Raw genomic sequence first — 57,671 nt, forward strand, 5'->3', positions numbered from 1 at the left:
GCTCGCTGCCCTCCATCGGCCCGCCAAACCAGCGATCTACCTGCTCGCTGCCCTCCATCGGCCCGCCAAACCAGCGATCTACCTGCTCGCTGCCCTCCATCGGCCTGCAAAACCAGCGACCTACCTGCCCGCCGCCCTCCACACGTCCGTAAAACCTGCGAAAGTGCAGGCTTTTTCCATGAAAGTGGTTCGTTTTGGCGAAAAGCCTGCGATTGTGCAGGAATTTTTGATCCAGACGGGTCTGAGCGTGAATTTCAGCGCAAAAAACTGCAGTTTTGCAGGAATATTTCGCTGCAGGCCTACCAACGAGGAAAAAGATGTACTTTTGCAGGTCTTCCGCGCGTTGCCAAGAGGTACGCTGCCTCAAAGCCCGCGAGTTTTTTGCAGTAGACCTGGTATTTTCATTCTGTGGAGTGACGACCACGGCGTTATGGGGGGTTCAGGTTTTCCGCGCGTTGCCAAGAGGTACGCTGCCTCAAAGCCTGCGAGTTTTTTGCAGTAGACCTGGTATTTTCATTCTGTGGAGTGACGACCACGGCGTTATGGGGGGTTCAGGTTTTCCGCGCGTTGCCAAGAGGTACGCTGCCTCAAAGCCTGCGAGTTTTTTGCAGTAGACCTGGTATTTTCATTCTGTGGGATGACGTCCACGGCGTTATGGGGGGTTCAGGTTTTCCGCGTGTCGCCAAGTAGGTATACTGCCTCGAAGCATGCGAGTTTTCGCAGTAGGCCTGATTAGTTTTCATACTGTGGAGTGACGTTCACGGCATTACGGGAGTTTTTGCAACTTTTCCGTGCATGGCCGGTGTTGCCTTAGGCTGTCCGGTTATCCGATCGACCTCTAAAACATCGCTTCGGCAGCGCCTTCCTTTGCGGGTGCATCCCCTAACGATGCAAAAAAGCCTTTGGTCCTTCTATTCACGTTACGCTTGCCGCGGTTCGTTCTCCCCATCCGCAGTTGTCGAACGTTTACAGCCCTGCCGAATGGGAATAATGGGGGTAGTCAAGTATACATTCCCAGACATCGGAGATGAACAGATATGCCCAAGGCCGTTCCTTCCGCCCCTTCCAGCTTGGCCGACGATTGCGATGTGGAGTTGTCGGAATCGCTGGATGACAATATATCCTACCTTCAATCTGTCTTTGAAGATTGCTACGATATTGTATTCCACGCCTTTTCTATATCGGACTCCGTCCGCTGCTGCGTTGTATACGTCCGGGGGTATTCGGACCAGTTCGCGTTGGAAAAGCAGGTGCTTTCGCCGCTTGCCATGCTCGCTGACGAGGAGTTCGAATTATACGACGGATTTCTGCAGGAGCGCATTCATACGGCGTCGCTTTCGGAGCATACCGGGATTAATGAAACGGTGAACAAAATTTGTGGAGGCTATCCAGTCCTGTTTTTGGACGGTTCTATGACCGCCTGGTCGTTCGATCTTATAAGGCTGGATCAGCGCCAAGTCCAGGAGCCTGTTGCCGAATCGACGATTCGGGGACCGCGGGAAGGGTTTACCGAAGGAATCGGGGTCAATCTGCCCCTCGTTCGCAGGAGGCTCAAAACGCCCAATTTGAAAACGGTGAACCTATCCGTCGGCAGCCATTCGAAGACGGATATTATCATCGCGTATATAAAAGATTTGGCCAATCCGGAACTGGTAAAGGAGATACGCCGCCGCCTGGAACTTATTCAGGCCAAGGGAATTTTGGAAAGCGAAATGATCGAGGAGTGGATATCGGATAATCCGTTCTCTCCGTTTCCTCAACTGCTGCCGACGGAACGACCGGATGTCGTGTGTGCTAACCTGCTGGAAGGGCGGGTCGCCATTCTGATCGACGGCACCCCATTTGCGCTGGTGGCGCCTATCGGCCTGTTTTCGCTGCTGCAGTCGCCCGAGGACTATTATCAAAATATTCTGGTAAGCACGTTTGTCCGTTGGCTTCGTTACGTTTTTTTTGTCATTTCGCTGCTTTTGCCGTCTGCCTATATAGCGATTACTACGTTTCACCAAGAGATGATTCCGACCGTGCTGCTGCTCAATATTTCCAAATCGAGGGAGGAAATTCCGTTCCCGGCGCTGATTGAGGCGTTGATTATGGAGATTACGTTCGAAGCTCTGCGGGAGGCGGGCGTTCGGCTTCCGAAGCAGGTCGGCTCGGCCGTCAGCATCGTCGGGGCGCTTGTTATCGGGCAGGCGGCTACATCGGCGGGGATCGTATCCGCGCCCATGGTTATCGTCGTTGCGATTACGGGGATTTCTTCCTTTATGATTCCGCGTTACTCGCTCGGCATTCCGCCGCGGCTGCTCCGGTTCCCGATCATGTTTTTGGCCGGCACGCTCGGTCTCGTTGGTGTCATGCTCGGTTTTATCGTTATGATCATTCATTTGTGCAGGCTCCGCTCATTCGGGCTTCCGTATTTAACTCCGGTCACACCGACCCGGCTGCGTGAATTCAAGGACGTGTTCATGCGCTCTCCGGTCTGGAGCGGTACGGGCAGTCCCGAGCTGTCGGGCGCCAGACCGTGGCCGGAGAAGCCCAGTCGGGGGAATGTCGATTTGAAAAGAGGTGAGGGCGATGATGGAACAAGGTAGAATTACCCCCCTGCAGATGAGCGCGATCATGTTCCCGACCATCCTTGCGACAGCGGTTCTCAGCGTCCCCAGCGTAACGATGAGCTACGCGGGCCACGACATGTGGATGACGCCTTTGCTGGCTTCTACCGTAGGATTGCTGGCGATCTTTATAGCCTACCGTCTGAACGTTCGTCATCCTCAGCTGTCTCCCATCGAATCGAGCGTTCTGATTTTGGGCAAAGTTCCGGGGAAACTGTTCGGTCTGTTTTTTGTGTTCTACTTGGCTCAACTGAACGGAACCGTGCTGAGAGAATACGGGGAGTTTATTCTGAGCGCCATTCTTCCGCAGACGCCGCTTTTTGTCGTTATGGGCAGTCTTATTTTCGTCTGCGCCCTCAATGTTGTCAGCGGGATCGAAGTGCTGGGCCGGTCCGCTGTCATTCTCGTGACGCTGATGGCGGCCCTGCTGGTTATTATTCTGCTGCTGCTGATTCCCGAGTGGAAAACCGACGAATGGCTTCCGTTTGCGGAAAAGGGGCTGAAGCCCATTTTCAAAGGCGCGGTGGCTCCGGCCAGTTGGCTGAGCGAATACGTTTTACTCAGCTTTTTCCTTCCTTACGTTACCGGCCGGGACCGCGTATGGCGGGTTTCCCTGATCTCGCTGGGTGTGACAACCTTCACGATGGTGGCCGTCAATATTTCCTGTCTGTTTCTGTTCGGCGACGTAACGGACAGGCTCGCCTATCCGGTTATGATAGCGGCCCGTTATATTAGCTATGCGGACTTTTTGCAGCACCTGGAGGCCGTGATCATTGCCATTTGGATTACCGGGATACTGATAAAAGTTTCTTTATTTCTCTATTTGAACTCCGTCTCCGTCGCCCAATTGCTGAACCTGAAGGACTACCGGCCCCTGGTGTTCCCGTTGGCTTTCCTGACGGTGGCCTTTTCGTTCTGGGTTGCATCCAATCAGAGCGAGATTGCCAGCCTGCTCAGCGCCGTCGGCAACTTGTACACGATGATCGCTCTGATCCTGCTGCCCGGCCTTCTGCTGCTTGTCGCGGCAATACGGAACAGCCGATCCCCTTCGCCCGAATGAGCGTCTGGAGAACGGGCAGGAAGAGCGGGCGATCGTTCGTGAAGCGAGGGGGCCGGGTCGTCCTGATCCTCTCCCTGCTGCTGGCTTTGCCGGGATGCTGGGACAGGAAGGAAATCAATGATTTGGCCATCGTGCTCGCCACGGGAGTGGACGTGACTCCAAGCGGAGCGGTCGAACTGTCGGCGCAAATCTTCATTCCCCGGGCAGCGGGAGGCGGCCCGCAAGACAGTACGGGAGGGAGCGGCGGTAATGTAACCGGGGCTACGCTTTTGCGCAAAGGGACCGGCAAGAGCATTGACGAGGCAATGATCGAGCTGCAGCGCAAATTGTCGCGCTATTTGTTCTGGGGGCACAGCGAGGTGATCGTGTTCGGAAAAGAAGCGGCGGAGAAAGGAATCCGCCCCTATCTTGATTTTTTTCTCAGATATTTGCAGTTCCGGGAACACGCTTATGTGTATGTTACACCGGGAACAGCCATTTCCGTGCTGGATCTTCAGCCGCTTCTTGAGCGCAGCACGTCGGAGGAGCTTCGGGAGATGGGCAATATGAAGCTCGGCATGCTTGTTACGCTGAAGCGGCTGACGCAGATGGTGGAAGGGGACAGCCAATCCGCCGTGCTGACGATTGTCGATCCGATCTCATGGAAGCAGGTGAACAGACCGATGCAGATGACGACCGCCATCAACGGGGTGGCGGTGTTCGGCAAGGACAAGCTGGCGAGCATGCTGGGCAAGACGGATACGATCGGGCTGCTGCTTCTCCGCAACGAGCTGGAGACGATGAACTTTTCCTTCGATTTGCAAGGTGTGGAAGGAGTGGTGGCGGTTCATCTGATCCAAGCGAACTCGCGCATCACTCCAAAAATAACTCACGCCGGAGAGTGGCGGATGAACGTCGATATTCAGATATCCGGGGACTTGATTCTGAACACGACGAATACGAACAACATGAGTATCGAGTTCATCCGGAAAGCGAAGGAGGCGTGGAAAGCGCAGCTCGCGGAAACTGTCGAGTCCACGCTGGCGAACGCTCAAAAAAAGCTGCAAATCGATGCGTTCGGTTTCGCCGATCTATTCCGGAACCATTATCCGCGGGAATGGGCAAAGAACAAGCAGGAGTGGGCTGAAATGTTCAGGGAACTGCCGGTAGATGTCAGCATTCGGACCGAAATTACGCGAGTCGGCAAATCGGACTTGCCTCAAGGAATGCCCGCCGATAAAATCCGCAAGAAATAAGGAGGGACGCTTCTGAAAAGCCTTGCAGTAGCCGGTATCGTATGCGTAGCTCTGATTGTCTATTTCGGCTTGTCTTCGGGTGCGCCGGGTATCGGTGTGAAGGAGAAGGCGGTGGCCGGAGGTATTACTTTGGCCGCCTGCCTATTATCCATTATTCTTTTGTTCAAACCGGACCTGCCGGGGCCAAGTGCCTGGATTATGCCGTTGTTCAAACCACTGGCCAATCTGCTTGGGTTAGATTGACCGAAGCGGCACCTGCCCCGGTGGTGCATGAACGGTTAACGATGCAAGCGGAAAGGAACCGTAGCGATAACGATATCTTTTTGCGTGTACAGATAAGCCCGAATGAGCAGGCTCGTCTGGTTATGCAGCAGATTTTGCCACCAATGTTTTGTAATAAATTGCGGAATCAGGATGGTGATATGATCCGTCTCCGCCGTTTTCCACTCCACGGTTTCGATAAATTTGATCAGAGGCTTCATGACGCTCCGGTAGCGGGAACGCAGCACGATAAGTCGGACTCCGGGATTCCACTCTTCCCATTTTTCTTCCATTTTGTGAATTTCATCGTCGTCAAAGCCGACGTAGACGGCAACGACATTATCGGTTAACGATTTGGCGTAGCTGATGGAATTGAGTACGACCCGGGTAATGCCGGCAACGGGAATGACGATGGTGCTTCCCTTGATTTCCGGCTTATCCTTTTCCAGATTTACGCGCAATTCATTAGCGATGTTCATGTAGTGGCTGTGAATGCGGAAGAACAGGAAAATGACGATCGGCAGAAAGATGAAAACCATCCAAACCTGGCTGAATTTGGTGAAAATAAAGATCAGGGTAATCGTGAGCGTAGTGATCATCCCGATCGTATTGATGATGAACTTGACGATCCACGCGGCAGGCTTCAATTTGATCCAGCGAACCATCATGCCGAACTGGGATAAGGTGAACGGAATGAACACCCCGACTGCATAAAGCGGGATCAGGTTTTCCGTATTCCCGTGAAAGAGAATGACCAGCAAAGCGGACAGTACGCCCAGCATGATGATCCCGTTGGAGAAGCCGAGACGGTCTCCGCGGACTTTGAACATGTGCGGCATGAACTTATCTTTGGCGAGCATGAAGGCCAGCAGCGGGAAAGCCGAGTAAGCCGTATTCGCCGCCAGGAAGAGAATGAGCGCTGTCACGCCCTGAATGCAGTAGTACAGCACCCCGCGTCCGAACGTGGCTTCGGCGATTTTCGAAACGACCGTTTCTTCCGGAGACGGCTTGATTCCGTACCAGTAGGCAAGCAGGCTGATGCCGATGAACATGCTGCCCAGAATGGCGCCCATGGCGATCAATGTTTTGGCCGCATTTTTCTCCGCAGGAGCTTTGAAGTTCGGTATCGCGTTGGACACGGCCTCTACCCCGGTCAGCGCGGAGCAGCCGGAACTGAAAGCTTTGAGCAGCAGAAATAAGCTCACATTGCTCACAACGCTTCCGATCTCGGGAACCTCCGCATGAATGCCGCCCGTGAGGTACTTGAACAGACCCGATACGATCAGAAGAAAAATGGCGGCGACAAACAAATAGACCGGCAGTGCGAGAACCGATGCGGATTCGGCAATGCCTCTTAAATTCATGATCGTAAGAAATAAAATCATGACCAAAGAAATCAGCACGCGATGATCGTGCAGTGCCGGAAAAGCGGACGTAATCGCATCCGTGCCCGCGGACGAGCTGACGGCTACCGTCAAAATGTAATCGACCAGCAGCGACCCGCCTGCGACCAGCCCTGTGCCTACGCCAAGATTATCCTTGGCTACGATGTACGCGCCCCCGCCCGACGGATAGGCGTATATGGTCTGCCTGTAGGACAGGACCAGAATGGTCAGCAGCCCCAATACGGCTATGGATATCGGGATGGAGTACCAAACGGCGGCAAAGCCGAGGGTCATCAAAACGAGCAAAATTTGCTCGGTGCCGTAAGCGACGGAAGACAGCGCATCCGATGACAGGACGGCAAGCGCTTTGATTTTCGTCAGCTTCTCGTCCTCGATTTCGTGGGATTTCATCGGTCTCCCGATCAGCATTCTTTTTAATCTGTTTACCATAGTTACCCTCCACCGGCGCTTTCCTGTATGTTCCCCTGAATTAAGTAGTTTCACTTGTCCGCGACTGCCGCAGGGCTATTTTTGGCAGCAAAAAACCACAGGGTCTGACCCTGTGGCTCACGAAATAAGCAGCACGGATTCATCCCTCTCCCATAGTACGCTTACGAAGTTAGCTGTCGGATTCGGACTCTGAGAGTAGCCCTACACGCACGGATGCCGTCCGTACGCGATTCACCCCAAAGGCAATGAACGCCTCATTGGTTCCCCCGTTTTCCTTAGGAAATTCAGCGATAAAGGATTCATATGATTGTACTAAATGAACTACGTTTTGAATAATACGCCTGAAAGGAACTTAAGTAAAGGTTGGAAGTTGGCTTTAAATACCCGGCAGCATATCACAAAACCTAAAGATAGCGTTTACATAAACGCGAATCTTACATTTTCGCACTCAAGATAGCATTTTCATTCGTTTTCGTGAAAATTGAAAAAAGATGCGGTCCGGAATATTTCCCGGACCGCATCGGGTTGTTGAAAAAAAACCTGCGTCATGAGGTGATAGCCCCAATCTGCCTGGCTGCATCAAGAAAACCTGCAAAAATACATGAATTTGCGTCACTGATCGCTGCCTACGAAGAATTCCTGCAAAAGTGCAGGCTTTTCAGCGGGGACACGGGCTCAGGTTCACTTTCAGCGAAAATTCCTGCACTTTTGCAGGCTTTTCGCCCAAATAAGCCAATTTCGCAGAAAAAACCTGCACTTTCGCAGGCTTTTCCCCTATCAAGCGGCTGCCCGCCCAGGAAAAGCGACTGTTCCCCCAAAAATAGCGCCCCGCACAAACGCACCGAGAGCAGCAACAGCGCCCGCGCAAACGCACCGAGAGCAGCAACAGCGCCCGCACAAACGCACCGAGAGCAGCAACTTCGCCCGCACAAACGTACCGAGAGCAGTAATAGCGCCCCGTCCAAACGCACCGAGAGCAGCAACAGCGCCCCACACAAACGCACCGCGCGCAGCTCCCAGCGCGCGGTGTTGCGCTGCATGACGGCGGTCGGTCGGCCATGTGTCGCGACTCGATCAACGCGCTGAGGCGGCTCGGGGACGGCTCCTACAGGACCGGCTGCTTGCCCCACTCGATCCAGTTGTCGCGGGTCGGCCCGTAGATGTCCGGCACGGACAGTCCGGCCTGCCGCATCAGTACGATCATCTGGCCGCGATGATGGATTTCGTGCGAAATGAGGACGCGCAGCGTCAGGCCGTTCGGCCACTGTTCGCCATACATGTCGGTGGACTCGTGGAGCTTGGCGTCCGTCCACTGCGACTGCACGGCATCCAGCATCGCTTGCGAAGCGGCGCGGTAAGTATCAGCAATCTTCGCGGCGGAAGCGGGGGCTTTTTCTTCGCCTTCGGGAGCCTGGAACTGCAGGCCTGTCCGCGAAAGCATCTCGTGGATCGTCGTGGCGATATGCCAGCCGATCTGTCCCAGCGGACGGAAGTTCGACTCGCTTCCCTGGCTCAGAGATGCGTCGGTGAGCGCGTCCAGCACGCGCTGTGTGGTTTTGGTTTCGTTGCTCCATTCGGCTGCGAACGCTTGAATCGATGTAATCATGGGGGAGAAGCCTCCTTGTTATGCGTAATAGCCTTAGTATAAAGGAGCCTCCCTGACAACAGGTTGTCAGTGTTTTTTAGGAATAGAGCGCGGCGACTTGCTGCGCTTTTTCTTTGACGATGCCGGCGATGTGCGCGGGCTCCAGAATGCGCAGGCTGGGGCCGTAGCTGAGCAGCATGCCGTACAGCCAGGGCTCGTCAGGCTGGACCGCGGTGACGAGCAGCGTGCCGTCAGGCTGAGCCGTAATTTGCTCGGGATGGAAGTAGTCTTCCACCTGAGCGCGGACATTCGGCTGCATGTGCAGGAGGAGTTTGACGTAGGACGCCTCGGGCCTTTTGCCTATCTTATAGGACAGCGTCTCCAGCGTCTCGGGCCTGCGCACGAACGTCTCGGGAAGCATGGCGATGTCCTTCATGCGCGATAAGCGGAAGACGCGGTAATCGCCCCGCAGCAGGCAGTAGGCGTGCAAATACCAGCCGAAGCCTTTGATGACGATGCCCATAGGCTCGACGGTGCGCTCGGAAAGCTCGCTTTGGGATGTCGTGTATTGAAAGCGGATAAGCTTCGTTTGGCGGATTGCGTGGCGCAGCGACTGCAGCTTCTCTTTTTCGGCGCTGCTTCTGTGCCACGGATTCATATCGATGACGAGGTGATTGTGCAGCTCGGACACCGTCTTTTGCTCGGACTTGGCGACCAGCGCGCCTACTTTGTCCAGCAGGCCTCCGATTTCTTGCTCGCCGATGCTGGAGCGGATGCCTTTGAGCCCGGTAATAATCGATTGCAGCTCCTCAAGCGTGAGAAACTGCCGCTCCAGCCGGTACTGGTCCATAATTTCATAGCCGCCGTTTGCGCCGGCATAAGAGGCGATCGGAATGCCCGCCTGATTGATCGTTTCCACATCGCGGTATACGGTTCTCAGCGATACCTCAAAGCGCTCCGACAGCTCTTTGGCGCAGATTCGTTTACGGTTCAGCAGCAGCATCGTTATTGCAAGCAGACGATCAAGCTTCAATGGTCGCACCTCATCCATAAAATTTTAGTTCTCAATCAATTCGATTCGGGGATGGGCGAATCCTTTTGGAAATTAGATTTGCAAAGCCCATCCTTATTCCGAATAGTTGATGGAAAAATTAGAAAAAATAAGACCGCTACGAATTCAAAAGGAAAAGAGTGGAGCGCATTGTTCAGAAAAATAGCGAAAACCGCCCTGCATGCAGCGGCGGTCGGAGTGTTATTAAGCGGCTTAGCCTTGCAGGGGATAAACGCGGCAGCGGCGGAAGAGCGCCGGGAGCCGTCAACCCCGGGGCCGGGAGCGGGGGCGGGGGCGGAACAAGGCCTGCTGCTGCAGACGAGAGAAATCGATGTGACCGGCGACGGCAAGCCGGAGTTGGTGGCGCTGGGCGGAACGAAGGCGGACGCTGCGGGCTCGTATTTTTCCAGGCTGTTCGTTGTCGTAACCGGCGGCCAAGGCCGGAATCAGGTGGTGATTCCGCTGCAGGGAGGCCACAACCCGAACATGCGGTTCTGCGATTTCAACGGCGACAAGCTGCCCGAAATTTATGTCTCCGCAGAAACCGGCGGCAGCGGCGGAGCGTCCCGTTCCCACATCTATTCGCTGCAAAATAATGTGCCCACAGCCCTGCCGGTCCCTGAGCCGCTTCGCGTGACGGCGAAGTTCAAGCATAACTACGTGGTAAAGCTGAAAATCGAAGAAACGGGCAAATCTTTCAAAATCGACCTCAAGGAGAAAAAGCAGGATTACGATCAGTCCGGCGTATACAAAAACGGCATGCTTGTCAAACCGTTTCTCGTTAGCGTTAATCCGTACAGCGACTTGCAGACGATGGATGCCGATCAGGACGGCGTATGCGAACTGAAAGGCGTTCAAAGAATCGCAGGCATGGCTGACGCCGATACGCTAGGTTATGCATTGTCGATCTGGAAGTGGAAGGAAGGCAAGTGGGCGCTCGTTTCTTCGAAGGTGAAGAAATCGCTGTAGCGCTTATACCCAGTTGCCCTTACGGAACAGGGGTTCGCGGGTTCCATCCTCCGTAATGCCGTCGATATCCATTTCGGCCGAGCCGATCATGAAGTCTATGTGGATCAAGCTTTTGTTATAGCCGTGCTCGGCCAGCTCTTCGGCGCTCATCGCCGATCCGCCCTCGATCGTGAACGGGTAGGAATTGCCCAGCGCGACGTGGCAGGATGCGTTCTCATCGAATAGCGTATTGTAAAAAATAATGCCGGAGCGGGAGATCGGCGAATTATGCGGCACCAAAGCGACTTCGCCCAGGTACCGGGCTCCTTCGTCTATGTCCAGTATCTTGTTCAGCACTTCCTGGCCTTTCTCCGCCGTCGCCTTGACAACTTTGCCGTTCTCGAACGTCAAAGTAAATCCGTCGATCAGCGAGCCCTGATAGCTCAGCGGCAGCGTGCTGCGCACGGTTCCGTTCGTGCCGTCCCTGCGCGGCATCGTAAACACTTCCTCCGTCGGCATGTTCGGAACGAACGGAATGCCGCTTTCGGTGTCGCTGCCTGCGGCAACCCACACATGCTTGGAAGCGAGCTCGATGTAGAGGTCCGTTCCCGGCGACTGCAGATGCAGCTGCTTGAATCTCTTCGCATTCAGCATTTGCTGCTTGCCGGTCAGCACGGCCAAATGCCGCTTCCATGCCTCCACAGGATCGGCAGTATTGACGCGGGTGAGCGTGAAAATCTGCTCCCACAGCTTCTCGATCCGCTCGGCTTCGCCAAGTCCGGGGAATACCTTGGCCGACCATTCCGGCGTCGGGAAGGAAACGAGCAGCCAGTTCACCTGGTTGTTGCGCAGGTACTTCAGGAAGCCTTCCCGGGCTGCGGCGGCCGTTTTGGTGGACGTAGCGATGCGGTCCGGGGCGATATCCGTGAGCAAGTCCGAATTGGGCGCGTAGATCTGGAGGAAGGCTGCACCGCCTTTGGCCAGTTCTTCCAGCCCGTTCGCTCTCCACATCGGGTATTCCAGCAGGGATGACTCGGGCGCGTGCTTCAGGCGGATCGCCTTCACTTCGTCATCGTCCCAATCGACGACGACGTCTTTTGCCCCCGCTTCATAAGCTTTCTTGGCTACTTTACGGACAAAATCGGCGCAAGATATCGGCGTCATGATAACGAGCGTCTGGTCTTGCTGTACATTCAGGCCCACCTTTACGGCAAGCTCTGCATATTTATCCAAATTGGACTCAAAATTCTCCATCGGCGCTGGCTCCTTTATATTTTGCTAAGAATTAGTGTATGATAGAAAATAAAACTTTAAACCCGAGGGAGAAAGGCTGGCATCAATGGAAACGAAGAGCACTCCATCCAATTTCATTAAAAACATTGTAATCGAAGATTTGCAATCAGGCAAAGTCAGCCAGATCGTCACCCGATTCCCCCCGGAGCCGAACGGATACCTTCACATCGGGCACGCGAAGTCGATCTGCCTCAATTTTGAGCTGGCCGACGAGTTCAAAGGCTTGACCAACCTGCGTTTTGACGATACGAATCCGGTTAAGGAAGATACGGAGTATGTAGAATCCATTAAAGAGGACGTGGCTTGGCTCGGCTTTCAATGGGACGGCTTGTTCTTTGCCTCCGACTACTTCGAGGAAATGTACAACCGCGCGCTCGTCTTGATCCGCAAGGGCCTTGCCTATGTAGACGACCAAACGGCCGAGCAAATCCGCGAATCCCGCGGAACGCTGACCGAGCCCGGCAAAGAAAGCCCGTTCCGGGGCCGCAGCGTGGAGGAGAATCTGGACCTGTTCGCACGGATGCGCGCAGGCGAATTCAAGGATGGCGAAAAGGTGCTCCGCGCCAAGATCGATATGTCATCGCCGAACATCAACTTCCGCGATCCGGTCATCTACCGCGTCGTTCACGCGCATCACCACAATACAGGGGACAAATGGTGCATCTACCCGATGTACGCCTTTGCCCACCCGCTGGAAGACGCGATCGAAGGCGTGACCCATTCCATTTGCACGCTGGAGTTCGAGGATCAGCGCCCGTTTTACGATTGGGTGATCCGCGAATGCGAGATGCCGAACGTGCCGAGACAGTACGAGTTCGCACGGCTCAACCTGACGAATACCGTCATGAGCAAAAGAAAGCTCAAGCTCCTCGTCGACGAGAAAGCGGTTGACGGTTGGGACGACCCGCGGATGCCGACGATCTCGGGGCTGCGCCGCAGAGGCTATACGCCTGAAGCGATCCGCAATTTTGCGCGTGAAATCGGCGTAGCGAGAAGCTACAGCGTCGTCGACAGCAAAATGCTGGAGCACTTCATCCGCGAGGATTTGAAGCTGAAGGCGCTGCGCACGATGGGCATTCTGAACCCGCTCAAAGTCGTGATTACGAACTACCCGGAAGATCAGACCGAAATGCTGGATGCGGAAAACAATTCGGAAAATCCGGAAATGGGCCACCGCCAAATTCCGTTCTCCCGCGAAATCTACATCGAGCAGGACGATTTCATGGAAAATCCGCCGAACAAATATTTCCGCCTATTTCCCGGCAACGAAGTGCGTCTGAAGCACGCTTACTTCATCAAATGCAACGATTTTATTAAGGACGAGAACGGCAAAGTCGTCGAGCTGCACTGCACATACGATCCCGAAACGAAGAGCGGAAGCGGATTTACCGGCCGCAAAGTGAAAGGCACGATCCATTGGGTGGACGCCAAACACGCGGTTCCTGCGGAATTCCGCTTGTATGAGCCGCTTATTCTGGACGATAACGACGATGACGCCGCCTCCTTCCTGGAGAAGCTGAACCCGAACTCGCTGCAAATCGTGCAAGGCTTCGTCGAAGACAACATGAAGCAGGCGAAGGCGCATGACAAGTTCCAATTTTTCCGTCACGGTTATTTCAACGTGGATCCGAAGCATACGACCGTCGACCGTCTCGTGTTCAACCTGATCGTCTCGCTCAAAAGTTCATTTGAAGTATAAAACCACAAGGCTGTTCCTCCGTCATCCTCCGATGACTGCGGGAGCAGCTTTTTTTCGCCGTTTTGGTCAAAATCGTTCACAACTTTGTAACGTGCCTCCCTCTTTTATGAAAATAAATCATGAAAACGGCTTTGAAATCGGTCGCAAGTCCAGTTTCTTGTTCAGACCCGCGATTCGTGAAATTTGGGTTTGAACGAAGTATAATGGAACCAGACAGGTTGCGACGGAGAGACAAGGAGGGCACGATGAAGAAAACCGTTTTGATCGTTGACGATGACGTGAACATTTGCCGCATTACCAAGCTCTATGTGGAGAAGGGCGGTTTTCAAGTGGAAACGGCGCACGACGGCGATGCCGCGCTGAAACTGTTCGAACGGTTGAATCCGGATTTTGTGGTGCTGGATTTGATGCTGCCGAAGCAGGACGGCTGGAGTGTCTGCAATCAGATTCGCGCCAAAAGCGACGTGCCCATCCTGATGCTGACCGCCAGAGGACAGGTGGAAGAACGGATCGAAGGGCTGCAAATGGGAGCCGACGATTATATGGTCAAGCCGTTCGATCCGAACGAGCTTGTCGCCCGTATTACGAGCATTTTGCGCAGAGCGTCAGGCCGGCTGGAAACTCCCGTCAAAACGGATGTTTACGAATTCGGCAGCTTGCGCATCGACGCCATCTCGCATGAAGTCACGGTTGATGGCAAAGAAGTATCGCTGCCGAAACGGGAATATGACCTCATGCTGTTTTTCGCCCGTTTTCCGAATCAGGTGTTCTCCAGGGAAGATTTGATTTCGAAAATATGGGGCTGGGACTTTGACGGCGACGACCGCGTGGTCGATGTCTATATCAAGCGCATCCGGCAAAAGCTGAAGGCGATGACGGAAAAAGACAATGAGTGGAATATCCGCACCGTATGGGGCATCGGTTATAAATTCGAGGGAGCGGACTCATGCTGAATTCTTTTTACCGGAAGCTGCTGTTTGTTTACATGGCTATTACGCTCGTCTCGATCCTCGCGATCGCGGCTACGATCGGCTATACCATGAGGCAGAAAACGTACGAGCACAGCGAGAAGCTGCTTCAGGAAAAGATCGGCCAGGTCGAGGAACTTGCCAAAGGCTTGTTTGACGGATCTACCACGCAAAAGGAGTTTCGCAGACAAATCACCGCTCTGGAAAAAACGTCCGAAGTGCGGGTTTCCGTCATCAGGCATCCCAGTGTCAATCAAGAAAAGATCATCCCGCTGGGGGAAGTGCCGGAACGCAATGAATGGGTGCAGAGCGTGCTTAACGGCGAACAAATTACGGTCAAAGGCCCCTTTACCCAGAACAGCAAAGTGAATATGCTGATTGTCGGACAACCGGTCCTGCTGGATAACAAGGTTGCCGGCGGTCTGTTCCTGTATACCCCGCTGCGCAGCATCCAGGGGGTGATCGGCGGGATCAACCAGGCGATTATGATGTCCGCCGTTCTAATCGCGCTGATGGCGGGGATCGTGCTGTACGCCGTTTCGCGGCATTTTGTGAAGCCGATACAGCTTATGAGCCGAACGGCGGAAGCTTTGGCGACGGGGGATTTCAGCGGCCGGGTGCCGGTGCGCGGGAAAGACGAAATCGCCTCTTTGGCAGGTTCGCTCAACCGGATGGCGGGCAAACTTGAGAAAGTCGAAGAGGGGCGCAAGCGTTTCCTCTCGGAAATTTCGCATGAGCTGCGGACGCCGATTACGACGATCCGCGCATCTCTGCAAGGCATCGTCGATGAAGTCGTCGATCCCGCGGACGCCCGCGACTTTATCCAGGTGTCCCTGTCCGAGACGAAGCGTCTCAGCCAGCTGGTGGACGATTTGCTGCAGCTTTCGTCCTTTGACGAGAAGCGGGTGACGCTGAGCCGGGTCGAGGCGGACGCTGCGGAGCTTGCGCAGGACGTAGCGACCGGACTGACGATGAAAGCGAAGGCTAACGCCATCGAGCTGTGGGTCGAGGCGCAGGAAGCTCCTTTCGTACTTTATATGGACCCGGACCGGATCAAGCAAGTGTTCATCAATTTGCTGGACAACGCAATCGCGCATATCCCGCCGGGGAGCACGGCCGGAATCCGCTTGAAGGAGCTAAGAGGCGAACGCTGGATCGAGGTATGGGATAACGGCCCCGGCATTCCGGCGGAGAAGCTGCCATATATATTCGACCGGTTCTACAAGGTGGACGAAAGCCGCAACCGCACCGGCGCGGGCCTCGGCCTCGCCATTTGCAGAAGCATCGTAGAGGCGCACGGAGGCTGGATTCGGGTGGAGTCCATGCCCGGCAGAGGCACAGTTTTCTCGATTCAACTGCCGCCTGCGCCGAAGTCAAACTTATGACATATTTTTCCGCTATGATGGGGGTAAATAGTAAAAAACCGTATTTGAATATAGAGGAGTGTGTATGATGATGCATAGAGAATTGATGGGAATCGCGCTGGCAGAGCTTATAGCTTCAGGCATTCCGACGATGGCCGAAGCGGAGCTGGAGGCCGCGGTTGAAACGTCTATAAGCTCCGGTTTTTATCCGGGCAAGCGGCTGCTGCAGGACAGGGCGCTGTCCAGGCTGCAGGCAAAGGCGGCGAAGCTGGGCATCGGTACTATGGCCGGTAAAACGCAGGAGGAGCTCAAGACGGAGATTCAGGAGGCTGAGCTGGCAAAGCTGCAAGGAACAGCGAGAACACTCGGCATCGGCACGGACGGATTGACGGCGAAGCAGCTTCGCTCCGCGATCGGGCAGGCCCGGGAGCAAAAGAAAATCGGCAATCTGCTCAAGCGGGCGCATAAGCTTGGCATCAGCATCGACGGCAAAACCAAGGAGCAGCTCTGGGCTGACGTGCAAGCGGCCCTCAAGGCCAAGTGGCCAAAACCGAGCCGGCGCAGCGGCCGGGCAATATTAACATAAATGCGGTTGCTATAGCGAGCCCGGGGACAAAAGCTCCCCGGGTTTTATTGTGCTGCACGCAATTGGCGCACCTATCGCTCCCTGATGTAATAGTCTGTAATACGGAAGATTCATTCAGGGAGGGGTATTCATGAAAACGGTAAAGCTGCAAAGCTCTCGCAAAAAAATCGTTCTCCCCGCACTCGCGCTGCGTAAAGCGGCAGCAATCATGCTTCCTTTCTACTGCAAAATAGCTGCCAGCCGCCCTTTTGCCGAGAAATGGGCCAAAGCCGTGCGCGAAGCGGATCTGGCGGTCATGGAAAAGATGCTCCGCTCCGTGATCGGCGCTGAGCCGCTATCCTCGCTTGCCTCGAACGGCATCGGCTATTTCGTTGATTTTCCGCTGCCGAAGCCGATCTATGCAATTACCAATGCGACATCGATCCGCCCGGGGCAGGCGCAATTCACTTTTAACGGCTCGATCCATCGGGCGATAGCCAGGGAGGTCGTCCCGCTTTACCGGGAGCTCGCCCGCAATCCGCAATATGCCGCGCTCGTGGCCCATGCGATCAAACAGGGGAATAAAGCGTTCCTCAGCCGGCTGATCCGCAGCACCGTCAGGACGAAACGGCTGATCAGCCTGGAGATCGCGTATTCCGGCATGTTTCTGGGCTTTAAGTACCCCGCCAGCAAATACGTGTACTACAACGAGCTTTTCCGGGACGATGTGATGTGACAAGCCAACGGGCCGTCAAAGACGCCGTTAAGCTTCGGCTCGGCTCATGGATGGACCCTGATGCTGGAGAAGCCGGGCTAGTGCATCGCCGGAGCTGGCGCGGCACAGAAGCTTGCGTTATGGCCTGTATTATTCAAACTGTTGAGAAGCTCATTTGCTGTGCTGGGGATAAGGCGAGAAGAAGAAAACCTGCAAAAGTGCAGTTTTTTGCTCGTCAATGCGCCAGCAGCGAAAAATTCCTGCAAAAGTGCAGCAATTTCATCTAGCCCCCGGGCTTAGACCCATTTCAACCGGAAATTCCTGCACAATCGCAGGCTTTTCGCCAAAACGAGCCGCTTTCATCGAAAAAGCCTGCATTTTTGCAGGTTTTACCGCTGCTGCCAGGCCATCGAACGAATGGCTGCGGCACGAAGTATATAAATTTCCAGATAGAGTCCCCTTTGTTTCACCTCAATATTTTAGTAAAAAGTTTGTAATTAGTATAAAGAAATGGAAGTACAGCTGGTGCATTTTAGGGAAAGTGTGATTTGATTTTTGAACATCCGCTTGGCTACAATGGAAGGAAAAACGCGGTGAGGGGATAGCCTTTGATTTATATCGGATTAAGCGGATGGGGCGACCATGATTTGGGCGAAAACAGCCGTGGAAAATTGCAAATATACGGGGCGCATTTTCCGATTGTGGAGCTGGACAGTTCCTTTTATGCTGTTCAACCGGAGCGCAATTACCGCAAATGGTTGGATGAAACGCCGGGCGGGTTCGGCTTTATTGTTAAAGCATATCAGGGCATGACGGGCCATTTGCGGGGCGAGAATCCTTTTGCCGGAACGGAGCAGATGTTTGACGCTTTTTTGGCATCGGTGCGTCCGGTACAGGAGGCGGGCCGGTTGAAGGCGGTACTGTTTCAGTATCCGCCATGGTTTGAATGCAGCAAGGCGAATGTCGACTTGCTCCGCTATGCGAAGGCCAAGATGGGCAGCCTGCCGGCCGCGCTGGAGTTTCGCCATCAGAGCTGGTTTGCGGATGGGATGATGGAGAAGACGCTGGCTTTTATGCAGCGGGAAGGCTGGATGCACAGCATTTGCGATGAGCCGCAAGCGGGGATCGGTTCGGTGCCGACGGTTTTGCGGGCGACGCACCCGGACATGACCATCGTTCGTTTTCACGGCCGCAACGTAAGCGGTTGGAAGCAAAACAGCGAGACAAACTGGCGCGATGTCCGGTATTTATATCATTACAACCGGCAGGAGCTGCTGGAATGGAAAGAGCGGCTGCTGCAGCTGCAGGAGCAGGTGAAGGATATATGCGTTATTTTCAACAACAACTCGGGGGGACATGCGGCGGGCAACGCCAAAGAACTGATGGAGATGTTGGGGCTCGACTACGAGGGGCTGGCGCCGAGGCAGCTGGATTTGTTTTGAGTGAAAGGAAACGAGTGCAAAAAGAGACCTGTTCGGGGCGATAGCAGGTCTCTTTTTACTTGCGTTTAGCGAAGCAGCCAGGGATTGAATTCGGGTCTGCCGTGGATTGGCAGTCTTTTTGGCGGTTAAGGGGCGGGGAAGTCCCTTATAACGAATTTGTACCTGTCCGGCAAGCTGAGACGGGGATAAAATGTTCATAATGAATTTGTAACCTTTCGTAGAGGAGAGGGATTGATGAACATAAGGGGCGCTGTTTTGAACTTGGAGGAGTGTAAAAGGATCGCGGCCAGGCTGCGGGCGGCCGGTTGTGTTTTCGCCGAGGATGAGGCCCGGCTGCTCATTTCTGCGGCGCGGACGCCGGCCGACCTTACCGGCATGGTGGACCGGCGGGTTGCCGGCCTGCCCCTCGAGCACGTCATCGGCTGGGCGGAGTTTTGCGGTCTGCGGATAGAAGTGGACCCGGGAGTTTTCGTCCCCCGGCAACGCAGCGGATTTCTTGTCCGCCAGGCCGCCGCCTTCGCTCGTGCCGGAGCCGTAGTGGCGGACCTGTGCTGCGGCACGGGCGCGCTGGGCGTCGCGCTGGCCGCCGCGCTGGCCGCCGGTCTGGACCGGGTCGAGCTGCACGCCGTCGACATCGATCCCGCTGCGGTGCGCTGCGCTCGCCGCAACGTCGCTGCTGCCGGAGGTCACGTGTACGAAGGTGACCTCTACGAGCCGCTGCCGGCTGCTCTGCGCGGCCGGGTCGATATCCTGATCGCTAACGTACCCTACGTGCCAACGGAAGCGATCAGGCTTTTGCCGCCGGAGGCCCGCATTTATGAGGCGCGGGTGGCGCTCGACGGAGGCGCGGACGGGCTCGACCTCCAGCGGCGGGTCGCCGCTGCGGCGCCTCTTTGGCTGGCGCCGGGCGGCCGCCTGCTGGTCGAGACGAGCGAGCGGCAGGCTCCGCAGACCGTCGAGATTTTTGCCCGCAGCGGGCTGATCCCGCAGGTGGCGAGTTCCGACGAACTGGACGCCACCGTCGTCATCGGAACCAGGCCGAACCTTTAGAGCCGATCATCAGGCGGCTGCCACTAGTCGCAACGTTTCTTGCATCCCTTGACTCTTACATTAATGTCATGGCTTAGAATAGGTTTGAAGCGCTATGGCTGTACGAACAAGGAGGAAATGGAAGAGATGGATGGAAAAACGGCGGACATTTTGGCGATATCCGGCAGCCTTCGGGCAAGCTCGTCGAATACGATCCTTTTGCGCGCAGCGGCGGCTTTGGCCCCCGGCTCTATGACGGTTACGTTGTATGGAGGGATCGGGGAGCTCCCGCATTTTAACCCTGATCTGGACGGGGAGGAGCCGCCTGCCGCGGTCAACGATTTTCGCGCTCGGCTGAAAGCGGCTGACGGAGTGCTTCTATGTACGCCCGAATATGCGAACGGAGTACCGGGCGTTTTGAAAAACGCCCTCGACTGGATCGTATCTTCGGGTGAATTTTTGAACAAGCCTACGGCTGTGATTAGTGCGTCCCCGCTGGCGACAGGGGGCGGGCAGGCGCATGCCTCGCTAATGCTGACTCTGCGTATGCTGACATCGCATGTAGTAGAAGGGGGAACGATGCTCGTGCCCTTCGTGAACAAGAAGCTGAGCGCGGAAGGCAGCATCACCGACGCAGCCACCTCACTGGAGCTGGCCGCCCTTCTTCATGCGTTGCTGCGCGGCATCCCTGAGGAAGACGCCCCCAAAGGCTTCCGTTAAGTAAAACACCTTCCTTCTCGCTGAAATGCGAACGCAAGGGAGGTGTTTTTTTGAGGTGTTTTTTTCGTGGGGCGTGCTAAGGTGCGGCAGGCATACATGCAGGCCTCTGGGACAAGGGGCCCGAGAGGGAAAAGCCTGCGAAAGTACAGGTTTTTTCTGTAATCATGGTTCATTTTGGCGAAAAACCTGCAAAAGTGCAGGAATTTTTGCTGAAAGTGAACCTGAGCCCATGTCCTCGCTGAAAAGCCTGCACTTTTGCAGGAATTCTCGGTGGCCAGCGATTAAAGACGCAAATTCATGTATTTTTGCAGGTTTTCTTTGCGCGGCCAGGCAGATTGTGGCTATCGCCTCTGACGCGGGGGTTTTTCAACAGCCTGACTTTTGCAGGTTTTCTTCACGCAATCAGGCAAATTGTGCGTCAGGTTCAGGCATATGGGTTACTGGGCAGCTTGCAAAAGTGCAGGGATTTTCGCATTGTACAGACCCCTTCGAAGTGTGCTGGATATTTGTCGAATAATGCTGCAAACTAGAAGGTGAGCAGGCGCATCGGCCGCCGCCGGCAGAGGTCGCCCGCCGCCATGCAGAGCTGCAGCACACCCGGCGGGATTCGACGGAGCGGTGGAACTTATAGCAGGATCGTACCGTCAGGGGCGCATGTTCCTGGCGTTTTTTCCGGTTGTTTGCTAAAAAAGTCGAATTCGTTGGGTAGTTAGGTCGAATCCAGGATAGCAAAAAAAGCGACGCACCGTTAATGTGGGTATTAAGATCGCGATGTAACATCATATGTGAGAATAATCCGGTTTAAAAAGGAGAGCGGCTCTATGAACCTGCCCAAGCTGCACATTCCCTGGAATTCGATCAGGTTCAAGTTGGTCATCAGCTTTTTGCTTGTCGCCATCCCTTTGCTGGGGCTGCTTTTTTATAATAATTTTTACGCGATTCACGTAGTCCGCGAGCAGGTCGCGATGTCCAACAAAAATATGATCTCCCTGTATATGGGGCAAATCGACAGCGGGCTGGATGAGGCGGATAAATACTTGAATTCTCTGCTGTCGGCCAATTTTGAGCTGCAAATCCTGAGGAGCCCGCCTACGCCGGATGATTATATGCTGGCCAAGATTCATCTGTCGGACAAGCTTTCGAATGACATATTAATGTATAAAGTCGATTCCTACTTTATATATTCGCCGGCGCAAAAAGACTTGCTGGATGTTGTCAAAAACCAGGTGTCCGATTCGGGCGAAAGGGATTTTGTCAGGGAGTATTTGCGGACGGAACTGGGGGGCGCGCCTGAATCCGGGCCGTCCTTGCAGGGCAACTGGTTTGTCAAAAAGATTAACCGCGATTATTATTTGTTTCGCATTCTCAAGCTGGGCAATATGTACGTAGGCGCCTGGGTCAATGTCAAAACGTTAATGCTGCCGCTGACGCTCATTCATATCGGGGAAAAGGGAGCTTCCATGTTCGTCACGGACCGCGGCGAGCCGATGACCGACGATGCGCGCGCGCCGGCCAAGGACGTTGATTTAAGCCGGAGCTTCCAGCAGTATTATTTGACCGGAGCCAAGAATCAATTCCTGATCGTCGGCGAACGGTCCAAGAAAGCGAATTTCAGCCTCGTTGCGATGATACCGAATGAGACGATTTTGCAAAACTTGCCTTATTTGAATCGAATCGTGTTTGTGGTTTCTTTTTTGGGATTGCTGCTGCTGCCGGGGTTTTTGCTGTTCCTTCGCAAGACGATGCTGATTCCGCTGATGCGGATTGTGTCGGCCATGAAGCGCATCGGGGAAGGAGGCGTCAAAGTGCGGATTCAGCCGTACCCTGCTTCCGACGAGTTCCAACTGCTGCATACGACCTTCAACAAGATGATCGGCCAGATCGAAGAATTGAAAATTCATGTGTACGAGGAGCAAATCAGCAAGCAGAAGGCGGAGCTCCAGTATTTGCAATTGCAGATCAACCCGCATTTTTTCCTGAATTCCTTGAACATTTTGTACAATCTGGCTTTGGTCAAAGACTATGAGCTGATCCAGGAAATGACGCTGCGCCTGGTCAAATATTTTCGCTATATGTTAAAAAGCAATTTGACGTTCATCCCGTTGAACGATGAGCTGGAGCATGTGCGCAACTACATCCGGATTCAGGAGCTGCGGTTCCAGCAAACGTTGAACTTCCGCATTGAGACGCCTGAATCGTTCCATAAAATTCACGTGCCTCCGCTGGTCATACAGACGTTCATCGAGAATTCGATCAAGCATGCGCCGCAGATGGATGTTCCTCTTGCGCTCTTTATTCGAATCGAGATGGAGGATTCGCAGCCGGACCCGCATATACGGATCGAGATTGGCGATACGGGCAGAGGATTTCCGGAGGCGGTTTTGCAGGAGCTCAGGGTAGGCAATCGGATTATAGATGAGCAGGGGGAGCATATCGGAATTTGGAATGTGTGGCACCGGCTGAGGCTGCTGTACGGCAACCGCGCCCGCATTTCGTTCTCGAACCGTACGCCTTCGGGAGCGCTAGTCCGAATCGAGCTGCCCCTGCAGCCGGATCACTAATGAATGGGAGGTTCCAACTATATGTTTCATTTGCTCATCGTCGATGACGAACCTCTTGCTGTCAGAGGCGTAAAGACAGTCGTGAATTGGGACAAAATCGGAGTTTCCGCCATCTATGAAGCTTATAACGCCGCACAGGCCAAAGAGATTTTCGCCAACCATCACATCGACATCATGCTTTGCGACATTGAGATGCCGCAGGAGAACGGGCTGAAGCTGCTGTCCTGGGTGAAAGAGCATTATCCCGCGACCGAGACCGTGTTCCTGACCTGCCACGCGGACTTTGCTTTTGCCAGAAAAGCGATCCAACTGGGCAGCCTGGACTATTTGCTAAAGCCGATTACGCCCGAAGATCTGGAGGATGTGATGGTCAAAGCGATCGGAAAGGTGCGCAAAGAAAGCGAATTGGCGCAAATCAGCCAATCCTGGGTCCAGCATCATCCTTTGTTCATCGAACGGTTTTGGCTGGATATCGTGAATTTGGTTATTCCGTCCAATCCGGATGCCGTCCGTAAGGCGATGGATGAGCGGAAAATTACGTACGCCAAAGACATGCGTGTGCTGCCCGTGCTGATTCATGTGCAGAGATGGCATAAGACGCTGACTTTGCGGGATGAAAAAATTTTGGAATACGGCTTGAAAAATGCCGCGGCAGAAGTCATTCGCGAACTGGGCATCGACGCGCAGCTGATGTCTTTGGATCGCAACGAAATGCTTGCCGTGCTCCTGCTGCCCGCAGATGCCCGGCTGGATGCCAACCTGTTGAAAAGCAAGCTGGAGGCGTATATTTCATCGTGCTACCGCTACTTTTATTGCGACCTTTCCTGCTATGTCGGGGACGCGTCTCTGATTCATGAAATGCCCGAGATGGTGCGCCAACTGCTCAGCCTTAAGAAAAATAATGTCGCCTATTACAACCGGGTGTTCCTGCGCAGCTGGCAGCCGCAGTCGTCCGTTTCGGCGGCGATGCCCGATATGAAAGTATGGTCGGTCATGCTGGCGCAGGGCGCTCAAGATCAGGTGCTGGCCGAGGTTAAGCATTATTTGACGAAAACCGTGCAAAATTCGGGGATGGACGCAGCCTTCATGCACCAGTTCCATCACGATTTTATGCAGATTGTATACTCCGTCCTGAAGGAGAAGGGGATTCAGGCCCGCGAGCTGTTCAAGGACAGCAGGTCCATTGAATTGTCCGCGGGGAGCGGCCGCTCGGTCATGGATATGCTGGAATGGATTCAGCATATGGTCGCCAAGGCGATGGATCATATCCGCGAAATCGAAGCGACGCACTCGGTAGCCTCCAAAGTCGGGAAATATATTTCCAAGCATTATGACCAGGACTTGAGCCGGGAGCATATCGCCAATCAGTTTTTTCTCCATCCGGACTATTTGGATCGTATGATGAAGAAGGAAACCGGGATGTCCATGAAGGAATATTTGCTCCACGAGCGCCTGCGGATCGCGCAGGAGCTGTTGAACAAGACGGATATGCCGGTCACCGATGTGGCTACGCATGTGGGGATGAATAACCTTTCCTATTTTACGAAAGTGTTCCGCAAGCACGCCGGCCTCAATCCGAGCGACTACAGGCAGCGTGCCAAAAAGTGACTTTTAGGTCGAATCCGTGTTAATGAAAAGTCGAAATGAGCATAGTAGATCCATCGGTGCAGCCGTACAATCAAGGTAGCTTCATAATTTACTCAAATGGGGGAGTACAATGAAAAGAACAACCAAATTGTTGGGCGTTGTATTAGCGGGAAGCATGATAACGCTTACGGCATGCGGGGGCAAGGACGCCGCGGGCAATTCCTCGGCTTCGCCGTCCGGCGCGGCAGGGGGCAAAGAGGCCCCTTACGAACTGACCGTGGCCTTCTCCGCGTACAATGCGATACCTTCCAATATGCAGGAAGTGCAGGACGCTATCAATAAAATTACGCTGCCGAAAATCAATGCTACGGTGAAACTGACTCCGATCAATGTCGGCTCTTGGGCTCAGCAGTCCAACCTGATGCTCTCCAGCAATGAAAAATTGGATCTGATGTTCGTTTCCGGAAGAACGTATACGAGTTACGTAGCCAAAAGCCAGCTGATGAAGCTGGACCCGCTGCTGGATCAATACGGGCAGGATATCAAGAAAGTATTTGATCCGGCCTCGCTCAGCGCGACCAAAGTGAACGGCAGCACGTACGCGATTCCGAGCAATCGGGATTTGGCCGTAAATTACGGCGTGAATATAAAGAAAGAATATTTGGATAAATACAAAATCGATGCGAACAGCATCAAGACATTGGACGACCTCGAGGGCGCGCTCAAAACAATCAAAAGCGCCGAGCCGAATCTGACGCCGCTTGTTCCGCAGACATCAGGCTTATCCTTCCTGGACAGCTACAGATGGTTCGATAATTTGGGCGACGCCATCGGCGTCCTGCCGAATTACGACAACAACCTGAAAGTTGTCAATCTCTATGAAACACCCGAATATGCGGCATTCGTGAAGAAAATGAGAAGCTGGTACACGGCCGGCTACATTATGCAGGATGCGGCGACGAATAAGGACGGCAGCTTCGCTCTGCTGAAAGCCGGCAAAGGCATCGCCTATCTGACGAATCAAAAGCCGGGCATGGATATGCAGGATAGCCGGGGCGTAGGGGCGCCGATAACGACGATTCCTCTGACTCCGGCCACAATGACAACATCGACGGTTGCAACCATTATGTGGGGCATCCCGATCAATGCGAAAAAACCGGACAAATCGATGCAGTTCCTGAATTTGATGTATTCCGACAAAGACATCGTTAACCTGCTTGACTGGGGGATTGAAGGCAAAGATTACGTCAAAAAGGCTGACAACAGCGGCGTAATTGAATATCCGGCCGGAATGGACGCCAAATCGGTAGCTTACGCTCTAAACCAAGGCTGGATGTTCGGGAACCAATTCTTGTCCCATGTGTTTACCGGAGATGACCCAAAAATTTGGGAAAAGATGGACAGCTTCAACAAGCAAGCAGGCAAATCGAAAGCGCTTGGCTTCTCCTTCAGTCCAGACCCCGTAAAAACGGAGTATGCAGCGGTAACGAACGTGCTCAACCAATATAAATTGGCGCTTGAAACGGGAAGCGTAGACCCGGATAAAATACTGCCTGAATTCATTGCCAAATTGAAATCCTCGGGCATTGACAAAATCATCGCAGAGAAACAAAAACAGCTCGACGAATGGGCAAAACAAAGCAAATAACCGGCAATTGGCAGAGGCTGCCCCGCGAGTCACGGAAGTGACGGAGGGGGCGGCCTTTTTGCTTGGAAGCCGGCCAAGTCCGGCCGCGAACGAAGTCGAAAATGTGCTAATGAAAAGTCGAGTCCGACATAGTGAGGGGACCGCGAATTTCTTACTATTAAAGTACAGCAAAGACGAAAAGAGAAAGAAGGGAAAGAGACATGAACAATCCATCAAACGCGAATGCGCTGGGCGCCGAGCGAACAGCCAATACCCGGACAAGCAGCCGGGCATGGAAAACATTTAAAAAGTTTTTCCCGTATTATCTGATGATTATCCCGGGAATCGTGTATTTGATCATCAACAACTATATGCCGATGTTCGGGCTGGTCATTGCTTTTAAAGAAGTCAATTTCGCCAAAGGAATTTGGGGCAGCGATTGGGTAGGGCTGAAAAACTTCGAATATTTGTTCAAGTCGGCGGACGCCTACATCATTACGCGAAACACGATTTTATACAATGCAGTCTTTATTGTTATCAACCTGGTTGTGGCTGTCGGAGTCGCCATTTTGCTGAATGAAATCAAGAACAAATTTTTGTCCAAATTTTATCAAAGCGTGATTTTGCTGCCGTACCTGATCTCTACGGTCATCGTCAGCTATCTGGTGTTCGCCATGCTGAGCATGGATAACGGATTCGTGAACAAAACGGTGCTTCCGATGCTGGGCCTGGATGCGGTCTCCTGGTACAACGAGCCAGGCGTGTGGCCGTACATTTTGACCTTTATCCATACCTGGAAGGGAGCCGGGTACCTGTGTATCGTCTATTTGGCCGCGATTATCGGTATCGACCAGGAATACTACGAGGCCGCTACTTTGGACGGAGCCTCCAAATGGCAGCAAATCCGCAACATTACGATTCCGCTCATCGCTCCGGTCATCACCATGATGACGCTGCTCGCGATCGGCCGCATTTTTTATTCGGACTTCGGTCTATTCTACCAGGTGCCGATGGATTCGGGATCGCTCTACAACACGACCAACGTTATCGATACTTACGTATACCGGGGCCTGATGCAGCTTGGCGATATCGGCATGTCTTCCGCCGCGGGCTTGTATCAATCGTTGGTAGGGTTCGTGCTGGTGCTCTTATCGAATTATGTCGTCCGTAAAATCAACAAAGAGAATGCATTATTTTAAGGAGGTCCCCCAATGGTTAATAAAGAAACCCGCACATGGCAGTGGATCGGACACACAGTCTTATGGATATACGCAGCGTCATGTATTTTGCCTTTTCTCTTGTTGTTCATGTCCTCGATTACGGATGAAAAGACCATCGTGCAAAACGGATATTCCTTCTTTCCGGAAAAGTTCGGCTTTAGCGCCTACGCTTATTTGTGGAATGAGGCGACTAATATTTTCCGGGCATACGGCATTACGATTTTTGTCACCGCAATTGGGACGACGGCGAGCCTTATCATTACGTCGCTGCTGGCGTACCCGCTGTCCCGGCGGGATCTTCCTTTTGTCAATCCGCTCGCTTTTTTCGTCTTCTTCACCCTGCTGTTCAACGGCGGTCTCGTTCCGACCTATTTGATTTACACGCAAGTATTTGAAATCAAAAATACGATTCAGGCGCTCATTATTCCCGGCCTGCTGATGAACGGCTTCAACGTTCTCTTGATGCGGACGTTTTTCAAGACTACGATCCCGGTTCCGGTGCTGGAGTCGGCGAGCATGGACGGCGCGGGCGCGTTCAAAACGTTTTACAGCATTGTGCTGCCGCTTTCCATGCCGATACTCGCGACGATCGGGCTGTTTCAAGGGATCGCATATTGGAACGATTGGTTCAACGGCTTGATCTACATTACGAATCCGAAGCTTTTCAGCTTGCAAAGCATATTGAACCGGATTATGACGGATATCCAGTTTTTGAGCAGCGACCCTTCCATGGGCTCGCAGTCCAGCGAAGCGCTGGCGACTTTGCCGAGCGCAACGTTCCGCATGGCGATTGCCGTCATCGGGGTGATTCCGATTCTTGTCGCTTATCCGTTCTTCCAGAAATATTTCGTAAAAGGGATTACGATCGGGGCCGTTAAAGGCTGATCCCCGGCGGTACGCGAAACTGACAGCGGAGGTTGAAGGCGTTTGAACAATCGCTTGAGAGATGTGCTTGAAGGAAAAGAAGGCAACTATATTTTGCCTTTGGTGTGGCAGCGGGGTGAAGGGGAAGCGGTCATCCGCGAAGAGATGGCCCGAATCGACGAAGCCGGCATCAAGGCGGTATGCATCGAGTCGCGGCCGCATCCGGACTTCCTGGGCCCGGGCTGGTGGGCGGATATGGACGTGATCATGGAGGAAGCGCGCAGCCGCTCCATGCGGGTGTGGGTGTTCGACGACGATCATTTTCCGACCGGCCACGCAGGCGGGAAGCTGAAGGAGGCCCCCGGGGAGCTGCGCAGGATGTATTTGGCCGAGCGTCACATCGACGCCCGGGGCCCGATGAAGGACGCTTCCTTCCTCATCGACCCCTGGCTGTCGGAGGGAGAGGCGCTGGAAGCCGTTGTCGCCGTTCGCCGGGATGCGGAGCGGGGCACGCTGATCGGCGAATATGCCGAGCTTTCTTCCGAGGTACGGGACGGCGTCCTGTACTGGGACGTTCCGGCCGGGTTTTGGCGCATATACATGCTCGTCAGAACGCCGAAGGGGGCGCCCGAAAAGTACGATGACTATGTGAATCCGCTGGCCGCCGAATCTGTGCGCGTACTGATCGATACAATGTACGAGGCTTACTATGAACGCTATCGAGATGATTTTGGCGCGACGTTCGCCGGCTTTTTCTCCGATGAACCCGGGTTTTACAACGACCGGGCCATATACAACTTTGAGTCCAAGCCCGGGAAAAAAGACGTGGTCCTGCCGTGGACCGGCGATCTGCTAGAGCAACTGGAGCGGGAGTTCGGCTCGTCCTGCCGGCAGTACCTGCCTTTGCTTTGGCACGAAGCGGACGAGCAACTGACGGCTGCCGTGCGCTATGCCTATATGAACGTCGTCAGCAGGCTGTACGCGCAAAACTTCTCCACGCAGCTCGGAGATTGGTGCCGCGAGCGCGGCGTGGAGTACATCGGCCACGTAATCGAAGATAACAACGTTCACGCGCGTTTGGGCTGCGGGCCGGGACATTTCTTCAGGGCGGTGTCCGGTCAGGATATGTCCGGCGTGGATGTCGTCTTGTGGCAGCTCGTGCCGGGCTTTGACGAAGCCGACTTTTCCTGGATCGCCGGAACGGTGGACAGCGAATTTTTCCATTACGGCTTGGCCAAGCTCGCTTCTTCGGCAGGACACATCGATCCGAAGAAAAAGGGGCGCACGCTGGCCGAAGTGTTCGGCGCATACGGATGGGCCGAGGGCTTGAAGCTGATGAAATGGCTGACGGACCACATGCTTGTGCGCGGCGTCAACTATTTCATCCCGCATGCTTTTTCGCAAAAAGAGTACCCGGACCCGGACTGTCCTCCTCATCTGTACGCGCGGGGACATAATCCGCAGTACCGGTACTACCGCATACTTAACCGCTATACGAACCGGATGAGCCATCTGCTGTCGGGAGGGCGGCATCGCGCGCCGACGGCTGTGCTGTATCACGCGGAAGCCGAGTGGTCGGGCGCTTATATGTATTTCCATAAGCCCGTGAAGGAGCTGGCGCGCAAGCAGATCGATTGCGATGTGCTGCCGGTCGACGCGCTCCTGGAATCGGCATCCGTCTCCGAGGGCCGGTTAACGGTCGGTCCGGAGGACTACGGCTGCCTGATCGTCCCTTATGCCGAGGCGCTGCCGCAGAAGCTGCTCGACCGCCTGGCCGGCATGGCGGACCTGGGGCTGCCGCTGCTGTTCGTGGACGGCTGGCCCGAGCGCGCCAGCGAAGGAACGGATGCGTCCGCTGCGCTAGACGCCCTCGCCGCACATCCGCGGGCGGAGGTCGTTCCGCTGAGCGGCTTGGCCCCGCGGATTCGCGAGATGGGCCTGGGCGACATCGAAACGGATACGGAGCAGCCGTACTTGCGCTATTACCGCTACGAGCAGCAGGAGCTGGATGTGTTTTTATTTTTCAACGAGCATCCGGCGGAAGTTATTGAAACGAACGTGCAATTGCCGGTTAACGGCAGCATTCTGGCGTATGACGCTCTCTTTAACCGAATAAGCTCTGTCGACAGTCAAGCGACGCTGGAAGGCTCGGCCGTATCCTTGCGGCTCAGCCCTTATGAAACGATCGTTTTATTGGCAGGAAAAGACACTGGCAGCTCTGTGGATTTTCAGGGAATAACTGGGAAATGGGTCCTGCAGCCGCATACACCGCCAACTCAGAGCGTTGAAATAAAAGGAAATTGGAAGTTGGCCACGGCGACTTCGCTGCAATATCCTTCGTTCGTCTTCGCGGGTACGGTGGAACAATTGGTCAGCATGAGCCGGCCGGACAAGCTTCCCCGATTCTCGGGCACCTTCCGGTACGAAACGGAATTTGAATGGGGATACGGCGGGGGCCCGGTTGCGCTCGACCTGGGGGAAGTGTACGAAACGGCGGAAGTTTGGGTGAACGGGCAATCGGCAGGCGTGCGCATTTGTCCGCCTTATCGCCTCGATATTAGCGGGCTTGTCCGCCCCGGAACCAATGCGCTGGCTATCGAAGTGACGAATACGCTAGTTAAGGAAAGGCGCGATTTCTTCTCGCGTTTTGCCCAGCAGGAACCCAGCGGGTTGTTGGGGCCGGTAAGGCTGCTATTTTAACGTAAGCAATGATGGAGGGACAAAGAATAAAGATGATTAATTTAAAAGCGAACCCTTTTTTCCTGGAAGACGAAGACATCGAATGGGTGAAATCCACGCTGGCCGGGATGGATATAAAGGAGAAAATCGGCCAATTGTTTTGCCCTGTCGGCCGAACGAAGGACCGGGAGGAATTGACGACGATCCTGAAGGACATTCAGCCCGGCGGCATCATGTACCGGCCGGATGAAGGCTTGGCTAATCAGGATGTACACCGGTTTTTGCAGGGGAAATCCAAAATCCCGATGCTCATCGCAGCCAATCTGGAAGCAGGGGGCAATGGAATTGCCTCGGACGGCACCTTTTACGGCCGCCCTATGCAAATAGCGGCGACGGACAACGCGGATCATGCCCGCAGGCTGGGCATCATTGCCGGGCGCGAGGGCGCGGCGGTAGGCTGCAACTGGTCGTTTGCGCCGGTTATCGATATCGACATGAACTTCCGCAACCCGATCACCAACACGCGGACGTACGGTTCCGACCCGGATCGCGTGCTTGCGATGAGCAAAGCTTATATGACCGGAATTCAGGAGAACGGCGTTGCGGTATCGATCAAGCATTTTCCGGGCGATGGCGTAGACGAGCGCGATCAGCATCTGCATATTGCGATCAATTCCCTGACGGTCGAGGAGTGGGATGCCACTTTCGGCAAAGTGTACCAAGGAATGATCGATGCCGGAGCCAATACGGTGATGATCGGCCATATCATGCTGCCGGAATACTCCCGGCTGCTTGCGCCCGGAATCCGCGATGAAGAGCTGATGCCGGCCACTCTCGCACCGGAGCTGCTGCAAACGCTGCTGCGCGGGAAGCTGGGCTTCAACGGAATGATTGTGACGGATGCAACGAACATGGGCGGATTCACGATGGCGGAGAAGCGGGAGCTTGCCGTACCCAAAGCTATCGCGGCCGGCTGCGACATGTTTTTGTTCAACAAGAACCTGTACGAAGATTACCGATTCATGCTCAAAGGATTGGAGAACGGGATATTGACTGCAGAGCGCGTAGACGAGGCGGTCACCCGCATTTTGGCCTTCAAGGCTTCGCTTGGGCTGCATAAAAAGCAAGCCGAAGGATCGCTCGTGCCTGCGCCCGAAGCGTTAACGGTGCTGAAATGCGGCGAGCACGAACAGTGGGCGCGCGAATGCGCGGACGAAGCCGTAACCCTCGTGAAGGATACGCAGGCGCTGCTGCCGATCGATCCGCAAAGGCACAGACGCGTTCTATGTTTCGTGCTGACGGGAGACGGGAGCAATTACGGCAGCCAGCAGGCGCACGTTCCATTTGTAAACCGTTTGAAGCGGGAAGGCTTCGAAGTGGAGGTTTTCGATCCGGCGACTGCGGTTGCGAACAGGTTTGCGCCGATTCAAGACTACAAAGACAATTACGACCTCGTCCTGTACTACGCCAGCATCGAAACCGCGAGCAACCAGACGGTCGTCCGCATTACCTGGGCGCCGCCGATGGGCCTGGATATGCCGTTCCTGATCCACGAAGTGCCGACAGCTTTCATTTCTTTGGCAAGCCCGTACCATTTGCAGGATGTGCCGCAGATCAAAACGTTCGTCAACGCTTATTCCAGCAGCGAGTATGTCGTCGACGCCGTAGTGGACAAGCTGCTGGGCCGCACCCCTTTCAAAGGCGTGAGCCCGATAGATCCATACTGCAATTACTGGGAAGCCAAACTATAAAAAGAAGCGGCAAGGAGGGTTCCAATGCGCTATCAGGCAGTTATTTTCGATTTGGACGGCGTAATCGTGTCTACGGATCATTATCATTACATAGCGTGGAAGCAAATTGCCGAGCGTGAAAATATCGAATTCAACCGGGAGATCAACCACCGGCTGAGGGGCGTAAGCCGCATGGAAAGCCTGAACATCATCCTCGAACGGGCGTCAAGAATGTATTCCGAAGAGGAGAAACGGCAGCTCATGGAGCAAAAAAACGAAGCGTACAAGGAACTTCTTGAGGCTTTGACGGAAGCGGACCTTTTGCCGGGCGTCAAAGAAACGTTGGAAGCGCTGAAACAGCGGGGCATCAAAATCGCCATCGGCTCTTCCAGCAAGAACGCTCCGCTCATATTGAGAAAAACCGGACTTGACGGCTCCTTTCATGCAATTTCGGACGGAAATAACATTACGCAAAGCAAGCCGCATCCGGAAGTGTTCCTGATGGCGGCGGACATGCTGGGCATTGCGCCGGAGCATTGTCTTGTCGTCGAAGATGCGGAAGCCGGAGTGGAGGCAGCTTTGCGCGCGGGCATGAAGGCGGCTGCCGTCGGGGAAGCCCGTTCCTGCGGGCAAGCCCAGTATGCGATGGAAACAGTCGGAGAGCTGCTGCAAATCGTGGCCGGGGACCGGTAATCGAACGATTTCTTATTGAACAAAAGCCTTCCTTCCATTAAGATGAATATGTGCGCGCAAGCGGTGCGACGCCCTGAAGAGATTAATGAAGGTGGCTGACTCATGAACCGAACCGAGGCGGAATTCAGCAACCTCGTGAAGGCTTACCGCAAACGGCACATGGGCAAGGGGCCGGAACGGATCAAGACGACCTTTTGCAAACATTGGGCCATTTGCGAGATGGAGGGCAATTTGTCCCCCGTGGAAAAATTTATCGCGAAAACCGACGATGGCAGACAGATGCTTCGTACGGCTCGCACGGAAATGGTCAAAGAAATGTACCGCGATCATCCGCCCGTAGAAATGGAAGAACTGCTGGGCGCCCAATTTGTCCGGCTGTTCGTCGATATCGATATCCTGGAAGATACGGGAATGTCGGTCTTTGTGTTCGATCAGGACATCGAGCGGAAATTTTGCAAGTAAAGCCCCAAAACAATTATATACATGCATAAAGTGCTGTTGGCGCTTGGTAGCGAACCTGCCGGAGACTAACCACTGTGAAGCTGCTTATTTGGATCTGCACCTAAGAACCAGATAGGCGGTTTTGCGGTGGTTTTTTTACCACATAAGAATGTTTAAGTTCTTTACAGCGCTAAAGCGTGAAGAACAGCATTCTTATTGGCGAATAAACCTACCTCTCAACGCGGTCGCTCATCTCCGAAAGACCTCGATAGAGGTTTATCTCATGTGAAAAGCAGCAATTGCGCCGCAGGAAAAGTCCAGTCCCTATAACTATACGAGGAGAGAGGAACATGGGTACAACCAAACATACCGGGCCGATCAAGCTGCCTGCCATGCCGAATCCCAAGCTGTGGGTCAGCGCTGTTCCGTTCGGGCTCGGTAAAATCAAACCGCAACATATCCGCGAGACGGCAAAAATCGCCTGGCAGAACAGGGACAATCTGCCGTACGCGTACCGGATTCTGACGCAGGGCGTCTGCGACGGCTGCGCGCTGGGAGTATCCGGGCTGTACGACCAGACGCTCGACGGACCGCATCTTTGCACAACGCGGCTCAACGTGCTGCGGCTGAATACGATGCCCGCGATCCGCGAGGAGGTGCTGCACGCCGACATCGATGAGCTGCGGCGCATGGACAGCACCGCGCTCAGAGCGCTCGGCCGCATTCCGTATCCGCTTATCCGGCGGGCCGGAGAGCGCAAGTTCAGCCGCGCGACGTGGGATGAAGCACTGGATACAATCGCGGCCAAAATCCGGGCGATCGATCCGAAGCAGATGGCGTTCTATCTGACCGCCCGAGGGATCACGAACGAGTCGTATTATACCGCGGCCAAGGTGGCCAGATTCCTTGGTACGAACAATATCGACAACGCCTCGCGCATCTGTCACTCGCCGTCGAAGACGGCGCTCAAGCGCTCCATCGGCGTAGGCGCTTCGACCTGCAATTACAAGGACTGGATCGGCACGGACGTCCTTGTATTCTGGGGCAGCGTAGCCGCGAACAACCAGCCGGTTTCGACGAAGTATATGTATGCGGCCAAGCGCAAAGGGACGAAAATCATTGTCATTAACCCGTACTACGAGCCGTCCATGGAGCAGTACTGGATTCCCTCCATTGCCGAATCGGCGCTGTTCGGGACGAAGCTGGCCGACGATGTGTACCAGGTGAACATCGGCGGCGACATCGGCTTCATGAACGGGGTCATGAAGCACTGGTTCGAGATGGAGGAGCGCCAGCCGGGCTCCGCCATCGACCACGCGTTCGTGCAGGCGCACACGAACGGCTTCGAAGAGCTGCGCGCCCATGCGGCGCAGCAGGACTGGACGACGCTGGAGCAGTCGTCCGGGCTCTCCCGCGAGCGCATGCGCGAGTTCGCGGAGCTGCTGGCCCGTGCCGGGAGCGCGGTATTCGTGTGGAGCATGGGGCTCACACAGCACCGCTTCGGCACGGACAACATCTCGCAGGTGGCGAATCTCGCCCTCCTGCGGGGTTTTCTCGGCCGCGTGCACTGCGGGCTGATGCCCATCCGCGGCCACAGCGGCGTCCAGGGATCGGGCGAAATGGGCGCCGATCCCTTCAGCCTCCCCGGCGGCGAATTCAGCAGCGCCGCCGACCGCAAGCGCATCGGGCAGCTCTGGGGCTTCGAACTGCCGGAGTGGCAGGGCGACATCGTCGGCGTCACCCTGGAGAACGCGCTCCTGCCCGAGGAGCAGGAGCGCAAGCTCCGGATGTTCTACACATCCGGCGGCAATTTTCTCGAGACGATGCCGGACCCGGCGTTCGTCCGCCAGTCACTGGAGGCAGTCGATGTCCGCGTCCATCAGGACATCATCCTCAACACCTCCACGCTCGTTGACGCGCGGGAGGCCGTAGTGGTGCTGCCCGCGATGACGCGCTACGAGCAGCCCGGAGGGGGCACGTCCACCTCGACGGAGCGGATGGTGTACTTCTCGCCGGAGATCGCCGGCCCCCGCATCGGTGAAGCCCGCGCGGAGTGGGCGATCTACGTCGATCTCGCCCGCCGCGTGAAGCCGGAAGCCGCTGCACGGCTCGGCTGCGGCAGCGCGGAGGCGATCCGCGCGGAAATTGCGGAGGCCGCGCCGAACTACGACGGCATCCAGCACCTGCGGGAGCGCGGCGACGTGTTCCAGTGGGGCGGCGCCTGGCTGTGCGAGGACGGCATCTGTCCGACGCCGGACGGCCGCGGCGCGCTGCTGCCGATCGTGCTGCCGGAGCTGCGCAAGCCGGAGGGGCATTTTTACTTGACGACGCGCCGCGGCAAACAGTTCAATTCGATGATATATAGCGATACGGACCCGTTCAACGACGCTGACAGGTATGATGTGCTGATGCATGACGCCGACGCGCGGGAGCTTGCTTTGGCGGAAGGCGAGGCCGTCGTCGTTTTTAACAGTTATGGCAGCATGCACGGCAGGCTGAAAACGGCTGCGGTGAAGCAGGGCAATATCGAGGTGCATTGGCCGGAAGGCAATTCGCTGATTCCCAAAGGCGTATATGAGCAGTACGCCGGCATACCGGAATATAATACGGCGGTCATTGTGGAAAAAGCGGAGACGTTCCACGCCCGCAAAGATACGCGTTATGTCGAAAAGCGCATTCAGGAGCTTGAAACGGAAATGGAGTGATGCGCATGGATCGGGAGCATGATGCTGCGGCGGCCGGCGGCGCCGGTCGGGCAGCTGCCACGACATGGCAGGTTTACCGCTATATGGGCGGCCCGGAGCTGATCGGCGAACCGGATGAGATCGCAGTGGAGGCCCCGCTCACGCTGAAGGTGGATGGAGAGGAGTTCGCCACGCTTGTCTGCACGCCGGTCGATGTAGTCGATCTGGTGACCGGTTTTTTGGCGTCGGAGGGCTTGATCCGGTTCGCGGACCAGATCGAGTCGCTGTCGCTCGACGAAGACCGCGGGTTCGCCCACGTCAAGCTGCGGCATAAGCACGAGCTGAGCCGCGACATGGCGTCGAAGCGCTGGATCGGATCGTGCTGCGGCAAAAGCCGGCAGTTTTATTTTCATAACGATGTGCGAACCGCCAAAACGGTGCGGACAAAGCTGCAGGTGTCCGTCCGGCAGTGCTTTCGGCTGATGAGCGAGCTGCAGGAGCGCTCCGGCGACTTTCGCGCGACGGGCGGCGTGCACAATGCCGCGCTTTGCACCGCGGACGAGCTGCTGCTGAGCAGAACGGACATCGGCAGGCACAACGCGCTGGACAAAATATACGGGCACTGCCTGAGAACCCGTCTTTCCGTGCGCGACAAGCTCATCGCTTTTAGCGGGCGCGTATCCTCGGAAGTTGCGCTGAAAGCGGCCAAAATCGGCGTCGGCCTGCTGCTCTCCAAGTCTGCGCCTACCGATTTGGCGCTGCGGCTGGCGCACGATTTGGGCATCACCGTGGTCGGTTTTATCCGCGGGCAGCAGCTGGCGGTTTACACGCATCCGCACCGGATCGTGGAATGGCACGAAGGCGACGCCGGAGGCTGATCGATGCGCGGGGGCGGCCGGCGGGTTTGATGGGGACGGCGAGGCCGGAGGCTGGTCGGTGCACCTGGACCGGCCACTGGAATTTGCAGCGAAGGCGATGTTGGAAGCTGATTGGTACGCCTGGATCGGCCGCCGGTTTAGCGTCGAAGGTGATGCTGATAGCTAATCGGTGTACAGGGAGTAGCTGCTGGTTTGGCGGTGAAGTCGACCAATGCTGGCTGCGAAGCGCCGTGCTTCGCTTATTCGCGCCACGCGCAGTTCCCAGTGCGCGGTGTTGCGCTGCATGATGGCGATAGTGGCCCGCCAGCCGATCCGCCCGTTAGAGCAGGCTAATCAGTGGCAAATGTGCAAAAAACCTGCAATAGTGCAGGCTTTTGCTCGTTATTACGCCAACTGCAAAAAATTCCTGCAAAAGTGCAGTTTTTTTATCGTGCATTCGTGCTTAGACCCATTTTTATTGGGAATTCCTGCACAATTGCAGGTTTTTCGCTAAATCAAACTACTTTCATGGAAAAAGCCTGCGCTTTCGCAGGTTTTTCGTTTTACCAGGCCGTTTCACGATGGTTGCATCCCAAATAGCTGGCCCCCAACTAACCGCTCCAAGCAGAGTGAACGCGACTTTCGCGGACACTCAGACTTTCGCAGGTTTTTCCCGGCCGCCAAGCCGCCTCCCGAACGGCTGCGCCAATGGCTCCGCACACACCTTTGCTTGTCTAACCCCGCTTTCCGGCTGCCAAAAGAGAGCTCGCGACAAACCCCTTCTTTTTTATGTACCCGAACTGCCTCCCTTTTTGTGGGAAAAATTGTATTGTCTCCTTTCGCCGGATGTGCTAGATTCAAGCTATTGCATCTTCTTAGAAAATGCAGGAATTGGTAGAGTAGATTTTGCGCTTGTATGTTCATCAATGTCCAGCAATATGACGCCGGGAGAGGGAAACTACAATGGGGAAATGGAAAAGTATTGCAAAAAGAAGCTTAGTTTCGCTGGCGGCCGTCGTTTTGGTCGTTTCCTGGCTGGGCGCGGCGCCTTCCTATGCGGCGCAAAAATCCGAAGTGCCTAAAGTTGTCGAGCAAATGACGCCTTCCGTCGTTGCGATTATCGGCAAGCCGTCTTCGGATACGAACAAGGCGTGGGAGAAAAGCCGCTACAATTTGGCGCACGGTACGGGGGTTATCGTAGAGTCGAACGGAGTGATCGTTACGAACGCTCACGTCGTCAAGAATATGAAAAATATCGTTGTCGTCTCGTCGAACGGCACTACATACAACGGCCGCGCGACGAACATCGACGAGGAGAGCGACCTTGCGCTCGTCAAAATCGACGCCACCGGCCTGCCGGTCGCGAAGTTCGCCGATTCCTCATCGGATATTGAGGTCGGGGAAACTGTCGCCGCTATCGGTACGCCGATTTCTTTTGCCTTGCGCAACTCGGTGACCGTAGGCATCGTGAGCGGAATTGACCGGTCGGTCAATTCGCAGTATCAGCTCATTCAGACGGATGCCGCGATCAATCCGGGCAACAGCGGCGGCGCGCTGATCAACATGAACGGCGAAGTGATCGGGATCAACACGATGAAGTATGCGGAAATCGGCGTTGAGAATTTGGGCTTTGCGATTCCGATCGATACGGTGAAATATGTTTTGAATCATTTCAAGCTTTACGGCAAAGTTAAACGTCCTTATTTGGGCGTTGAATTGGAAGAGAGCTGGGAAGCGGTAGTCGGCCTGCCCAGTTCGACCGGCCTGCGTGTCGCCTATGTAGATCCCGATTCTCCTGCGGCCAAAGCGGGCATCAAACAGGACGATCTGGTCGAAAGCATCGGCAGCAGCCAGGTTAAAACGATGGTCGATTACAACGAGGCTTTGAAAAAATATTTGCCCGGCGACACCGTGAGCATTGCGGTCAAATCCGGCAATTCGTCGGTGACGAAGTCGATAACGCTCGGCGAAGCGCAAACCGAGGAGTCGCACGCGACCCAGGATACGGACGGTTCCTATCTGGATGCCGACAGAGGCAAAACGAAGATCGGCGACAGCCATTTCGGCTGGTCGATGAAGTACCCCGCAGGGCTCGTTAAAAGCGAGCAATCGGATAACGGCGATTCCGTCAGCTTTGTGGATGCGAAGGGCGAATTTTATTTGTCCGTCGATGTGGAAAGCAACCTGAGCGACGAGCTGTCGCCTTCGGCCCTGCTGAGCAAGCTGGACGGCAGCGGCGATAAGAACTATGACGGCGCGACGATTTTGGAGAGGCAGTACGTCAAGCAGGACAATGTCTCCTACGCCAAAATCGTCGGCCGATCCGGAGAGGAAGGTTACGTTCAGACGCGGGGATATTTGCATCAGGGCAAACTGTACACGGTCAGACTATATGTAAGGAAGGCTCAGTATAACAACAGCTTCAAGCAAAACAGCTTCAACGATCTGCTCGACAGCTTCCAGCTTTCTTTTAACGGCAAAGATGAGTCGCTGAAGGACATCTCCGTCTATTCCGACGCCAATACATCGCACTCGAACGGGTACGGCTTGTCTTTCGACCTGCCGAGCGGCTGGGAAAAGAGCAGCTATTTGAGCGGCTCCTCCTTCTACAACGCGGACTACTCGCAAGTCGTTGCGGTGAGCGTGACTTCCGCATCTTCCGGGGATACGCTGAAGGCGTGGGTCGACCGGGAGCGCAAGCATTTTGAATCGCAGTTCGTGGCGGATTACCGCAAAATGGAACAACCTGTCGAGCTGACACTAGCCGGCGTTCCCGCCTTGAAGGTCGCTTACTCGCAAACCTTTGGCAGCAAGTGGACTTCCGCTTACTCCTTGTATTTTATTAAGGATAAGTACAAGTACGAGATCGACTTCACTTATCCGGAAGATGAGGACGAGGGCGAAGTGAATAAGACGCTCGAGGCGATCACGGCTTCGGCTAAAGTCGATAAAGGCCTGATGGATAAAGAGCTCGGTTTTATTCAGGATGTTAACGAACTGCTCGATCCGGACCGGACTGTAGCTTACAAGAACGATAAGTACAAGTACACGCTGCAAATTCCGGAAACATGGACCAACGGCAAATCTTACGACAAGAAGGAAGACGACCGTCAAAAATTCGTATTCACCGGCGGCAGCTTGTCGATCCAGGCCGATTCGAAAACAAGCTACGAGGATTCGGTGAAAGCCGAGGATGCGCTGCAGAAGAAAAACCATGACAACGACGGCGAATATAAATATGCGGATGAGGAAGTAACGCTGCCGGGCGGGGCGAAGGCGAAGAAATATGTCGTTCATTACGCGCTGAACAAAATGCCGTATCAGGAGACGATTTATATTTTCCGCCAAAACAACGTAACGTTCACGGCGATCCTGCACATACGCGAGGCGGTTCGCACGGCGGAGAATGAAGCGCGGCTCAATAAAGCTTTCGATTCCATCAAGTTTTCGGACAAATAAACGGGCTGCATAAAAATCGCCCAACTGCCTCAACATAGCGGGTGTAGCGCAATTACACATGAGGAGGCAGTTATGGCCAGCCAAGATTCCAGTTTACAATCGCAAAATGTCGTCTCTTCCGCCCAGAACTCCGTGGATAACGTGCACAATGCGGTTTCCCGCGCGATGTCCCATCCGACCGAGCAGACGATCCGGGAAGCGCACAATGCGATCGAGCAGGCGGAAAGAGCGGTCGAACAGGCAAAAGCTCACCATAATCAGCCAGCCGTAGAGCAAGCCGAGGCGGCGCTCCGGCAGGAACAATCAAGGCTGCAAAGCATGCAGTAACAGGCAAAAAAGCCCCTTATCCGCAGGGGCTTTTTTGCTGTCGGCCGGGGTGTGCCGCCAGGCCGGCCTTATTTGCGGTACAGCGGGTATCCCGGCTGTTCCGGCACATCAATGGCGACGACCCGCAGGCCGTCCGCGCCGCCTTTCAGCTCCAGCAGCCCGCCTCCGGCAGCAGGCTGCGCGACAGCGAAGTCCCCCCGCGCGAATGCGGGGGACGGGCTATCCCCGGCGGAGCCCGATCCGGCTCCGCGGATGACGAGGAAGGCGAGGCGCCGGCCTTCCTCCAGCTTGTACGCGTAGGCGGCTCCGTCCGCCAGCGCGATGTCGAAGACCTTCACGTCCGTCTCAAGACGGACGGGCGCTCCCGGACCGACGACGGTTTTCACGGTGACGCCGTCCTGCTCGACGCTCGGAAACTGCGCGTCGTCGTATTGATGATACGATGGCGACTGTTTCACCGTTTGGCTCAAATGCGGCTCGAACCAGATTTGCAGCCCTTCGGCATTGCCGCCGCGAAACGCCTCGCCGTGATAAATGCCGGAGCCGGCCTGCATCACTTGAACGCCGCCGGCTGTGACCGTCTGCCGCGTGCCGAGCGAATCCCGATGCTCGACGATGCCGTTAATGACGTACGTCATAATCTCAAAAGCTTTGTGAGGATGCATGTCGATCTCCGCATCTTCTACTGCGCGGCCCCAGGCCCAGTAAAACAGCGGACCTACCCGATCGACGGCCCCGCCCTCGCCGGGAAAATTCACCGGCCGCTGCTCGATGAATCTCCCTCCGTCAAACGCCCCGGAGCCCTGCTGCGATGGCGCATACACTTGAATGTTCATAAAGACGCCGCCTCTCTTTTTATCTTTAAAATAATTATTAACTTACTATATATAAGTTATTATAAAATTTTTTTGCCCATTTGTCAAAATGCCACCCTTTCCCGGGTAAAAACGTCTTGACTTCACTTGGTGCAGTTACTACAATTTGTAGTGTAAGGGGTGTTTAAACCATGAAAATGCACAATTTTAAATATCAAGGCAGCGGATTGAGCAGGTTTTTCGGCCCGTTGGAAGCACGGATTATGGAGATTCTTTGGGACAGCTCCAAAGAGACGATGACGATCAAGGACGTCCACCGGAAGCTGGATCAGGAGAAGGCGCTCAGCTTCAACACGGTCATGACGGTCATGAACCGCCTCGTGGACAAAGGCATTCTCCGGAAGGAGCTGCAGGTGCGGTCTTTTGCGTACAGCCCGGTCCTGTCGCGGGAAGCGTTCATGGAGGCGCAGTCCAAGGAGCTTGCTTTTGATCTGATCGAAGAATTCGGCACCCTGGCGGTAACCCATATGGTCGATGCGCTCGACAAAGCGGACCCGCAGCTGCTGGATCAACTCGAGCAAAAAATAAAAGAATTGAAAAAGGAGAGATGATGCATGAGCGGGTCTCGTCCCAGATTCATGTTGTTCACGACCTTGTTGGCCGCGGGCTTTATTTTATGCCAGATGACATGCTATGCTCTGGGGCGCCTGATCGGATTCAAACCGTCTTTCAATCTGTTTGACCTTTGCGTGGTCATGTTTGAAGTTTTGCACGTCCCGGCGCACATCGCCTTTAATTCGGTCAACGTCCTGATTGTATACTCGTTCTCGGCTTTCTTGTGGATGCTCGCCAATCATGCATGGATCTCCGCAAAATCGGCGAAACAGCTGTCAGGCCGCGTGAACCCGGCGCTTACGTCCCGGTACGGCAGCGAATACCAGCTCGGCGCCGGGCAATTGAGCGTGATCTCGCATCCGGCTCCCGTAGCGCTGACGATGGGGTTGTGGAAGCCGCGCATCATTTTGTCGACGGGCCTGTTGGACATGCTGGACCCGGGCGAGCTTCATGCCGTGATCGAACACGAGAAATACCACCTCCGGCAGAGAGACCCGCTGGCGATTTTCGCCCTGGCCGTAAGCTCTGTCTCACTGTGGTATATCCCGATATTCAAATGGGTAGCCGATAAATATAAAATTATTATCGAGCTCAGGGCTGACAAGCACGCGATTTCGAAAATGGAGCACCCCGGCCACTTGGGCAGTGCACTCCTCAAATTGCTGAAGCAGGGGCAGGCTCCGCAAATGGCCATCTCGCACGCTTCGTTCGCAGAGACTTCGATGAACGTCCGCATCATGCACATTTTGAATCCGCAGATGCGCGTCTCGTTCAAACTCCCCGTGGTCAGATTGATCATTTCCGCCATTTCCGTCATCCTGCTGCTGGGGCTGATCTAGCGGCCGGCTGCGCTTGCGGCCGTTCTGCTCGTAGGCTATACGGGCACCTTGGCGGCCGAATAGCGCCTAGACCCGGCGGGGCGGGCATCAGCAAGGCGGCCAAGTTCGGAGGTGGGGCCAGCGCGGGCAAAAATCAAGCCGGCGAAAACCCACAGGACACTCTGGCAAGCAGCAATAAACAGAACAAGGACTGTCGGGAGGATAACGGCCTCCAGGACAGTCCTTTTGCTCTAATGTTGCTTATCACGATTTTCGCCGAGCCTGCGCCGCCCGAAACTTGTACCTTCCAAAAGACGGTGGGGCTGTGTGTGAAGTGGCTGGAATGCCCGCAAAACCTGCTGCGAAAGTCAGACTGTCACCCCGGGGGCAGCACATGCTACTTTTACGAAAAGGCCTGCACTTTCTGTTGCAGGCTTTTTGCACTGCCGTGGAGCAAGCGTGGAGAAAACCTGCAAAAAGAAAGTGCAGCTTTTTGTCGGTCGCAGCGTCCATGCCGCTTCACGAATGGCTGCACCAAGCTCCCCTCCGACAACGTATTCGCCGGTTCCGCCTTTTTCGTCATTTCCAAGGGGAAATCTCAATATTCGACTTACAAAATTCGGCTTACAAATACAAATTTCTGGCTTAAACAAGAATATAGAGAAACTGTAAGTTCGTAGATTTCTATGTTGGTTTTAAGTCTCCAGACGGATAGAGAAGGGACAAGATTTTTTATAAAATGGAAATATAGTTATTTTATGGTGAAAAAGGAGTGTTTGGAATGGGGCGTATTCTTTTCATGAATGGCGGTGGTGAAGGGCACGTCAACCCAACCATCAGTGTGGTAAAGGAATTGGTTCAGAGGGGCCAAGAGGTCGTTTATTACACAACGGATCACTTCAGGGAACGGTTGGAGGCTGCTGGGGCGGAGGTCCGTACCTATGATTTTTTCCAAATTTACAAAGAATTCATACACAATGGTCCTCATATGCTGGCAAAGATCAATGGGCTGCTCAGTGCGACTCTGCTTTTGGTCCCGCAAGTGATGGAGCAAATAAAAGAGGAACATTTCGACGGCGTCGTACACGATTCAATGTTCGGCGGCGGCGGGGCGATTGCTCGCCTGCTTGGAGTGTCTGCGGTCAATTCCTGTACGACTTTCGCCTTTACGGAAAAATTTTTTGAAATGGTACCTATGTTTCTGAGTGTTCTGTCTGAAGCGGACGAAACGACCCTTTCAGAGTTTGAGCAGCTGTGTGCGGAGATTGAGCGAAAATTCGGCCATAAGATAACTTCGCCTTATGAAGGCTTTTTCAACCCGGAGCCGTTAAATGTCGTTTATACGTCCAGAGTGTTTCAGCCCCAAGGAGAGTCCTTTGATGAACGCTTCCGTTTCGTCGGACCCGCGGTTTCCGCCCGGCTTCCGCAAGGCGAGGTTCATTTCCCCGGATTGGAAGATTCCTCCGTTATTTACATTTCACTTGGAACAGCATTCAACAAGGATTTCAATTTTTATAGACTCTGCTTCGATGCGTTTGGCTGCTCTGAACATACCGTGATTCTCTCGGCCGGCCGGAATACTCCGATTGAATCTTTGGGTGAGATCCCTGGTAACTTCATTGTCAGGCCTTACGTTCCCCAACTGGCGGTTCTCTCCATGGCGCGGCTGTTCATTACACATGGCGGTATGAACAGCACGAACGAAGGGCTGCTCCACGATGTGCCCTTACTTGTCGTGCCGCAGGGGGCCGATCAGCCGATGGTTGCCCGACGCGTCGCCGAGCTAGGCGCAGGTATCTTCCTGGACAAAGATGGATTATCTGCGGATCAGCTTCGAGATGCGGCACAACGGGTACTTAGCGACCCGTCTTATCTTGAGGCGGCACGCCGTATAGGCGCCTCTTTAAGAGAAAAAGATGCCGCCACAGAAGCAGCTGAGGCTATTATAAACTATTTCCTATGAAGCATAAGTATAGATAGTATTGATGATGCAAACAAAAATAGCCCAAAGGATTGTAATCCTTCGGGCTTATTTCATACAGACCGCCGCAGGCTATTCGCGCTTTTTCAGCTCCATTTCCTCCCGCGTATTCCGTTCCTCCCATAAAAACTCCGTATCGTAGTCCACCGAATCGCGGCGTATAAATCGGGCGATGCCCGCGATAACGCCCCCCGTCACCGCGGCAAATGCAACAATCCAGCCCATGAGCGCAAACACCTGATCAACCATCCGATCCCCTCCTTGCTTATATTGCATCCATATGCCGCATGTTTGTGAAACATGTGTGACATTTAAGGGACAAGGGGAGCAAATAATTATAGTCATATTCTCCAATTGACAGGTTCCAGTAAACGGTGTTAGAATCACCTCTGTAATGCAAAACATACAGCTTTTGGAAAGAGAGGGTTTCAGTATGAGTGGAATGGTTATGGATCATCTATACGACGAACTTGCACATAGCGGATCAAACCATACAACTTCATATCCTGTAACCCGACGAACAGTCCGCATGCATTGAGCTTATGTGCAGGCTGCTGCCGCATCCGTTCATACGTTTACACGAGCGCGGGTTACGAAGCAAGTTCGTAACGTGCGCTTTTTGATTTCTTGGAGGGCATATCGCTGCGCGCGGTGTGCCCAATTTGCGTTGTTGGAGACGGCAGGACCAGAACAGATGAAGTAATCGAAAGGAGCGAAGTGATAGATGTTTATCGTATTAAAGAAATTAAGCTGGTTTTTCCGCATGCAATGGAAGCGGTACACGCTGGCCGTGGGTCTGCTTATCATTGTCGGCATTATCGATGTGATTCCGCCCAAGCTGATCGGCTACGCCATTGACGGGATTCACATGGGCACGTTGACCGGCATGGAGCTGATCAAGCTGCTGCTCTTTTGGGGGACGCTGATTGTGCTCGGCTATGGGATGTCCTACGTATGGCTGTATCAGTTGTTCGGCGGGGCGTTTGTGCTGGAGCGCATTCTCCGCAACCGGCTGATGAGGCATTTGCTGAGGATGACGCCCACCTTTTACGAGCGCAACCGCACGGGCGATCTGATGGCGAGGGCGACGAACGACCTCCAGGCAGTGTCCGCGACAGCCGGGTTCGGCATTTTAACCTTTGTCGATTCCACTTTGTTTATGACTACGATTTTGTTCATGATGGGCTTTTTTATTAGTTGGAAGCTGACTTTGGCGGCGATTGTGCCGCTGCCGATTATGGCTGTTTGCATCACGATTTACGGCAGCCGCATTCATAGCCGGTTCATGAGCGCCCAGGATGCCTTCGGCCAGATGAACGACCGTGTGCTGGAGACGATTGCCGGCGTGCGGGTAATCCGCGCTTTCGTGCAGGAGACGGCAAGTCAGGAAAGCTTCAAAAAGATGACAGACGACGTCTACCGCAAAAACATCGCCGTAGCCCGCATCGACGCGCTCTTTGAGCCGACTGTGAAAATCCTCGTGGGGATCAGCTACCTCATCGGTTTGTGCTACGGCGCTTATATGGTGTTTCATAGCGAGTTGACGCTAGGGGAACTGGTATCCTTCAATACGTTTCTTGGCATGCTGATTTGGCCGATGTTTGCCATCGGCGAACTGATGAACATTATGCAGCGGGGGAACGCTTCGCTGGACCGCGTGAACGAGACGCTCGGCTACAAGCCGGACGTCAACAATACGCCTGCCGCGACGACGATGCTGGTGCCGTACTCGATCGTTTTCGATCAAGTGACATTCCGCTATCCTTCCTCATCGATCGATAACCTGGTCAACATTTCGCTGCGACTCCAGCGGGGGCAGACGCTCGGCATCGTTGGACGGACGGGAAGCGGCAAAACGACGCTGCTGAAACAGCTGCTCAGAGAATACCCGCTGGGCCAGGGGGGCATTTCCATTTCGGATACGCCGATCGAGCAATTGACCATTGAAACGCTCCATGGCTGGATTGGCTATGTGCCGCAGGAACCGATTCTTTTTTCCAAAACGGTAAAAGAGAACATCATGTTCGGCCGCGGTCAAGGAACCGAGGAGGAATTGAACAAGGCGCTGGAGCTGGCTGCGTTCCGCAAGGACGTGCAATTTCTCCCGGAAGGACTGAACACCCTCGTCGGGGAAAAAGGCGTCGCTCTGTCCGGCGGGCAGAAGCAGCGTGTATCGATTGCCAGAGCGCTTTTCGTCGATCCCGAGATTTTAATGCTCGATGACGCATTGTCGGCCGTCGACGCCAAAACCGAGGCGGAAATCATAAGCGGCATGCGCAGCGAGCGCGCAGGCAAAACGACGCTGATCACAACCCACCGTCTCTCCGCCGTGCAGCACGCCGACTGGATTGTAGTGTTGGATGAAGGATATATCGTCGAAGAGGGAACGCACGAGCAGCTTCTCGCGCTGGACGGCTGGTACAAGGAACAGTACGACCGCCAGCAGTTGGAAGCGCAAATCGGGTAATAATCGGATCAAGAGATAACATATCCTGAGTGAAAAGAAGGTGAGGCCCCATATGAGACATACGGGCAAGAGACTATTTCAATATGCCGCACTGTTCAAAAAACCGCTGCTTCTTGCGCTGCTGCTTTTGGCGGCGGCCGTATCGGCGGAACTGGCGGGTCCTTTTATCGCCAAACAGATGATCGACCGCCACATTCTCGGCATCGAGAAGCCGTGGTATGAAACGGAGTCGGCCATACAAACCGACAAGGCCGTTCCGTACAAAGGAACTTGGTACAAAAGAAGCGACAACTTCTCCGAGGGGGAAGCGCGCGGGAAAGAGATTCGCATTCTGCAGGCGGGCAGCCAGTTCGCGCTTATTGAGCAGCCGCTGCTTTTTGACGGGGCGCGCAAGCTGGAGAACGGCCGCCTCGTAGTGACGCAGGGCAGCCAGGTGGCCGACTATGCGGCCCAAAAGCTGAGCTTGCAGGAGCTGTACGCCTTCTACGCGCCCGAAATGCAGCGCCTTATGCAGCTCGCAGGGCTGTATTTTGGCCTTATCCTGCTGGGTGCGGTGTTTACGTACGGGGAGAAGTTTTTGCTGCAATCGGCGGCCAACCGCATTATCCAGCGCATGCGCGCGGACGTGTTCGCGCAAATCCAGCGGCTGCCGATCCAATATTTCGACAACCAGCCCGCAGGCAAAATCGTTTCCAGAATCACGAACGACACCGAGGCGGTGCGCGACTTGTACGTTCAGGTGCTGGCGAACTTTTTTACCGGCACGATTTATATCGTGGGCATTATTTCCGCCCTGTTCGTGCTGGACTACCGGCTTGCGCTGTTTACACTGCCGGTCATTCCGATGCTGTATGTATGGATTGTCGTGTACCGCAAGTTCGCGACCCGTTACAATCAGGAAATCCGCGAGCGGCTCAGCAGCATTAACGGTATGATCAACGAAGCGATTCAAGGCATGCCGATCATCCAGGCGTTCCGCAGGCAAAAGGAGACGCAGCGCGAATTCGAACAACTGAATGACGAGTATACGGATTATCAAAATAAAATGCTCAGCCTGAACTCTTACACTTCCCATAATTTGATGAACGTGATCCGCAACTTGTTCTTTTTCGGTTTGATCTGGCTTATCGGCGGCGGTGGCATGAACACGCTCATCTCGATCGGCGTGCTGTACGCGTTCGTTGATTATTTGAACCGGATGTTCCATCCGATGGTAGGTATTGTCAACCAGCTGCCCAATCTGGAAAAAGCCGTCGTATCCGCCGACCGCGTCTTTGAACTGCTCGACGAGCAGGGCGTCGACGTCGTTGACGGCAAGGCCGATCGGTACCTCGGCAACGTCAAGTTCGAGCATGTGCGCTTTGCTTACAAAGAGGGCGAGTACGTCCTCAAGGATATTTCCTTTGAGGCGAAGCAGGGCCAGACCGTCGCATTGGTCGGGCATACCGGCTCAGGCAAAAGCTCGATCCTGAACCTGCTGTTCCGCTTCTACGATGTGAAAGAGGGCCGTATTACGGTTGACGGCCGCGATGTGCGCGAGATGCCCAAACAGCTGCTGCGCCAGCACATGGGCATCGTGCTTCAGGACCCGTTCCTGTTCACCGGCACGATTGCGTCCAACATCAGCCTGGACGATCCGGCCATCAGCCGGGAACGGGTCGAGCAGGCGCTGCGCGATGTAGGCGCCGCGGAGATGTTTGCGGCTCTGCCGGGCGGCATCGACGAGCCGGTGATCGAGAAAGGCAGCACGCTGTCGGCCGGCCAGCGGCAGCTGATCAGCTTCGCCCGGGCGCTGGCGTTCGACCCGGCGATTCTGATTCTCGATGAGGCGACCGCCAGCATCGATACGGAGACCGAGGCCGTCATTCAGGCCGCGCTCGATGTGTTGAAGAAGGGGCGGACCACCTTCATCATTGCGCACCGGCTGTCGACGATCAAGAACGCCGACCTGATTCTTGTGCTCGACCATGGCGAGATCGTCGAGCAGGGCAGCCATGACGAGCTGATGCGCCAGCTCGGCCGTTATTACCAGATGTACCAGCTGCAGCAGGGACATCTGGAAACCGCCGCCGCCGCTGAGCAAGCGGAGAGCGGCGTATAGCCGGCCGCCGATGCTCCGGGCGGCGGCCACCCACCCACCCACCCACCGGCCGTCCGTTTAAAGACGGCCGGTTGGGAGTATGCTACAATGGAAGGGCATACCATCCCATTGGGGAACGGAGGAACGAAGATGCGTTCTGATACGCTTCGCCTTTTGAACCTGATTCAACTGATTTCGGAAATCGGCATTGCGGGGGGGTATTTGATCGGGCTCATTCCTTTTATGTATTTGTGGTCCTATACGTGGGTCATCCCGCTGGTATTCGTCAGTCTGGTTCTTGCCTGGCTAGCGGGCAACGGCACGACGAACACGGCGATTGCCAACGTCGTGCTGTCTTTCCTCAGCTTTATACCTGTCGTAGGTTACTTGTTCCGCATCGTCGGCATCGTAATCTCCTGGATCAATATTCGCGCAATAACCGGCGGCGGTGGCAGAAGGTACTGACCGGCACGACTGGCCTCCAATCATTCCCCGGAGTGCCCGTGAAAGTCACGACGCCGCGCGCAGCTCCCAGCGCGCGGTGTTGCGCTGTATGGCGGCAGTCGGTGGGGACAGCCGCAGCCATTCGCGAAGTGGCTTGGCCACTCGAAAAACCTGCGAAAGTGCAGGCTTTTTTTGTTAATGTGGCTTATTTTGGCGAAAAGCCTGCAATTGTGCAGGAATTTTCGATGAAAATGCCCCTAAGCCCTTGGGTTCGATGAAAAGCCTGCACAATTGCAGGAATTCTGCGCTGTCAGCGTATCTACTAGCAAAAAGATGTATTTTTGCAGGTTTTTTGTGCGCAGCTAGACATTGTGGGGTGGAACGGTCCGGTGATAGGGCCAGGCTTTTGCAGGTTTTCTCTTCGTTGCCAAGGGGTCTCGCTTAACAGGCTCTCACGCAGCCTGGAGGTTGGAGAACGGGCAAACGCTGATTTTGGCGCCCATTTTTCGTGCCGAACGCAGCCGTATCGTTCTTAGACGCATCGGTTTTGACGCGTTGATGTGCTGCCGTCCTCGGCAAAGTCACCATTCCGGCTTTGGCGCGGGCACTTGACGGTTACGTGGGCCGTACGGTAAGCTGCACATTGCAAAAAAAACTCCTCCGATCGCTCGAAACAGCGATTAAAGGAGTTTTTTGTCAATAAGCAATGCCCACGCGGCAGCCGGCGAATTCGCCGCTCAACACCTGCTTATACGTAAACTCGGCCGTATCTCCGACGGATATCGATGTGCCGCCTTCGGGCAAAACATCTTTTTCCACCCGATACCGCCCAATCCGTTCGCCGTCGGGCAAATAAGTCGGGCACACGACCGTCCAAGACAGGCCGGACGACGCCAAAAGCTCCCACGCCTTGCGGTGCTCTTCGGCGGCCCGGACGGAAGAGCGCCGCGATTCCGGCGCCTCGTAGCGAAGCAGGCCGGGATGTTCCCGGCTTTGCAAAATGCCGGCCGTTCCGACGGTGACGATCCGGCCGATGCCGTGAGCCCGCATCGCGCGGATGACAAGCGGCATGCTTGAGGTCAGCGCAGCGCCTCCGTCTGTGCTCAGGCAGCTGACGACGGCGTCCGCGCCTCGCATGGCTGCCAGGACGTCTGCTTCGCGGCAGGCGTCTCCTTGAAGCGCAGCAAGGCGATCCGGCAGCCGCCCGAGCTTCCGGGGATCACGCACGAGCGCGGTTGCGCTGTGCCCGTCATCTAATGCAAGCCGGAGCACCTCGCCGCCTACGCGCCCCGTCCCGCCCAAAATGAATATGTGCATCGTCATTCACCGCTTTCCTAGTATTCCATCTATTGTACATGTTCCGTGCGGGGCGCGCGAGCCGGGAGTGCGGAGCCTACTTGAACCGCGCGGACGAATCCCGCATAATAGTTCTGTACGATTGCTGCGGCAACATTTTACTAGCAAGGGGATTTCCCGCCTATGAGGATCAATAAATTCATCAGCGAAACCGGCGTCTGCTCCAGACGGGAGGCGGACAAGTGGATCGAAGCGAAGCGGGTCACCATCAACGGCGAGGTGGCCGGGCTTGGCAGCGTCGTCGGACCGGGCGACGAAGTGCGGATCGACGGCAGGCCGATCGGAGCCAAGAAGGAGCATGTCTACATCGCGCTGAACAAGCCGGTTGGCATTACGAGCACGACGGAAACGCATGTGAAGGGCAATATCGTTGATTTTGTCGGGCACTCCGAAAGAATTTTCCCCATCGGAAGGCTGGACAAAGATTCGGAAGGATTGATCCTGCTGACCAATAACGGCGATATCGTCAACCAAATTTTGCGTGCGGAAAATAATCACGATAAAGAGTACATCGTAACGGTCAATAAATCCGTCACACCGATGTTTTTGCAGGGGATGGCCGGCGGTGTCAAAATTCTGGGCACGACTACGAAGCCCTGCGAGGTTCACCGGGTGGGCGAAAGAGTGTTCCGCATTATCCTGACGCAAGGGCTGAACCGGCAAATTCGCCGCATGTGCGAAGTGTTCGGGTACAGGGTCGTGCGTTTGCAGCGCGTAAGGATTATGCACATGCATCTCGGCAATCTGAAGACAGGCAAGTGGAGAAATTTGACGCAGGGAGAATTGCAGGAACTAATGCGGATTCTGGGGACAGCAGATGCAAAATCCTGAATGAGATCAAGGGCTTGAGAGCCCTTGATCTTTTTTTGCGGCAAAAAAAGACCCGCTGCTTGTAGCAGGGGTCTTTCCGCTAAGGAAGCCGGGAGTCGTTTAGAAGCGTTTTGCTGCCTCTTTGGCATCTGCGATTGCTTTTTCTTTAATAGCCGGAGCTTTCTCTGCCGATGACGTTCCCTCGACAAAAATCCCCTCGAGCGATTGAACCCCATAGAACTGCATAACTTTCTTCAAATAACTGTATCCCGATTCTAATGGAGCCGCAGGACCTTCCGAATATACGCCGCCGCTAGCTTGAATATGCAGGGCTTTCTTGCCGGACAGCAGGCCGACGGGACCATTTTCGGTGTATTTGAAAGTTTTACCCGCAACTGAAGTAGCGTCGATGTATGCTTTCAAAACCGGAGGGAACGAGAAGTTCCACATTGGAGAAACATAAACGTATTTGTCGGCAGCTACGAATTGATCAACGAGTGCCCCAAGACGAGCTACTTTTGATTGTTCCGCACCGGACAGTTGATCGAAAGAAGAACCTGACTGAAGTTTTCCCCAACCGCTGAAAACCTCGGCGTCAATTAGCGGGATATTTTCTTTATACAAGTCCAGATGAATAACTTCATCCGTTGGATTTGCTTCGCGGTATGCTTCAATAAATTCTTTTCCTACAGCAAGGCTGAAAGACGCTTGAGAATCGAGAGGATGTGCAGTGATATAAAGTACAGTTGCCATGAATCAAAACTTCCCTTCTATATGTTAGAATACTTACGATGTCATTATAACATATAATCTATAGTTTGTTACAAATTTTAATCTACTTACAAAATTTTAAAAGATGAAAAAATGTGTGTTCAAAATTACAGCGTCATTTCGGGAACAAACCGTGTGCTTCGGAGTTTTGAGAAAGTCTGGATGCGGTCGGAGTTACGCTTCCGTTTTTTTTACCACATAAGAATGTTTAAGTTCTTTACAGCGTAAAAGCGTAAGGGGTACCCTATCTAAACAAAAATTGGTATGCTTGAAATATGGAGACAAACGTACTGAAACAAATATTCATGGACCATTTGTGTTCCAGTATTATTATCGGCGAATGAATAAGAGTAAGGAATACGAGGTAGGAGTCATCACCGTCATTCATACATTCGGACGGGATTTAAAGTTTAACCCGCATATTCATGCACTAGTCACAGAAGGTACATTAGACAAGAATAAAGAGTGGAGAGGTGTGGAATACATCTCGTACGAATATTTACGAAAGGCATGGCAAAGGCTACTGCTGGATTTGATGCAGAAATGGTACCCGGAAAATACAGCGGTTTTCTCATTTGGCGTGCCCCTGGTATAATTTTTAATATCCACTTAAATGTGATAAAATAGTACTATAGTATTTTGTTGGAATTATTGTTGATTATTTTACTAGTTCAATCAATCGAACAAACAAACGATTCATAGTTGTTTCGCCCCGTTTTTTTGAGAAAATGTTGGATAGTGCCAGCAGGATAATTAATAAATTGAAAAAGGAGTATTAAGTAATGAAGATTCGATTCTTGAATTATGCAGTAGTAGTTGCTGTCAGCTACTTATCAGGAGTTCTTTTTTACAAAATAGCTCAACATCTACTCGCCATACCTGAAAAAAGTGAAATAGATCTACTATATCCTTGGATAACTATATTTTTTATTTTTTTTTCTATTCCGATTTATTTTGTCGTCAATTTATTTTTCCGTGTTACTAAATCCCACTTTGGAATTGTAAATTTTATATTTAAAACAATTGTATTGGTGATTTTTAGTATATTTACCGCGATAATAGTTCCTTTTATGTTTGGTGGTTTTGGCTATTTAAGTAAGGGAGAATTCTTGTTTTCAGATTTTGCGATTTTACTTTATTCATTTTTTGTAGGAGCAGCCATATTATTTTCCATTTGTACCACAGTAATCGAAAAGTACTTGAATAATAGGTATTTAGGTTAAAAAAGAAAGATCAAATCCCCCAAAAGGGATTTGATCTTTCTTTTTTAACCTTGAGCATTAACTGTTTGGCTTGCAGCGGGGAATAAGCCGGTGTGAACTGTGTATCCTTTAGAGCTTGGGTGGTATTGGTGAATTGATACCGGAAATGGCGAAGAATCTACTCGTTTCCAGATTTCATGTGCTGGATATCCGTCATGTGATCCTTGAACGGAAACATTGCCATTTTTATAAATTCTGATGGTATAATCCCAATTGATTGCAGGCGATGGATTAAACGTTGGAATAGCTACGTCTGCGCTCAGTTTAACATCGACCCAATCTCCATGCAAGGGATCAAAAAGATACGAAATCATTTTAACTCCATCGCTAGATGCTTGACCTTTAATGTCGCTGCGAATAACTTCCCCAGTGTTAATATCTACCGTTCTTTCTATAGTAGGGCCCACACCAGCATAATGCTGAACCGATTTATTCGTAAAGTTAGCCACTACGTGAGATGCCAACTTAAATGCATGGGGATTATTCTCGGTCCAGTAAGTAAAACTACGATTATTACCGTTATATAGGATTCGAACGGCAGTTGTGCGTAAGAACTCAATCCACTCAACATCAGGAATAAATGCTGTAACTCGAACTTCTACAATATTTGCCATAATAATATCATCCTCCAAATTATAGTTGAGATTTATGGATGATAGGAATGTATCATATTAAAGGCCATTCCCAACCTTCCAAATGATATAAATCATCCTTCTCACTATATAAGGAGATTATAATTCGCTTTTTACAACCTTGATTCAGTTCCTGCTTGTTGGGAACAGTTAAAGAGAGCTTATGTAATCAAATATATCATGGTGACTAGTACAAAATTTACCATATTGTGTACGTCTCCATGTAGAGAAATGAACGACCTCAATAAATGAAATAAAACAGAGAGGACCGCCTGAAGCGATCCTCTTATGCTATTGCCTTTAACTCACTTAAATCCAGCGTCAGAAGAAAATCAGAATGGAAGTTAAGTTCCGATACTAACGATACCGGAGCTTCCCAAGCTAAAACATGGAAATTAAATTACATCCACTTTGCTCATGGAGACAGCTACGCTGGTTATGGGCCTAATAGAGCTGCCGCGGATTCGTTCGGTTGTCGTGATGTGCTTCCAGGAGTGCCGGTGGTATTCGTCTTATCGCAAGCCGGGCGACCGGGCGCTGGCGAGGAAGCAGGAGTTTGTGCCACAGACCCGGTTTGACGGCTGCTGAATTGGCACGGCCCGAATAATATCATGGTTTTAGATAACAGGTTCTTCGTATGCACCCAGTGGCTTCGCTGATAGCTATGGAGGTCTATTTAGTTGATTTATCTACCTCAACAGATACCCCCATTTTAACGGCAATTGCTTGCATAACTTTAGTGTTAGATTGTATGGTTTTTTCTAACCTCATTAAAGAAAACATTGCCACCACCATAGGAAAACCATACTGGGAAATTAAAGATAAAATCTGAACGTCCATAAACTTTCCTCCTACCAATTTTTTATAATATATTCAATAAAATCTGTTTTAATAGATTGTATGGCATCTTCACTAGGCATTTTTATATATCTAGACATATTTCGGATCTCTTCATCAAAGTAAAATAAGAGCATTTCGATAAATTTTTCTTTATTGTCTTCTTTCTGATGGTTCATTAACTCAGTTATAAATTGATCTCGCTCTGTCTGCATTCACTGTTCCTCCTGCTCCTCCAGTAATTGCCTATTGATTTTCTAATTCTACTTTATACCTCAAACACTCTAAGCTTTTCTTTTTCCACTTACTTACTGCCTGTTGCGATATATGGAGTTCATCAGCAACTTCTTTTTCCTTCAATCCATCTATGTAAATTCTTTTAATAATATAGCGTCCCTTTTCTGAATCGATGTTTTGAATTAATTCATCAATTTGAATATAGTCTAATCTTTCTGATACATCATTTCGATAATTAGGGAGATGTTCAAAAGAATCTATTGATATAATCTCACGACTTATGTGCTTACGAGCACGATATTGAATACGCCATGCCAAGCGTTGTAAAACCTGACGATATTGTTCTAACAATCACACCACCCCCTTCATTCTTACTCTCCTAATTAATAAAGTAAAATATATCATAAATTTACAACCTCTTATACGAAAAATGGGAACAAATGTTTCTTTTTGTTATTGGTTTAATATTAAATTACTAGCCTCTTTTTATAAGACTACATATAGCGGACTTTTTGAAGAATTTTTTTGAGGGTCAATGGTTGTAAAAACGAGTTGAAATTTGCCCTAATAAGAGGCTGTTCAAAAAGCGTTATATCAGTTTGAAACACTAGTAGAGGGGGGGGGACGATTCTGGAAAATAGGAATGAAAGGGATCCCACTTCCAACGAGGAATCGTTCCTCATACCGACTCAATTTCAGTCCCCGAATTTGGATAGACGTATCCCTTGTTTCGTGAATGGTCTTTTTTTCGGTTGCCTATTAATGAGGACTTACCCTGCCAGCGGCAGCGAGATTTGCTCCACTTGTATCTCTTGTATCTTTTTAAGTGTGGCTACATGATTCGGAGGCAGAATCGTTCCCCGTACATGTGCAATCATCCGCTCAATCAACCGAAACACATCTCGCAGAATAAACCATTTTTCAACGCATTTGGTTGTACCGTGGCTGGGCTTCACCCAACCGGAGGTCGATAATTTTCCTTATTTTCATGGCGTTTGGCCAGCAACCTTTTTTCGGATGGCGGCGTCTAGGGTGTAGAACTGGAAAAGTTTATCGCTATTAAGCGCACGAGGAGGAAGATTCAATTGAAATTGGTCAAAAAAGCAGGAACCGTCGCTATCGCATCAGCGCTTCTGCTCACTGCGGCTCCGCAGGCATGGGCGAATGATGCCGCAGTAGGGACTCAAGCTATCAGATTGCCCATCAAAGGCGACGACACCGCACAGCTCGAGCCCAAAATTACTAAAGACCAAGCCCTTGAACTTGCCAGGAAATACGTTGCAATTCCGGATGGGTATACGCTGCAGTCGGCTAACCTGAACGCTTATTATGTAATGAACGGACACAGCATTCCGAACTGGAACTTAAGTTTCGTGAAGAAAGTGAAAGACCAGTATTTAGGCGATCTGCATGTTACGATTAACGGTATTAGCGGAGA

51 protein-coding genes and 1 riboswitch (1 of these 52 running past the window's edge) are annotated in these 57,671 nt (G+C 53.4%); of the genes, 39 read left to right on the top strand and 12 right to left on the bottom strand.

Going from position 1 to position 57,671, the window contains the following annotated elements; translation table 11 throughout:
* The 4 genes from AC0LWT_RS30140 to AC0LWT_RS30155 all read left to right on the top strand — a co-directional run.
* On the top strand, nt 1-502 hold a 502-nt coding region (locus AC0LWT_RS30140), incomplete at its 5' end, for a hypothetical protein (RefSeq protein ID WP_474684984.1).
* A 535-nt stretch (nt 503-1,037) separates the two neighbouring features.
* Nucleotides 1,038-2,588, top strand: a complete 1,551-nt coding sequence (locus AC0LWT_RS30145; RefSeq protein WP_474684985.1) for a spore germination protein — start codon at nt 1,038-1,040, stop codon at nt 2,586-2,588.
* Nucleotides 2,572-3,669: a GerAB/ArcD/ProY family transporter gene (locus AC0LWT_RS30150; protein ID WP_474684986.1), complete on the top strand. Its 1,098-nt coding sequence runs from the start codon at nt 2,572-2,574 to the stop codon at nt 3,667-3,669. Before AC0LWT_RS30145 ends, AC0LWT_RS30150 begins: the two co-directional genes overlap by 17 nt.
* A 38-nt stretch (nt 3,670-3,707) precedes the next feature.
* Entirely contained in the window at nt 3,708-4,904 is a 1,197-nt protein-coding gene (locus AC0LWT_RS30155; protein WP_474684987.1) for a Ger(x)C family spore germination protein, read from the top strand.
* Nucleotides 4,905-5,182: 278 nt separating this feature from the next.
* Here AC0LWT_RS30155 and AC0LWT_RS30160 read toward each other — a convergent pair whose 3' ends face one another.
* The 3 genes from AC0LWT_RS30160 to AC0LWT_RS30170 form a co-directional block, all read right to left on the bottom strand.
* Nucleotides 5,183-7,000, bottom strand: a complete 1,818-nt coding sequence (locus AC0LWT_RS30160; RefSeq protein ID WP_474684988.1) for an APC family permease — start codon at nt 6,998-7,000, stop codon at nt 5,183-5,185.
* Between the two features lie 142 nt (nt 7,001-7,142).
* A riboswitch (cyclic di-AMP (ydaO/yuaA leader) is annotated at nt 7,143-7,300 on the bottom strand.
* 805 nt (nt 7,301-8,105) lie between these two features.
* Entirely contained in the window at nt 8,106-8,606 is a 501-nt protein-coding gene (locus AC0LWT_RS30165) for a DinB family protein (RefSeq protein WP_474684989.1), read from the bottom strand.
* 76 nt (nt 8,607-8,682) lie between these two features.
* Nucleotides 8,683-9,618, bottom strand: coding sequence for a helix-turn-helix transcriptional regulator (locus AC0LWT_RS30170; RefSeq protein ID WP_474684990.1), 936 nt, complete (start codon nt 9,616-9,618; stop codon nt 8,683-8,685).
* 168 nt (nt 9,619-9,786) lie between these two features.
* Here AC0LWT_RS30170 and AC0LWT_RS30175 point away from each other — a divergent pair, with 168 nt between their 5' ends.
* Nucleotides 9,787-10,605 (top strand): hypothetical protein, encoded by an 819-nt coding sequence (locus tag AC0LWT_RS30175; protein ID WP_474684991.1) that lies wholly within the window; start codon nt 9,787-9,789, stop codon nt 10,603-10,605.
* A gap of 3 nt (nt 10,606-10,608) precedes the next feature.
* Here AC0LWT_RS30175 and AC0LWT_RS30180 read toward each other — a convergent pair whose 3' ends face one another.
* Nucleotides 10,609-11,838 carry an aminopeptidase gene (locus AC0LWT_RS30180; RefSeq protein WP_474684992.1) on the bottom strand — a complete coding sequence of 410 codons (1,230 nt, stop codon included), beginning with the start codon at nt 11,836-11,838 and terminating at the stop codon, nt 10,609-10,611.
* An 85-nt stretch (nt 11,839-11,923) separates the two neighbouring features.
* Between AC0LWT_RS30180 and AC0LWT_RS30185 the strand changes: the two genes are divergently transcribed.
* The 23 genes from AC0LWT_RS30185 to AC0LWT_RS30295 all read left to right on the top strand — a co-directional run bounded on the left by AC0LWT_RS30185 (nt 11,924) and on the right by AC0LWT_RS30295 (nt 41,108).
* Complete coding sequence (locus AC0LWT_RS30185) at nt 11,924-13,576, top strand: glutamine--tRNA ligase/YqeY domain fusion protein (protein WP_474684993.1); 1,653 nt, start codon at nt 11,924-11,926, stop codon at nt 13,574-13,576.
* Nucleotides 13,577-13,821: 245 nt separating this feature from the next.
* A complete protein-coding gene (locus AC0LWT_RS30190) occupies nt 13,822-14,529 on the top strand; it encodes a response regulator transcription factor (protein ID WP_474684994.1) in 708 nt (235 codons plus the stop codon).
* Nucleotides 14,523-15,929 (top strand): sensor histidine kinase, encoded by a 1,407-nt coding sequence (locus AC0LWT_RS30195; protein ID WP_474684995.1) that lies wholly within the window; start codon nt 14,523-14,525, stop codon nt 15,927-15,929. The genes AC0LWT_RS30190 and AC0LWT_RS30195 overlap by 7 nt, the downstream gene beginning before the upstream one ends.
* A 64-nt stretch (nt 15,930-15,993) precedes the next feature.
* Nucleotides 15,994-16,494: a hypothetical protein gene (locus tag AC0LWT_RS30200; RefSeq protein ID WP_474684996.1), complete on the top strand. Its 501-nt coding sequence runs from the start codon at nt 15,994-15,996 to the stop codon at nt 16,492-16,494.
* A 130-nt stretch (nt 16,495-16,624) separates the two neighbouring features.
* Entirely contained in the window at nt 16,625-17,209 is a 585-nt protein-coding gene (locus tag AC0LWT_RS30205; protein ID WP_474684997.1) for a hypothetical protein, read from the top strand.
* Nucleotides 17,206-17,475 carry a hypothetical protein gene (locus AC0LWT_RS30210; RefSeq protein WP_474684998.1) on the top strand — a complete coding sequence of 90 codons (270 nt, stop codon included), beginning with the start codon at nt 17,206-17,208 and terminating at the stop codon, nt 17,473-17,475. Before AC0LWT_RS30205 ends, AC0LWT_RS30210 begins: the two co-directional genes overlap by 4 nt.
* A gap of 321 nt (nt 17,476-17,796) precedes the next feature.
* A complete protein-coding gene (locus AC0LWT_RS30215) occupies nt 17,797-18,630 on the top strand; it encodes a DUF72 domain-containing protein (protein ID WP_474684999.1) in 834 nt (277 codons plus the stop codon).
* A 255-nt stretch (nt 18,631-18,885) separates the two neighbouring features.
* A complete protein-coding gene (locus AC0LWT_RS30220) occupies nt 18,886-19,680 on the top strand; it encodes a putative protein N(5)-glutamine methyltransferase (protein WP_474685000.1) in 795 nt (264 codons plus the stop codon).
* Nucleotides 19,681-19,806: 126 nt separating this feature from the next.
* Complete coding sequence (locus AC0LWT_RS30225; protein WP_474685001.1) at nt 19,807-20,379, top strand: NADPH-dependent FMN reductase; 573 nt, start codon at nt 19,807-19,809, stop codon at nt 20,377-20,379.
* A gap of 821 nt (nt 20,380-21,200) precedes the next feature.
* Nucleotides 21,201-22,940, top strand: coding sequence for a sensor histidine kinase (locus AC0LWT_RS30230; RefSeq protein ID WP_474685002.1), 1,740 nt, complete (start codon nt 21,201-21,203; stop codon nt 22,938-22,940).
* Between the two features lie 21 nt (nt 22,941-22,961).
* A complete protein-coding gene (locus tag AC0LWT_RS30235) occupies nt 22,962-24,548 on the top strand; it encodes a response regulator transcription factor (protein ID WP_474685003.1) in 1,587 nt (528 codons plus the stop codon).
* Between the two features lie 109 nt (nt 24,549-24,657).
* Complete coding sequence (locus AC0LWT_RS30240) at nt 24,658-26,175, top strand: ABC transporter substrate-binding protein (protein WP_474685004.1); 1,518 nt, start codon at nt 24,658-24,660, stop codon at nt 26,173-26,175.
* Between the two features lie 308 nt (nt 26,176-26,483).
* On the top strand, nt 26,484-27,353 hold the full coding sequence (locus AC0LWT_RS30245; protein ID WP_474685077.1) for an ABC transporter permease: 870 nt from the start codon (nt 26,484-26,486) through the stop codon (nt 27,351-27,353).
* A 12-nt stretch (nt 27,354-27,365) separates the two neighbouring features.
* Nucleotides 27,366-28,259: a carbohydrate ABC transporter permease gene (locus AC0LWT_RS30250; RefSeq protein WP_474685005.1), complete on the top strand. Its 894-nt coding sequence runs from the start codon at nt 27,366-27,368 to the stop codon at nt 28,257-28,259.
* Nucleotides 28,260-28,301: 42 nt separating this feature from the next.
* Complete coding sequence (locus AC0LWT_RS30255; protein ID WP_474685006.1) at nt 28,302-30,938, top strand: glycosylhydrolase-like jelly roll fold domain-containing protein; 2,637 nt, start codon at nt 28,302-28,304, stop codon at nt 30,936-30,938.
* A gap of 32 nt (nt 30,939-30,970) precedes the next feature.
* Nucleotides 30,971-32,668 (top strand): glycoside hydrolase family 3 protein, encoded by a 1,698-nt coding sequence (locus tag AC0LWT_RS30260; RefSeq protein WP_474685007.1) that lies wholly within the window; start codon nt 30,971-30,973, stop codon nt 32,666-32,668.
* Nucleotides 32,669-32,692: 24 nt separating this feature from the next.
* Nucleotides 32,693-33,340, top strand: a complete 648-nt coding sequence (pgmB, locus tag AC0LWT_RS30265; RefSeq protein WP_474685008.1) for a beta-phosphoglucomutase — start codon at nt 32,693-32,695, stop codon at nt 33,338-33,340.
* A gap of 102 nt (nt 33,341-33,442) precedes the next feature.
* Nucleotides 33,443-33,802, top strand: a complete 360-nt coding sequence (locus AC0LWT_RS30270; RefSeq protein ID WP_474685009.1) for a Na-translocating system protein MpsC family protein — start codon at nt 33,443-33,445, stop codon at nt 33,800-33,802.
* Nucleotides 33,803-34,131: 329 nt separating this feature from the next.
* On the top strand, nt 34,132-36,486 hold the full coding sequence (locus AC0LWT_RS30275; RefSeq protein ID WP_474685010.1) for an FdhF/YdeP family oxidoreductase: 2,355 nt from the start codon (nt 34,132-34,134) through the stop codon (nt 36,484-36,486).
* 83 nt (nt 36,487-36,569) lie between these two features.
* Nucleotides 36,570-37,343 (top strand): formate dehydrogenase accessory sulfurtransferase FdhD, encoded by a 774-nt coding sequence (gene fdhD, locus AC0LWT_RS30280; RefSeq protein ID WP_474685078.1) that lies wholly within the window; start codon nt 36,570-36,572, stop codon nt 37,341-37,343.
* A gap of 211 nt (nt 37,344-37,554) precedes the next feature.
* Nucleotides 37,555-37,836, top strand: a complete 282-nt coding sequence (locus AC0LWT_RS30285; protein WP_474685011.1) for a hypothetical protein — start codon at nt 37,555-37,557, stop codon at nt 37,834-37,836.
* Nucleotides 37,837-38,285: 449 nt separating this feature from the next.
* The gene (locus AC0LWT_RS30290; protein WP_474685012.1) at nt 38,286-40,781 is read left to right on the top strand and encodes a trypsin-like peptidase domain-containing protein; all 2,496 of its coding nucleotides are present in this window, start codon (nt 38,286-38,288) and stop codon (nt 40,779-40,781) included.
* Nucleotides 40,782-40,853: 72 nt separating this feature from the next.
* Complete coding sequence (locus AC0LWT_RS30295) at nt 40,854-41,108, top strand: hypothetical protein (RefSeq protein WP_474685013.1); 255 nt, start codon at nt 40,854-40,856, stop codon at nt 41,106-41,108.
* Between the two features lie 68 nt (nt 41,109-41,176).
* Here AC0LWT_RS30295 and AC0LWT_RS30300 read toward each other — a convergent pair whose 3' ends face one another.
* On the bottom strand, nt 41,177-41,944 hold the full coding sequence (locus AC0LWT_RS30300; protein ID WP_474685014.1) for a pirin family protein: 768 nt from the start codon (nt 41,942-41,944) through the stop codon (nt 41,177-41,179).
* Nucleotides 41,945-42,114: 170 nt separating this feature from the next.
* On the opposite strand from AC0LWT_RS30300, the gene AC0LWT_RS30305 reads away from it, so the two are divergent.
* From AC0LWT_RS30305 to AC0LWT_RS30315, 3 genes are all read left to right on the top strand, one after another.
* A complete protein-coding gene (locus AC0LWT_RS30305) occupies nt 42,115-42,534 on the top strand; it encodes a BlaI/MecI/CopY family transcriptional regulator (protein WP_474685015.1) in 420 nt (139 codons plus the stop codon).
* Nucleotides 42,535-42,537: 3 nt separating this feature from the next.
* Nucleotides 42,538-43,377, top strand: a complete 840-nt coding sequence (locus AC0LWT_RS30310; protein WP_474685016.1) for a M56 family metallopeptidase — start codon at nt 42,538-42,540, stop codon at nt 43,375-43,377.
* 760 nt (nt 43,378-44,137) lie between these two features.
* The gene (locus AC0LWT_RS30315; protein ID WP_474685017.1) at nt 44,138-45,319 is read left to right on the top strand and encodes a macrolide family glycosyltransferase; all 1,182 of its coding nucleotides are present in this window, start codon (nt 44,138-44,140) and stop codon (nt 45,317-45,319) included.
* Between the two features lie 90 nt (nt 45,320-45,409).
* On the opposite strand, the gene AC0LWT_RS30320 is transcribed toward AC0LWT_RS30315, so the two are convergent.
* Complete coding sequence (locus tag AC0LWT_RS30320) at nt 45,410-45,586, bottom strand: hypothetical protein (protein ID WP_474685018.1); 177 nt, start codon at nt 45,584-45,586, stop codon at nt 45,410-45,412.
* A gap of 475 nt (nt 45,587-46,061) precedes the next feature.
* On the opposite strand from AC0LWT_RS30320, the gene AC0LWT_RS30325 reads away from it, so the two are divergent.
* The 3 genes from AC0LWT_RS30325 to AC0LWT_RS30335 all read left to right on the top strand — a co-directional run bounded on the left by AC0LWT_RS30325 (nt 46,062) and on the right by AC0LWT_RS30335 (nt 50,349).
* On the top strand, nt 46,062-47,804 hold the full coding sequence (locus tag AC0LWT_RS30325) for an ABC transporter ATP-binding protein (protein WP_474685019.1): 1,743 nt from the start codon (nt 46,062-46,064) through the stop codon (nt 47,802-47,804).
* A gap of 52 nt (nt 47,805-47,856) precedes the next feature.
* A complete protein-coding gene (locus AC0LWT_RS30330) occupies nt 47,857-49,905 on the top strand; it encodes an ABC transporter ATP-binding protein (protein ID WP_474685020.1) in 2,049 nt (682 codons plus the stop codon).
* A 129-nt stretch (nt 49,906-50,034) separates the two neighbouring features.
* A complete protein-coding gene (locus AC0LWT_RS30335) occupies nt 50,035-50,349 on the top strand; it encodes a hypothetical protein (RefSeq protein WP_474685021.1) in 315 nt (104 codons plus the stop codon).
* A gap of 675 nt (nt 50,350-51,024) precedes the next feature.
* On the opposite strand, the gene AC0LWT_RS30340 is transcribed toward AC0LWT_RS30335, so the two are convergent.
* A complete protein-coding gene (locus AC0LWT_RS30340; protein ID WP_474685079.1) occupies nt 51,025-51,645 on the bottom strand; it encodes an NAD(P)-dependent oxidoreductase in 621 nt (206 codons plus the stop codon).
* A gap of 162 nt (nt 51,646-51,807) precedes the next feature.
* Between AC0LWT_RS30340 and rluF the strand changes: the two genes are divergently transcribed.
* Nucleotides 51,808-52,515, top strand: a complete 708-nt coding sequence (rluF, locus tag AC0LWT_RS30345) for a 23S rRNA pseudouridine(2604) synthase RluF (protein WP_474685022.1) — start codon at nt 51,808-51,810, stop codon at nt 52,513-52,515.
* Between the two features lie 99 nt (nt 52,516-52,614).
* Here the strand turns inward: rluF and AC0LWT_RS30350 are convergent, their stop codons facing one another.
* Entirely contained in the window at nt 52,615-53,247 is a 633-nt protein-coding gene (locus tag AC0LWT_RS30350; RefSeq protein ID WP_474685023.1) for an FMN-dependent NADH-azoreductase, read from the bottom strand.
* A 358-nt stretch (nt 53,248-53,605) separates the two neighbouring features.
* Here AC0LWT_RS30350 and AC0LWT_RS30355 point away from each other — a divergent pair, with 358 nt between their 5' ends.
* Nucleotides 53,606-53,860: a transposase gene (locus AC0LWT_RS30355; protein ID WP_474685080.1), complete on the top strand. Its 255-nt coding sequence runs from the start codon at nt 53,606-53,608 to the stop codon at nt 53,858-53,860.
* Nucleotides 53,861-54,047: 187 nt separating this feature from the next.
* Nucleotides 54,048-54,488: a hypothetical protein gene (locus tag AC0LWT_RS30360; protein ID WP_474685024.1), complete on the top strand. Its 441-nt coding sequence runs from the start codon at nt 54,048-54,050 to the stop codon at nt 54,486-54,488.
* 44 nt (nt 54,489-54,532) lie between these two features.
* Here AC0LWT_RS30360 and AC0LWT_RS30365 read toward each other — a convergent pair whose 3' ends face one another.
* Nucleotides 54,533-55,141 carry a DUF3238 domain-containing protein gene (locus AC0LWT_RS30365; RefSeq protein WP_474685025.1) on the bottom strand — a complete coding sequence of 203 codons (609 nt, stop codon included), beginning with the start codon at nt 55,139-55,141 and terminating at the stop codon, nt 54,533-54,535.
* A gap of 456 nt (nt 55,142-55,597) precedes the next feature.
* On the opposite strand from AC0LWT_RS30365, the gene AC0LWT_RS30370 reads away from it, so the two are divergent.
* The gene (locus AC0LWT_RS30370; protein WP_474685026.1) at nt 55,598-55,747 is read left to right on the top strand and encodes a hypothetical protein; all 150 of its coding nucleotides are present in this window, start codon (nt 55,598-55,600) and stop codon (nt 55,745-55,747) included.
* A gap of 84 nt (nt 55,748-55,831) precedes the next feature.
* Here AC0LWT_RS30370 and AC0LWT_RS30375 read toward each other — a convergent pair whose 3' ends face one another.
* From AC0LWT_RS30375 to AC0LWT_RS30385, 3 genes are read right to left on the bottom strand one after another with little or no spacing between them, the layout of a single operon-like run.
* On the bottom strand, nt 55,832-55,999 hold the full coding sequence (locus AC0LWT_RS30375) for a YvrJ family protein (RefSeq protein WP_474685027.1): 168 nt from the start codon (nt 55,997-55,999) through the stop codon (nt 55,832-55,834).
* Between the two features lie 11 nt (nt 56,000-56,010).
* Entirely contained in the window at nt 56,011-56,211 is a 201-nt protein-coding gene (locus AC0LWT_RS30380) for a helix-turn-helix domain-containing protein (RefSeq protein ID WP_474685028.1), read from the bottom strand.
* A gap of 31 nt (nt 56,212-56,242) precedes the next feature.
* The gene (locus tag AC0LWT_RS30385; RefSeq protein WP_474685029.1) at nt 56,243-56,584 is read right to left on the bottom strand and encodes a sigma factor-like helix-turn-helix DNA-binding protein; all 342 of its coding nucleotides are present in this window, start codon (nt 56,582-56,584) and stop codon (nt 56,243-56,245) included.
* 734 nt (nt 56,585-57,318) lie between these two features.
* Here AC0LWT_RS30385 and AC0LWT_RS30390 point away from each other — a divergent pair.
* A protein-coding gene (locus AC0LWT_RS30390; protein WP_474685030.1) for an S-layer homology domain-containing protein crosses the window boundary here: on the top strand, nt 57,319-57,671 show its 5' portion. Its footprint extends 2,020 nt past the window's final position; 353 of the gene's 2,373 nt are visible here — the first part of the coding sequence; it begins with the start codon at nt 57,319-57,321; the stop codon falls past the right edge of the window.

The organism is Paenibacillus sp. sgz302164, assembly GCF_056120505.1.

Bases quoted from the DNA above. Each gene is read 5' to 3' on its own strand.
- AC0LWT_RS30205 (WP_474684997.1), top strand. From the start codon at position 16,625: ATGAAAACGGTAAAGCTGCAAAGCTCTCGCAAAAAAATCGTTCTCCCC.
- AC0LWT_RS30350 (WP_474685023.1), bottom strand. From the start codon at position 53,247: ATGGCAACTGTACTTTATATCACTGCACATCCTCTCGATTCTCAAGCG.
- AC0LWT_RS30315 (WP_474685017.1), top strand. From the start codon at position 44,138: ATGGGGCGTATTCTTTTCATGAATGGCGGTGGTGAAGGGCACGTCAAC.
- fdhD (WP_474685078.1), top strand. From the start codon at position 36,570: ATGGGCGGCCCGGAGCTGATCGGCGAACCGGATGAGATCGCAGTGGAG.
- AC0LWT_RS30180 (WP_474684992.1), bottom strand. From the start codon at position 11,838: ATGGAGAATTTTGAGTCCAATTTGGATAAATATGCAGAGCTTGCCGTA.
- AC0LWT_RS30270 (WP_474685009.1), top strand. From the start codon at position 33,443: ATGAACCGAACCGAGGCGGAATTCAGCAACCTCGTGAAGGCTTACCGC.
- AC0LWT_RS30240 (WP_474685004.1), top strand. From the start codon at position 24,658: ATGAAAAGAACAACCAAATTGTTGGGCGTTGTATTAGCGGGAAGCATG.
- AC0LWT_RS30360 (WP_474685024.1), top strand. From the start codon at position 54,048: ATGAAGATTCGATTCTTGAATTATGCAGTAGTAGTTGCTGTCAGCTAC.
- AC0LWT_RS30160 (WP_474684988.1), bottom strand. From the start codon at position 7,000: ATGGTAAACAGATTAAAAAGAATGCTGATCGGGAGACCGATGAAATCC.
- AC0LWT_RS30200 (WP_474684996.1), top strand. From the start codon at position 15,994: ATGATGATGCATAGAGAATTGATGGGAATCGCGCTGGCAGAGCTTATA.
- AC0LWT_RS30380 (WP_474685028.1), bottom strand. From the start codon at position 56,211: ATGCAGACAGAGCGAGATCAATTTATAACTGAGTTAATGAACCATCAG.
- AC0LWT_RS30370 (WP_474685026.1), top strand. From the start codon at position 55,598: ATGGGCCTAATAGAGCTGCCGCGGATTCGTTCGGTTGTCGTGATGTGC.
- AC0LWT_RS30185 (WP_474684993.1), top strand. From the start codon at position 11,924: ATGGAAACGAAGAGCACTCCATCCAATTTCATTAAAAACATTGTAATC.
- AC0LWT_RS30375 (WP_474685027.1), bottom strand. From the start codon at position 55,999: ATGGACGTTCAGATTTTATCTTTAATTTCCCAGTATGGTTTTCCTATG.
- AC0LWT_RS30335 (WP_474685021.1), top strand. From the start codon at position 50,035: ATGCGTTCTGATACGCTTCGCCTTTTGAACCTGATTCAACTGATTTCG.
- AC0LWT_RS30290 (WP_474685012.1), top strand. From the start codon at position 38,286: ATGGGGAAATGGAAAAGTATTGCAAAAAGAAGCTTAGTTTCGCTGGCG.
- AC0LWT_RS30275 (WP_474685010.1), top strand. From the start codon at position 34,132: ATGGGTACAACCAAACATACCGGGCCGATCAAGCTGCCTGCCATGCCG.
- AC0LWT_RS30150 (WP_474684986.1), top strand. From the start codon at position 2,572: ATGATGGAACAAGGTAGAATTACCCCCCTGCAGATGAGCGCGATCATG.
- AC0LWT_RS30230 (WP_474685002.1), top strand. From the start codon at position 21,201: ATGAACCTGCCCAAGCTGCACATTCCCTGGAATTCGATCAGGTTCAAG.
- AC0LWT_RS30310 (WP_474685016.1), top strand. From the start codon at position 42,538: ATGAGCGGGTCTCGTCCCAGATTCATGTTGTTCACGACCTTGTTGGCC.
- AC0LWT_RS30340 (WP_474685079.1), bottom strand. From the start codon at position 51,645: ATGCACATATTCATTTTGGGCGGGACGGGGCGCGTAGGCGGCGAGGTG.
- AC0LWT_RS30165 (WP_474684989.1), bottom strand. From the start codon at position 8,606: ATGATTACATCGATTCAAGCGTTCGCAGCCGAATGGAGCAACGAAACC.
- AC0LWT_RS30305 (WP_474685015.1), top strand. From the start codon at position 42,115: ATGAAAATGCACAATTTTAAATATCAAGGCAGCGGATTGAGCAGGTTT.
- AC0LWT_RS30295 (WP_474685013.1), top strand. From the start codon at position 40,854: ATGGCCAGCCAAGATTCCAGTTTACAATCGCAAAATGTCGTCTCTTCC.
- AC0LWT_RS30195 (WP_474684995.1), top strand. From the start codon at position 14,523: ATGCTGAATTCTTTTTACCGGAAGCTGCTGTTTGTTTACATGGCTATT.
- AC0LWT_RS30145 (WP_474684985.1), top strand. From the start codon at position 1,038: ATGCCCAAGGCCGTTCCTTCCGCCCCTTCCAGCTTGGCCGACGATTGC.
- AC0LWT_RS30250 (WP_474685005.1), top strand. From the start codon at position 27,366: ATGGTTAATAAAGAAACCCGCACATGGCAGTGGATCGGACACACAGTC.
- AC0LWT_RS30285 (WP_474685011.1), top strand. From the start codon at position 37,555: ATGCTGGCTGCGAAGCGCCGTGCTTCGCTTATTCGCGCCACGCGCAGT.
- AC0LWT_RS30225 (WP_474685001.1), top strand. From the start codon at position 19,807: ATGGATGGAAAAACGGCGGACATTTTGGCGATATCCGGCAGCCTTCGG.
- pgmB (WP_474685008.1), top strand. From the start codon at position 32,693: ATGCGCTATCAGGCAGTTATTTTCGATTTGGACGGCGTAATCGTGTCT.
- AC0LWT_RS30300 (WP_474685014.1), bottom strand. From the start codon at position 41,944: ATGAACATTCAAGTGTATGCGCCATCGCAGCAGGGCTCCGGGGCGTTT.
- AC0LWT_RS30190 (WP_474684994.1), top strand. From the start codon at position 13,822: ATGAAGAAAACCGTTTTGATCGTTGACGATGACGTGAACATTTGCCGC.
- AC0LWT_RS30260 (WP_474685007.1), top strand. From the start codon at position 30,971: ATGATTAATTTAAAAGCGAACCCTTTTTTCCTGGAAGACGAAGACATC.
- AC0LWT_RS30235 (WP_474685003.1), top strand. From the start codon at position 22,962: ATGTTTCATTTGCTCATCGTCGATGACGAACCTCTTGCTGTCAGAGGC.
- rluF (WP_474685022.1), top strand. From the start codon at position 51,808: ATGAGGATCAATAAATTCATCAGCGAAACCGGCGTCTGCTCCAGACGG.
- AC0LWT_RS30320 (WP_474685018.1), bottom strand. From the start codon at position 45,586: ATGGTTGATCAGGTGTTTGCGCTCATGGGCTGGATTGTTGCATTTGCC.
- AC0LWT_RS30325 (WP_474685019.1), top strand. From the start codon at position 46,062: ATGTTTATCGTATTAAAGAAATTAAGCTGGTTTTTCCGCATGCAATGG.
- AC0LWT_RS30365 (WP_474685025.1), bottom strand. From the start codon at position 55,141: ATGGCAAATATTGTAGAAGTTCGAGTTACAGCATTTATTCCTGATGTT.
- AC0LWT_RS30355 (WP_474685080.1), top strand. From the start codon at position 53,606: ATGAATAAGAGTAAGGAATACGAGGTAGGAGTCATCACCGTCATTCAT.
- AC0LWT_RS30330 (WP_474685020.1), top strand. From the start codon at position 47,857: ATGAGACATACGGGCAAGAGACTATTTCAATATGCCGCACTGTTCAAA.
- AC0LWT_RS30245 (WP_474685077.1), top strand. From the start codon at position 26,484: ATGATTATCCCGGGAATCGTGTATTTGATCATCAACAACTATATGCCG.